The sequence below is a fragment of the Ferrimonas futtsuensis DSM 18154 genome (assembly GCF_000422645.1).
Classification (GTDB): domain Bacteria; phylum Pseudomonadota; class Gammaproteobacteria; order Enterobacterales; family Shewanellaceae; genus Ferrimonas; species Ferrimonas futtsuensis.
In genome coordinates this window covers 1-56977 of sequence record NZ_AUGL01000009.1, presented here as the reverse complement: position 1 = coordinate 56977, position 56977 = coordinate 1, and the positions used below count along the sequence as shown (strand labels likewise).

General features: G+C 59.3%; 49 protein-coding genes and 1 riboswitch (1 of these 50 cut by a window edge). Of the genes, 27 read left to right on the top strand and 22 right to left on the bottom strand.

The features are described 5' to 3' along the window. On the bottom strand, positions 1–741 hold the 5' portion of the coding sequence (locus tag G505_RS0107540) for a peptide MFS transporter (protein WP_028109016.1). The gene continues 735 nt to the left of window position 1, outside the view; 741 of the gene's 1476 nt are visible here — the first part of the coding sequence; its start codon is at positions 739–741; its stop codon lies off the left edge, out of view. 282 nt (positions 742–1023) lie between these two features. Next, positions 1024–2019, bottom strand: a complete 996-nt coding sequence (gene add, locus G505_RS0107535) for an adenosine deaminase (protein ID WP_028109015.1) — start codon at positions 2017–2019, stop codon at positions 1024–1026. 21 nt (positions 2020–2040) lie between these two features. Continuing rightward, positions 2041–2140, bottom strand: a riboswitch (purine riboswitch). A gap of 285 nt (positions 2141–2425) precedes the next feature. On the opposite strand from add, the gene G505_RS0107525 reads away from it, so the two are divergent. Further along, the gene (locus G505_RS0107525; protein ID WP_028109013.1) at positions 2426–3835 is read left to right on the top strand and encodes an MFS transporter; all 1410 of its coding nucleotides are present in this window, start codon (positions 2426–2428) and stop codon (positions 3833–3835) included. A gap of 67 nt (positions 3836–3902) precedes the next feature. On the opposite strand, the gene G505_RS20860 is transcribed toward G505_RS0107525, so the two are convergent. Then, complete coding sequence (locus G505_RS20860; protein ID WP_051215971.1) at positions 3903–4724, bottom strand: putative metalloprotease CJM1_0395 family protein; 822 nt, start codon at positions 4722–4724, stop codon at positions 3903–3905. A 150-nt stretch (positions 4725–4874) separates the two neighbouring features. On the opposite strand from G505_RS20860, the gene G505_RS0107515 reads away from it, so the two are divergent. Then, on the top strand, positions 4875–5483 hold the full coding sequence (locus G505_RS0107515) for a LysE/ArgO family amino acid transporter (RefSeq protein ID WP_028109012.1): 609 nt from the start codon (positions 4875–4877) through the stop codon (positions 5481–5483). 137 nt (positions 5484–5620) lie between these two features. Here the strand turns inward: G505_RS0107515 and G505_RS23170 are convergent, their stop codons facing one another. Next, positions 5621–5785: a hypothetical protein gene (locus tag G505_RS23170; RefSeq protein WP_169628196.1), complete on the bottom strand. Its 165-nt coding sequence runs from the start codon at positions 5783–5785 to the stop codon at positions 5621–5623. 145 nt (positions 5786–5930) lie between these two features. Beyond that, a complete protein-coding gene (locus G505_RS0107505) occupies positions 5931–6380 on the bottom strand; it encodes a GNAT family N-acetyltransferase (protein ID WP_028109011.1) in 450 nt (149 codons plus the stop codon). 129 nt (positions 6381–6509) lie between these two features. Between G505_RS0107505 and G505_RS0107500 the strand changes: the two genes are divergently transcribed. From G505_RS0107500 to G505_RS20855, 5 genes are all read left to right on the top strand, one after another. Continuing rightward, entirely contained in the window at positions 6510–6977 is a 468-nt protein-coding gene (locus G505_RS0107500) for a hypothetical protein (protein ID WP_028109010.1), read from the top strand. A gap of 73 nt (positions 6978–7050) precedes the next feature. Then, a complete protein-coding gene (locus G505_RS0107495; protein ID WP_028109009.1) occupies positions 7051–7413 on the top strand; it encodes a nuclear transport factor 2 family protein in 363 nt (120 codons plus the stop codon). 168 nt (positions 7414–7581) lie between these two features. Further along, a complete protein-coding gene (locus G505_RS0107490) occupies positions 7582–7983 on the top strand; it encodes a GFA family protein (protein WP_028109008.1) in 402 nt (133 codons plus the stop codon). Positions 7984–8088: 105 nt separating this feature from the next. Beyond that, positions 8089–8460: an energy transducer TonB family protein gene (locus tag G505_RS0107485; RefSeq protein ID WP_028109007.1), complete on the top strand. Its 372-nt coding sequence runs from the start codon at positions 8089–8091 to the stop codon at positions 8458–8460. A 174-nt stretch (positions 8461–8634) separates the two neighbouring features. After that, entirely contained in the window at positions 8635–10275 is a 1641-nt protein-coding gene (locus tag G505_RS20855) for an asparagine synthase-related protein (RefSeq protein ID WP_051215970.1), read from the top strand. A 12-nt stretch (positions 10276–10287) separates the two neighbouring features. On the opposite strand, the gene G505_RS0107475 is transcribed toward G505_RS20855, so the two are convergent. Further along, entirely contained in the window at positions 10288–11391 is a 1104-nt protein-coding gene (locus tag G505_RS0107475) for a M20/M25/M40 family metallo-hydrolase (RefSeq protein WP_028109006.1), read from the bottom strand. Between the two features lie 229 nt (positions 11392–11620). Between G505_RS0107475 and G505_RS20850 the strand changes: the two genes are divergently transcribed. The 4 genes from G505_RS20850 to G505_RS0107455 all read left to right on the top strand — a co-directional run bounded on the left by G505_RS20850 (position 11621) and on the right by G505_RS0107455 (position 16148). Further along, positions 11621–12733, top strand: coding sequence for an AI-2E family transporter (locus tag G505_RS20850; protein ID WP_051215969.1), 1113 nt, complete (start codon positions 11621–11623; stop codon positions 12731–12733). 94 nt (positions 12734–12827) lie between these two features. Further along, positions 12828–13949, top strand: a complete 1122-nt coding sequence (locus tag G505_RS0107465; protein ID WP_028109005.1) for an HlyD family secretion protein — start codon at positions 12828–12830, stop codon at positions 13947–13949. A gap of 15 nt (positions 13950–13964) precedes the next feature. Then, positions 13965–14978 (top strand): DUF2955 domain-containing protein, encoded by a 1014-nt coding sequence (locus G505_RS0107460; RefSeq protein WP_035385169.1) that lies wholly within the window; start codon positions 13965–13967, stop codon positions 14976–14978. A 57-nt stretch (positions 14979–15035) separates the two neighbouring features. Next, positions 15036–16148 carry an AI-2E family transporter gene (locus G505_RS0107455; RefSeq protein WP_211219943.1) on the top strand — a complete coding sequence of 371 codons (1113 nt, stop codon included), beginning with the start codon at positions 15036–15038 and terminating at the stop codon, positions 16146–16148. Here the strand turns inward: G505_RS0107455 and G505_RS0107450 are convergent. Continuing rightward, the gene (locus tag G505_RS0107450) at positions 16145–16336 is read right to left on the bottom strand and encodes a hypothetical protein (protein WP_157509103.1); all 192 of its coding nucleotides are present in this window, start codon (positions 16334–16336) and stop codon (positions 16145–16147) included. The genes G505_RS0107455 and G505_RS0107450 overlap by 4 nt on opposite strands. A 264-nt stretch (positions 16337–16600) precedes the next feature. Between G505_RS0107450 and G505_RS0107445 the strand changes: the two genes are divergently transcribed. From G505_RS0107445 to G505_RS0107435, 3 genes are all read left to right on the top strand, one after another. Beyond that, positions 16601–17353: a hypothetical protein gene (locus G505_RS0107445; RefSeq protein WP_028109001.1), complete on the top strand. Its 753-nt coding sequence runs from the start codon at positions 16601–16603 to the stop codon at positions 17351–17353. Beyond that, on the top strand, positions 17340–18020 hold the full coding sequence (locus tag G505_RS23015; RefSeq protein WP_169628195.1) for a hypothetical protein: 681 nt from the start codon (positions 17340–17342) through the stop codon (positions 18018–18020). Before G505_RS0107445 ends, G505_RS23015 begins: the two co-directional genes overlap by 14 nt. A 100-nt stretch (positions 18021–18120) precedes the next feature. Beyond that, the gene (locus G505_RS0107435) at positions 18121–19164 is read left to right on the top strand and encodes a hypothetical protein (RefSeq protein WP_245568345.1); all 1044 of its coding nucleotides are present in this window, start codon (positions 18121–18123) and stop codon (positions 19162–19164) included. A 286-nt stretch (positions 19165–19450) separates the two neighbouring features. On the opposite strand, the gene G505_RS0107430 is transcribed toward G505_RS0107435, so the two are convergent. The 6 genes from G505_RS0107430 to G505_RS0107405 form a co-directional block, all read right to left on the bottom strand. Continuing rightward, positions 19451–21718: an ATP-binding cassette domain-containing protein gene (locus tag G505_RS0107430; RefSeq protein ID WP_028108998.1), complete on the bottom strand. Its 2268-nt coding sequence runs from the start codon at positions 21716–21718 to the stop codon at positions 19451–19453. 191 nt (positions 21719–21909) lie between these two features. Next, the gene (locus G505_RS0107425; protein WP_051215968.1) at positions 21910–23427 is read right to left on the bottom strand and encodes a PhnE/PtxC family ABC transporter permease; all 1518 of its coding nucleotides are present in this window, start codon (positions 23425–23427) and stop codon (positions 21910–21912) included. Continuing rightward, positions 23420–24106 (bottom strand): ATP-binding cassette domain-containing protein, encoded by a 687-nt coding sequence (locus tag G505_RS0107420; RefSeq protein WP_028108996.1) that lies wholly within the window; start codon positions 24104–24106, stop codon positions 23420–23422. Before G505_RS0107420 ends, G505_RS0107425 begins: the two co-directional genes overlap by 8 nt. A gap of 7 nt (positions 24107–24113) precedes the next feature. After that, entirely contained in the window at positions 24114–24962 is an 849-nt protein-coding gene (locus G505_RS0107415; protein WP_028108995.1) for a putative selenate ABC transporter substrate-binding protein, read from the bottom strand. A 98-nt stretch (positions 24963–25060) separates the two neighbouring features. Beyond that, positions 25061–25705 (bottom strand): glutathione S-transferase, encoded by a 645-nt coding sequence (locus G505_RS0107410; RefSeq protein ID WP_028108994.1) that lies wholly within the window; start codon positions 25703–25705, stop codon positions 25061–25063. Beyond that, positions 25702–26421, bottom strand: coding sequence for a hypothetical protein (locus G505_RS0107405; protein ID WP_028108993.1), 720 nt, complete (start codon positions 26419–26421; stop codon positions 25702–25704). Before G505_RS0107405 ends, G505_RS0107410 begins: the two co-directional genes overlap by 4 nt. Positions 26422–26651: 230 nt before the next feature. Here G505_RS0107405 and recC point away from each other — a divergent pair, with 230 nt between their 5' ends. From recC to G505_RS0107385, 4 genes are read left to right on the top strand one after another with little or no spacing between them, the layout of a single operon-like run. Further along, positions 26652–30056, top strand: a complete 3405-nt coding sequence (gene recC, locus G505_RS0107400; RefSeq protein ID WP_028108992.1) for an exodeoxyribonuclease V subunit gamma — start codon at positions 26652–26654, stop codon at positions 30054–30056. After that, positions 30057–33650, top strand: coding sequence for an exodeoxyribonuclease V subunit beta (recB, locus tag G505_RS20845; protein WP_035385168.1), 3594 nt, complete (start codon positions 30057–30059; stop codon positions 33648–33650). It abuts the gene before it with no gap. After that, on the top strand, positions 33647–35695 hold the full coding sequence (gene recD / locus G505_RS20840; protein ID WP_051215966.1) for an exodeoxyribonuclease V subunit alpha: 2049 nt from the start codon (positions 33647–33649) through the stop codon (positions 35693–35695). Before recB ends, recD begins: the two co-directional genes overlap by 4 nt. After that, positions 35692–36084, top strand: a complete 393-nt coding sequence (locus tag G505_RS0107385) for a VanZ family protein (protein WP_245568344.1) — start codon at positions 35692–35694, stop codon at positions 36082–36084. The genes recD and G505_RS0107385 overlap by 4 nt, the downstream gene beginning before the upstream one ends. On the opposite strand, the gene G505_RS23455 is transcribed toward G505_RS0107385, so the two are convergent. Continuing rightward, on the bottom strand, positions 36068–36199 hold the full coding sequence (locus G505_RS23455; RefSeq protein WP_281169887.1) for a hypothetical protein: 132 nt from the start codon (positions 36197–36199) through the stop codon (positions 36068–36070). The two genes, G505_RS0107385 and G505_RS23455, sit on opposite strands and share 17 nt — an antisense overlap. A 342-nt stretch (positions 36200–36541) precedes the next feature. Between G505_RS23455 and G505_RS0107370 the strand changes: the two genes are divergently transcribed. Genes G505_RS0107370 through G505_RS0107350 form a run of 5 tightly spaced genes read left to right on the top strand, consistent with a single transcriptional unit; the run spans position 36542 to position 41576 of the window. Then, complete coding sequence (locus tag G505_RS0107370; protein WP_028108990.1) at positions 36542–37237, top strand: ABC transporter ATP-binding protein; 696 nt, start codon at positions 36542–36544, stop codon at positions 37235–37237. After that, positions 37227–38183 carry an HlyD family secretion protein gene (locus G505_RS20835; RefSeq protein WP_051215965.1) on the top strand — a complete coding sequence of 319 codons (957 nt, stop codon included), beginning with the start codon at positions 37227–37229 and terminating at the stop codon, positions 38181–38183. The genes G505_RS0107370 and G505_RS20835 overlap by 11 nt, the downstream gene beginning before the upstream one ends. Continuing rightward, on the top strand, positions 38180–39160 hold the full coding sequence (locus G505_RS20830) for an HlyD family secretion protein (RefSeq protein ID WP_051215964.1): 981 nt from the start codon (positions 38180–38182) through the stop codon (positions 39158–39160). Before G505_RS20835 ends, G505_RS20830 begins: the two co-directional genes overlap by 4 nt. Further along, positions 39157–40344, top strand: coding sequence for an efflux RND transporter periplasmic adaptor subunit (locus G505_RS0107355; protein ID WP_028108989.1), 1188 nt, complete (start codon positions 39157–39159; stop codon positions 40342–40344). Before G505_RS20830 ends, G505_RS0107355 begins: the two co-directional genes overlap by 4 nt. Then, a complete protein-coding gene (locus tag G505_RS0107350) occupies positions 40341–41576 on the top strand; it encodes an ABC transporter permease (protein ID WP_028108988.1) in 1236 nt (411 codons plus the stop codon). Before G505_RS0107355 ends, G505_RS0107350 begins: the two co-directional genes overlap by 4 nt. Positions 41577–41631: 55 nt before the next feature. Here the strand turns inward: G505_RS0107350 and G505_RS0107345 are convergent, their stop codons facing one another. Further along, a complete protein-coding gene (locus G505_RS0107345; protein ID WP_035385167.1) occupies positions 41632–41826 on the bottom strand; it encodes a DUF3955 domain-containing protein in 195 nt (64 codons plus the stop codon). Between the two features lie 264 nt (positions 41827–42090). Here G505_RS0107345 and G505_RS0107340 point away from each other — a divergent pair, with 264 nt between their 5' ends. From G505_RS0107340 to G505_RS20820, 3 genes are all read left to right on the top strand, one after another. Beyond that, the gene (locus G505_RS0107340) at positions 42091–43263 is read left to right on the top strand and encodes a hypothetical protein (protein ID WP_028108986.1); all 1173 of its coding nucleotides are present in this window, start codon (positions 42091–42093) and stop codon (positions 43261–43263) included. Between the two features lie 230 nt (positions 43264–43493). After that, on the top strand, positions 43494–44729 hold the full coding sequence (nhaA, locus tag G505_RS20825; protein ID WP_051215962.1) for a Na+/H+ antiporter NhaA: 1236 nt from the start codon (positions 43494–43496) through the stop codon (positions 44727–44729). Beyond that, the gene (locus tag G505_RS20820) at positions 44671–45048 is read left to right on the top strand and encodes a hypothetical protein (protein WP_157509098.1); all 378 of its coding nucleotides are present in this window, start codon (positions 44671–44673) and stop codon (positions 45046–45048) included. Before nhaA ends, G505_RS20820 begins: the two co-directional genes overlap by 59 nt. A gap of 57 nt (positions 45049–45105) precedes the next feature. On the opposite strand, the gene G505_RS0107325 is transcribed toward G505_RS20820, so the two are convergent. The 7 genes from G505_RS0107325 to G505_RS0107295 all read right to left on the bottom strand — a co-directional run bounded on the left by G505_RS0107325 (position 45106) and on the right by G505_RS0107295 (position 55093). After that, positions 45106–47919, bottom strand: a complete 2814-nt coding sequence (locus G505_RS0107325) for an FAD-binding and (Fe-S)-binding domain-containing protein (protein ID WP_028108985.1) — start codon at positions 47917–47919, stop codon at positions 45106–45108. A 202-nt stretch (positions 47920–48121) separates the two neighbouring features. Then, entirely contained in the window at positions 48122–48967 is an 846-nt protein-coding gene (gene modD, locus G505_RS0107320; RefSeq protein WP_028108984.1) for a ModD protein, read from the bottom strand. A 106-nt stretch (positions 48968–49073) separates the two neighbouring features. Continuing rightward, the gene (locus tag G505_RS22375; RefSeq protein ID WP_051215960.1) at positions 49074–49631 is read right to left on the bottom strand and encodes a histidine phosphatase family protein; all 558 of its coding nucleotides are present in this window, start codon (positions 49629–49631) and stop codon (positions 49074–49076) included. A gap of 117 nt (positions 49632–49748) precedes the next feature. Continuing rightward, positions 49749–50306 carry a porin family protein gene (locus G505_RS0107310; protein ID WP_028108983.1) on the bottom strand — a complete coding sequence of 186 codons (558 nt, stop codon included), beginning with the start codon at positions 50304–50306 and terminating at the stop codon, positions 49749–49751. A 167-nt stretch (positions 50307–50473) separates the two neighbouring features. Next, complete coding sequence (locus tag G505_RS0107305; RefSeq protein WP_028108982.1) at positions 50474–52021, bottom strand: FGGY-family carbohydrate kinase; 1548 nt, start codon at positions 52019–52021, stop codon at positions 50474–50476. Beyond that, a complete protein-coding gene (locus tag G505_RS0107300; protein WP_051215959.1) occupies positions 52014–53501 on the bottom strand; it encodes an FAD-dependent oxidoreductase in 1488 nt (495 codons plus the stop codon). Before G505_RS0107300 ends, G505_RS0107305 begins: the two co-directional genes overlap by 8 nt. Then, on the bottom strand, positions 53498–55093 hold the full coding sequence (locus G505_RS0107295; RefSeq protein ID WP_028108980.1) for an FAD-binding oxidoreductase: 1596 nt from the start codon (positions 55091–55093) through the stop codon (positions 53498–53500). The genes G505_RS0107300 and G505_RS0107295 overlap by 4 nt, the downstream gene beginning before the upstream one ends. A gap of 459 nt (positions 55094–55552) precedes the next feature. On the opposite strand from G505_RS0107295, the gene efpL reads away from it, so the two are divergent. After that, entirely contained in the window at positions 55553–56128 is a 576-nt protein-coding gene (gene efpL / locus G505_RS0107290; RefSeq protein WP_028108979.1) for an elongation factor P-like protein EfpL, read from the top strand. Positions 56129–56977: the final 849 nt, after the last annotated feature.

The following is a 56977-nucleotide window of genomic DNA, read 5'->3' as shown; positions in this document are numbered from 1 at the left end:
CAGCACCACCAGGTAGCCGATGGCGCCCAGGCCGATGGCGTAGACGATGTTCTTACCGACCTCCATGTTGGAGAACATGAAGAACACCAAGCCGATCATGGCGATGGAGATGGCGACAAACAGGGCCCAGTTGGTCATGCTTACCGGCTTGCGGTCGATCTCAGGGCTGATTTCCAGCAACGGCTTACGGTTTACCACCATCAGCACGAAGGCCAGTATCGCCATGGCGGAGGAGAGGGCGAAGCTGCCATTGAAACCGATCACCAGGATGATCATCGGGAAGGCGTACTGGCTGATGAAGGCGCCGATGTTGTTGATGGAGTAGTTCACCGCATAGCCGTTCTCGAAGTCCTCTTCAGTCTTGAAGGTGCGTTTGAACAGCGGCGAATAAGCGGGGAACATCAGGCCACGGGCGTAACTGGCCAGGGCGATGCCCGCCAGGCTCATGGGCACATTGGCCATGGAGGCGCCCAATACCAGCAGGGCGTAGCCGCCGCCGAAGCAGGTAAAGGAGAGACTCAGGGAGCGGTAAGCGCCCAGGAAGCGGTCGGCGATAAAGCCGCCGGCAATGGCAAACAGGGGGCCAATGGCCGAGAAGGCACCCACCACCATCATGGTATCGGCTTCGGAGTACCCCAGGTCTTCCAGGAAGAAGCGGGTCAGTACCGCCATTACGCCATAGAAGGACATGCCAAACATCATCTGGCACACCATCATGGACCTATTCAATCGGTTCCACATAACTACTTCTCTTTGTAGGAACTTTCTGCTCTCAATGGTTGAAAAGAGAACAAATTCAATGATTACAACAGGTTGCGGATTTTACCACTGAGCAGCCCGATCCCCTACGCACGACCTCGCAAAGCGGAATATTGTTCTGTGCCATTCCGGGGTGATTTTGTAAATAATCCTTTACGGGAATGAGATTGGGCTGTGTTGTTCAGTCGGGTGTGACTGAATGTGTGGCTGGGTCAATTCAAAACAAGCCCCGCTGTTGCGGGGCCTGTTTGTGCTGGGCAAACCTTAAGGCAGGTAGGTCAGCAGCCTGGTTTTCACCTCACTGGAGGCAAAGGCGTTTTCCACGCTGACCCGGTAGATCTCGAAGTACTCCTCGAGGGTCAGTTCGAACTCGGCCATCACCTTACGAACCTCATCGGTCATGGTGGTGTTGGAGACGGTGCGGTTGTCGGTGTTGATGGTGATCAGCACCCCGTCTTTGTGGAATGCCTTGACCGGGTGAGTCGCCAGAGACTCCACCGCCTTGGTCTGGACGTTGCTGCTGGGACAGGTTTCCAGCGCAACAGACCGGTCTTTCACCAGCTGATAGGCGTCCGGGTGCCCCTTGATGTGGATGCCGTGACCGATACGCTCGGCCCCCAGCAGTGCCACGGCGTCGTGCACATTCTGTCCATCCCCCTGCTCACCGGCATGGATGGTTACCCTGAATCCCTTGTCTCGGGCGTACTGGGCGTAGGGGATGAACTCATGGCAGAAGCCGGAACGTTCGCTGCCCGCCAGATCGAAGGCCACCACCCCTTTGCCCAGGTAATGGGCACCGGCGTCGATGACGTCATTGATGTGATCTTTGGGCATGGTGCGCAGTATGGAGAGGATGTAGTTTCCCCGAATGTCATACTGTTGTTCGGCGCGCTGCATCCCCCTGATGGCACTGCCAATAATCTGATCAAGCTCCAGCCCTTTCTGCCTATGCAGCAGCGGGCCGAAACGCACCTCCAGGTACTTCACGTTCTCCAGGGCGGCGTCTTCAAACAACTCGAAGGAGATACGCTCAATCGCCTCTTCGGTCTGCATCACAGACAGGGGCAACTCGAAGCGGGAGAGGTATTGATCCAGATTGGGGCAAGTCTCAGGGGCGATCATCAGCGACTTGATATGATCGACATCTTCACTGGGCAGAGACAACTGTTGGCGACGGGCCAGGTCAATGATGGTCTGGGGGCGTACGCTGCCGTCCAGGTGGCAATGAAGATCGATCTTGGGCAAGTCAAAGTGATTCATGAGTCTCTACCTTTCTATAAGGAAAAAAGCTAAAGACTTCATAATCAAGAATTTGCGGCTCTTGGTAGAAACTCCCGAACCATATCATCGGGATTATATGAAGCAATGTTCGCGGCGAGTCTACCACAGCACCAATTAGGTTGCCAAGCGGGGTGGAATGGGTGTTTTTCGCTGCCTCACTGTTACGTTTTGGTGACCTGTGCCACTCGGTGCTCAGCCGGCAGTGACACCTCTTTCAACGTGATCCAGGCCCCGTAGAGGGGCTCTTGCTCTTGGAGGTGCGTCGCGACGCCAGAGCAAATAGGGTACACTGGCCGCCAGATTTGGACCGGCGCCGTCTTCAGGACAAGGTTGGACCTGGGTTGCCGGTCTGTGAAAGTCACCATGTAAATGGAACACAACTATAATGAATTCAACAAAAACAGAGACTCTCTTCAGGGGCTACCCAAAGAACTTCTGGGTCGCGAACGGCGTTGAACTGCTGGAGCGAGCCGCCTATTACGGGGTGTTCATCGTCATCACCCTCTACCTCTCGCGAATCCTGGGCTTCAGTGACGTTGAAGCGGCGTGGATCTCCGGTTCTTTCTCCGCAGGCCTCTACTTCCTGCCCACTTTCTCCGGCGCCATTGCCGATCGCATCGGTTTCAGAAACTCGCTGATGCTGGCGTTCGGCCTGCTGACCATAGGTTACGCCAGCCTGGCGTTCCTGCCAGTCGCCCTGGAGGCCCAGGGGCTGGTGGAGTACGGCCGTCAGGTGGTCTATCACGGCCTGCGCGAAGCGGATATTCGCTGGGCCATTGTGCCAGTGATGGTCGTCATCATGATTGGTGGCTCCTTCATCAAGGCGGTGATCACCGCCACCGTGGCCAAGTCCACCACCGCCGAGACCCGTGCCAAAGGCTTCTCCATCTTCTACATGATGGTGAACATCGGCGCCTTCTCCGGCAAGACCGTGGTGAAGCCCCTGCGTGAATCCATGGGCGATCTGGGCCTGGTGAACCTCAACTACTTTGCCGCGGCGATGACCGCCATCGCCTTCGTCAGCATCTTCCTGTTCTTCAAGACCAACGAAACCGCCGATGAAAAGCGCTCTTTGGCCGACACCTGGGCGGCACTGATCAAGGTACTGACCAATGGCCGCCTGATCACCCTGACCCTGATCATTACCGGTTTCTGGATGGTGCAGCACCAGTTGTACGCCACCATGCCCAAGTACGTTCTGCGTATGGCCGGTGAAGGCGCTTCGCCCTCCTGGTACGCCAACGTAAACCCCTTCGTGGTGGTCATGACCGTAGGCATTGTGACCTCCATGATGCGTGGTCGTACTGCGTTGCAGTCCATGACCGTTGGTATGTTCATCATGCCTCTGTCGGCGCTGGCCATGGCCTCAGGCAACATGCTGGATGGTAACGTGGATCTGGGCTTTATGCAGATGCACCCGGTGGCCTTCATGATGATCATGGGTATCGTCCTGCAGGGGCTGGCGGAGTCCTTCATCTCCCCCCGCTTCCTGGAATACTTCTCCTTGCAGGCACCCAAGGGCGAAGAGGGCCTCTACCTGGGCTTCTCCCATCTGCACTCCTTCATCAGCTCGCTGCTGGGCTTCGGCCTTTCCGGTTACCTGCTGGAAGCCTACTGTCCGGATCCGCGCCTGTTCGCCTCCCAGGCTGAATGGGCCGCAGCGGCCAGCAACGCGCACTACATCTGGTACTTCTTTGCCGGCATCGCCGCCGTGTCTGCCGTGTCTCTGATCATCTACGGTAAGGTGATTGGTCGCATGGACCGCAAGCTTGAGGCTCAGACGGCCACCGCCTGATAGCACTCATCCAGACAGCAAAAAGGGTCCGCTTCGGACCCTTTTTTAATGGCGGTATCGCTACAACCTAAAGGCGATCGTCGATGACGGTGCCCGGCGGGAAGGCCTGCTGAAAGGCGCCGCTTTTGAGCATGTTCTGTTCCAGTCGGTTTTGAGCGTCCCTGTTGGTTTGCTGAGAGTCACTGGTGTCAGACAGACTGGCCGCTTCAGCGGGAGCGGTCTCTGCATTGTCATTGGATTGAATGGCACCGGACACGGCGGCAGAGCGGGTCGCCTCGGTGGTGTTTGATTCCTGTGAGTCTGGGTCTGCCTGTTGCTCCAATTCGGCCAGCTCCAGGGTGGCCTGATTCATGATGATGGACGCCTGGGCGGCAACCCGCCGGTCCTGGTTGGAGGGCTGCATCGGCGCATTGGCGGCGCGGATCACCGTTTCCATCTTGTCGATGGTGGCCTGAGGGTCGCCGTCCACCTTGCTGGTGTCGATGCTGACCTCACCATTTTGGGCGTACATGCGACCATCACTGCCGCGGACAAACTCATACTCTGGGGAGCCTGCGTGTTTGCCTCCGGCACGGGCGTGCGCCTGCTCGTGGGTGCGCACCTCCTGATCCCGGGCTTTCAGGGTGTCCAGTTGTTGTTCGACCAGTTTGGCGTCGGGATCCTGGCTCGAGGCCTTGGGAGTTTCCTCGCCTTGAGCGCCGCTGCTGACCTCGATGCGGCTATCCCTGCGCTCCTGCTGGCCCTGGGGATCGCTTTTCTGGCCTTCCCGGGCGGCGGTGGCAGCATCGGCGTTGACCGGCACGCTGCCCTGAGGGTTGGCCGGAGCAGGCTGGGTGGCGGTCGCGACGGTCGCCGGGGCGACGTAGGGAGCGGTGTGGGTCAACTGCATGGGGTTAACGGCTCAAGGTGGATTGATGGCGGCTATTATTGCATAAAATCAGGGCGGTTACAGAAGCATCAGCAAGGACTGGCCTGCCTGCAGGCCGAGTGCTAAGGTGGACAGCTGTACCCCTTCTCTGTGCTTTGGACCTGACTATCTATGCTTCACTCCGCCGTTGCCGGGTTCAGTCTTGGCCTTTCCCTGATCCTGCCCATTGGCGCGCAAAATGCGTTTGTATTGCGACAGGGGGTGGCCAGGCAGCATGTCCTGCTGATCTGCAGCATCTGCGCATTCTCCGATGCGCTGCTGATCAGCGCCGGCGTGTTTGGCTTCGGTGAACTGCTGCTACTTCACCCTCAGGTGGCCGAGTGGGCCCGATGGGGTGGGGCCGTGTTCTTAAGCCTGTATGGCCTAATGAGCCTGAGGTCCGCCTGGAAGGCCCGTCACGCCATGAGTGGTCTCGGAGGGGGTGAGCAGAGCGCCGTCCGGGCGGCGATGATGTGTCTGGCCATTACCTGGCTCAATCCACACGTCTATCTGGATACCATAGTGCTGTTGGGTTCGGTCTCCACCGGATACGATGCCAAGGGCGCCTTCGCCTTTGGTGCCGTCAGCGGCTCCTTCCTGTTCTTCTACTCCGTGGGGTTTGGCGCCAGGCTGTTGTCGCCGCTGTTCAGCCGTGCCCGAGCCTGGCAGTGGCTGGAAGCTCTGGTGGGGGTGGTGATGCTGCTGCTTGCCTATAACCTGATCACCACCAACCTGGGTTAACCGGAGCGAGCGGCTTCATATCGACGCCTGAAGCCCTTCCAGGGTGAGATCTACAGTACGCTGCTGACCATAGAGGAGTAGGGTCGAGGCGTTCAACAACAAAGGGTCTCTCTGGGGGCCCTTTGTCTTCTGCTTGGTCAGCCCTGCTGCTGAGGACTGTCGGAATTCCTTAGGGGCTTTAGGGGGGCAAAGAAGTCACAGGCCTCTCTGACGGCACTGGTCGGCTGCTCCCAGGCACCGCATAGGTCGCGCTGATTTTCCGGTTTACGGATAAATTGGCGGCACTGTCCACATCGCTTCATGGCTGACTCCTTCTCTGCTCTTTAACCTATGCTGGATTTTCGACCTTAGCACGGCGTCAGTGATTGAAAATTCATATTAGATGACTGACCAGTCATAAGTGGGAGCCGGATCCCGCAAACGCCGCCGAAGGAGTTCAGAGTTTCACTAGGTCAGATCCAGGCTGAGCCATAACCTGTCCTTGTGCTGGATCCCCTGTTCGAACAGAGGCTCGGGGTAGTGAGTCAGAAAGTAATCGCGCTGGACCTGGGTAACCCGGAATCCCAGCCGCTGATAAAAGGTAAGTTGGGGGCCAAAGCTTCCTGTGCCCAGTTCGACCCGATGTATCCCCTTGGCAGACAATTGCTCCAGGGTCCAGCGCAGCAGTGCGGTGCCGATGCCTTGCCCCTGGCTCAAGGGTTGGACGGCCAGATTAACAATCTCGGCCGCGCCGTTTTGCCCGGGCAGCACCAGGCAGGCGCCCAGATATTGATCCTGCTGTCTGGCAGCAAACATCCAGCACTTGTCGATATAGCTCCGTATGTTTTCTTCGCAGGGATCCGCTTCCAACAGCAGGGAGATGGGTAGCTGAGATGGCGATGCGTGGACCAGTTCCATGTTTTACATTCCGATGGATCGGGGCAGGAAGAGAATCAGCATATTACAGAATTGGGCTTGATCTTAGCTAATGCCGAAGTGGGCGGTTATGGGCATACTGAGTATTGTTTTTCCTATTAGGACAGTGAGATGAGACGTCTATTTCTAATTGGGCTATTGGCGGCGGCGACGGCACTGGGGGCACAGGCAAAACAGCTACAGCCTCATGTGGCGTACGGTTGGGATGACAAAATAGACAACCAGAAAGATCACCCCGAGTACAGTGTCGCCATACTGGCTCCGGCCATCTTCACTAACCCCAGAGCCGAGACCTACAAGGTGCATCAGGGCCGCTTCTGGCAGTGTGCGACCCGGGATGAGAACGGTCAGTGTACCCATGTTAAGTTTGTTGGTTATACCGCGGAGGCAGAGCAGACCATGGCGAGTAATGAGATCCCCATGAGCCGAGAAGAGTATCGTCGTACCAAAGAGCTGATCGAGCAGATGATGATGGAGCTCAGGTTTCGTGGTTTGGAGGACAGCCACCCGATGATTCAGCAGGCGTTGAAGCAGGGGAAGGCGATGCACATGAGGTTGCTGACCCAAGAGCAGGAGTAGCGAGTTGCCCTACACTTAGGGGTTGTCTCTGTCGATTGACAGAGGCCATCTCACTCATAAACGGGAGGCAGCTATGGGCTCATTGGCAAGCATTGTCGAGCGGGGTTGGCAGGCGGTCGGCGCCGGCGAGTTTGATCAACTGGTTGAGGATTATGTCGACGAGATGTCCTTTATCATGCCGGGGCAGACGGATTGTCTCGAGGGGCGGGGTGCCTTTCGCCAAGCCTTGAACGGTCTGGGGGAGATTCTTCCTCCCGGATTTGAGATAACGGGCATGCGTCATTTGGAGGGGGATCAGGAGGTGATCTCCGTCGTTGAGTGGCGCTCAGACAAGATCGCCGCCTCCCAGCTCACGGTGCTGTTCAAGTTTACCGGTGACAAGATCCATGAAGAGAGATGGTTTATCGATACCCGGCAGTGGCAGGAGGCTTTTTAGGGCCCAGCATCTGGCGTAGGAGATCCCCTCTAACATCTGTCATCCGCGCTCCATCAATCTCCTCTGATTCGCTGCAGCCTCACTGATAAGGGCTGCAGCTCCAGGTTTGTCAGTATCTATCTGATTGTTATATATTGATTTGTTCCTTCTTAATTGTTGGGGGCCAGGATGGCGTCAGGACAGTGTAATTGTGGAGCGGTGGCCTTTGAGATCGCCGCCCCCATCTCGCAGATCTATGTGTGTCACTGCTCCATCTGCCGTAAGGCGACGGGGACCAATGGCATCGCCGTGGTGGTAGTGAGCAACAATGCGTTTCGCTGGGTACGAGGCCAGGAGAAGATTACCACCTGGAAAAAGCCCGATGCGGATTGGCAAAAGTGGTTCTGTACCACCTGTGGTTCGCCGCTGCCGGGTGCAAACGATGCAGAAAGTACGTTCGTCCCCGCAGGCCTGCTGACCGGGGGAGACGAGCAGCTCAAGGTGGCCCATCATATCTGGGTCGACTCCAAGGCGCACTGGGATGAGATTGGCGACAGCGGCAAGCTTCATCCCGAAGCCTTTGGCGGTTAGTCCTTAAGAATGATGCCCGGCAAACATGCTAGGTGATCTATTTCGCCCACCTCAGAATGTAGGCGAAACAACAATATATAAGCAGTAATCAACAAAGGAAGTAGTATGAAGAAGTTTGTTTTGGCCGCCTCTCTGGCCTTAGCTTTGGCCGGCTGTGCCTCGACGCCGGTACTGAATGGATCTCCCATCGAAGTGACTCAGGAACACGTCGAGAATTACTGGGTGTTGAAGCAGTCGCAATTCAGCACCAAATCGAGATATAAGAAGTTGCCCAAGCAGGGCGCCGTGGTAGAGGTGAGGTACCTGATTGACTCCAATGGTAAGACTCACGAAGCAGAGGTGATCAAGGCTGAACCTGTCGATGATTGGAATCGTACCGCACTGAAGGCCGTCGATGTGATGGAGTATGACAATGCTCCAGGCAATGAATCACTGACGCCTGTCTATGTGGTGACCTCCTTTACCTTCAAGATCTAGTCCGAGCCGGACATCTTCTGTTTTCAAAACGCAAATAGCCCCCTCCGGAGTGCTTGCATTCTGCAGCACTCCTCAAATGCTCTTTTATATAAGCATACAATTCAAATAGATAGATTGTCTTTCAGCTTGTGCACGCTTCTTGCTAAACCTGTTCAGGTAACCGAGGAGTGAGTCATGAGTCTGATAATGGGTTTCTATACCCCTCAGTGGCAGGCGCAGCACCACAAGATTGCTCATGCCCTGGGGGAGCGCTACCCCTTTGCCCGCTGCATCAAAGATGATCATTGTGTGTTGCTCTGTGACAGTGAGGACAACTGGGGCTCGGGCGACTGGCATCAGCGCGGTGAGGTGGTGCTGTGCTGTTTTGGTCACCCCTTGCTTAGCGGCGATCGCCACCGAGACCTGATACGCCTGACCCACGAAGAGTTCGATCCTGTTCGCCTTAACGATGCTCAGGGCAGTTACTTGCTGGTTCATTACAACCGGCTCAAACAGAAGTTGACCCTGTGCGCCGATCCTCTGTCACTGCGTCCCTTCTACACCATGGAGTTGGGTGGCGGAATCCTGTTCTCCAATCGAATGAAACCCCTGGCAGAGATTGCCGGAGTCGTTGACCGGAACAAGGCGGCCCAGCTGGAGTACGCATTGCTTGGCTACACCCTGGGCAGCCACACGCCTTATGCGGGTCTCCGAGCCAGTCGTCCCGGGGAGATGCTTAGCATAGACAGCGGCGGCTTGCAGCGTAGCCGGCATCATTCCTGGCGCTACGGCGTTCCCCTGGATGAAGACCAGGGGGTTCTGGCTCTGGATTGGGCGTTCAAGCAGGCCGTCGGCCGCTATTGCGGAGATGATTCCGCTTTCGTGTCCACTCTCAGCGGCGGCCTGGATTCCCGGGTGATTGCCACTGAGCTGATGCGAAGGCGTGCCGACATTCATTGTCTGAACTTTTCCCGGGAGCAGAGTCTGGACCTCTGGTGTGCCCAGAGCTTTGCACAGCATCATCAGCTGCCGCTCAGCGTAGTGGAAGTGGAGGACACTCAGGCGCTGAGCTGCGAGCAGCGGCTGGGGCAACACTGGACCCCGGAGACGTTTGACCACTACCACAATGTGGAACGCCCCAGGCTCATCTGGTCTGGCAATGGCGGCAGCGTCTGTGTCGGGTTGGTATTCACTTCCAGCTCTGTGCTTGAGGCTATCGCTCAGGGCGATCCCGAGGCGGTGATCGATGCCTACATAGAGCAGCAGCAGGCCCATGTGCCCCTGGCTCTGGTGAGCGATGGTGCCAATGAGCAGCTGAGGTTCAAGGAGCGACTGATGGCGGCCCTGGGAGAGCATGGCCATCTGCCCATGGGTAAGGCCTGGCAGCTGTTTCTATGGGAGAACGATCAGCATCAGCATGTGGCGGTGCCCTTCGAGGAGATGGAGCAGTTCAATCTGGACTTCTATCTGCCGTTTTACGCCAAAGGGGTGCTGGAGGCGATGTTTGCCATGCCCATGGAAGCCGCCGCCCGCCATGGGGTCTACATGAGCTGGGTAAACCGATGCTACCCGCAGATGCTGGCGACGCCCTGGCAGACCTATCCCGGCCACATTCCCTGTCCTCTGGCGATCCCTGAGTCGTTGCAGCATCAGTGGCAGTTTCGATTGCCCAGAGGCACACGTCATCATTTGCAGAGGAAAGGGTGGCAGGCGATCTTGCGGGGGCAGGGGACACTCAACAAGGGCGCCATTGCCGCGCGCTGTCTGGCGGACCTGCTGGGGGTCAGGGACACCAGCGCTCATCTGAAGTTTGTGGCTCAGTATGAACGCTGGTAGTTGGTGTGCCGCTTAGCGGGACAGGTAGGCCACCAGGAACTGGCTGATGGCCACCAGGTCGGCTACGGCGATCTCCTCTTCGGTGGTGTGCACCTTGGCCATGCCGGTGGAGAGGTTGACCGTGGTCAACCCCTTCTCATTGAAGATGTTGGCGTCGCTGCCACCGCCGGTGGGGCGGGTCTGCGGGCTCACCCCGATCGCTTCAAACCCCTGTTTGATGCCAGCGACCAGCGGGTGGTCATCGTCTATGCGGTAGGCGTTGTAGGCCCGTTTGGTTTCAACGGCGACCTTGGCGCCATGCTCTGCGGCCACCGCTTCCAGGGTATCCACCATGTGCTGGGTCTGTGCGGCCAGTTTCTGATCATTCAAGGAGCGGGCTTCCGCCTCCAGGTAGAGCTCCGGCATCACAATGTTGGTGGCGCTGCCGCCCTTGACCACGCCGATGTTGGCGGTGGTTTCCTCGTCGATGCGAGACAGCTTCATCTTGGTGATGGCGTCAGCGGCCACGGTCAGGGCGTTGATGCCGGTCTCGGGGGCCAGGCCGGCGTGGGCCGGTTTGCCGGTGATGGTTGCCTTGATGTTTTGCTGACCCGGGGCCACGGTGATGATGGTACCGATGGGCCCGCCGGAATCCAGCACGATGGCCTGCTTAGCCTGGATCGGGCTCATGTCGAAGTTCTTGGAGCCGTGCAGGCCTCCCTCTTCGAAAACGGTGAAGGCCAACTCGATGGTGGGGTGGGGCAGGCCCTGCTCTTTGAGGATGCGCACCGCTTCCATGATGGCGGCGATGCCGGATTTGTCGTCGCCACCCAAAATGGTGTCGCCGGCGGAGCGGATGATGCCCTGTTCGATCACCGGCTCGATGCCGTTGCCCGGGGTTACGGTGTCCATATGACAGCTCAACAGGATCTGCTCATCAGAGCCATTCAGGCGAGCATAGAGGTTAAAACCGTTGGACAGCTCTGGGGATACGGCCTGACGTTGTACCTCGAAACCCAGCTCGCCCAGTTGCTCTGCCAGGGTGGTGGCGATCGCCTTTTCATTGCCGGACTCGCTGTCGATGCGTACCAGATCCAGGAAATGCTGGACCAAACGCTGTTCGTTGATGGTGGTCATATGGGGCTCCCTAAAACGTTGACCCGGCACTCTAGCCAAGATCCATCGGAAAAACCCTGAGCCAGACCATCAATTCGGCGTTTGACTAACCAACGCTGGGACAGATGGTGATTTTTTGCTCCATTTACACTCAATTTATTGGAATCTCAGCGAATCCTTGCGGTGCGCCATTGGTTGTGGCACAAGTCATACTCAAAAGCAGGGCACGCCTGACCGGCACGGAGCCGTTATGAACGACCACGAAAAATCCACGCGCCAAGTATTTACCGACGCTGCTGTTGAAGCAGCCCTGAAGATCGGTGCCATCTTCATTCTTCTGAGCTGGTGTTTCCAGATAGTGCGGCCCTTCCTGGTGCTGATTCTCTGGGGCGGGATCATTGCCGTCGCCCTGTTTCCCTTGGTGCGCTGGCTCTCCGGTCGTTTCGGGCTGAAGATAAGCCTGGCCAGCAGCCTGGTGACTATCCTGACTCTCTCAGTGTTGCTGGTGCCTACCTATCTGTTTTCCGGGGCGCTGTTCTCCGGTACCCAGAGCCTGCTGGCGGAGTTCAAGGAGGGGAGCCTGGTGATTCCGCCGGTCTCCGATGCCATCGCTCAGCTGCCTCTGGTGGGGGAGGAGTTGCACGATCTGTGGCAAAAGTTCTCGGTGAACCTGGGGGCCGCCCTTGAGGGCTTTGGCCCCGAGATCAAGGAGGCGCTCTCCCAGGTGGCGGCCATGGCCGGAAGCCTGGGTTTGGGATTGCTGCAGTTCGTGGCCTCGGTGATCATCGCCGGGGTGCTGATGACCAATGCGGATTCCATTCGCGCCCTGTTCTACAACCTCTCCATGCGCATGGCCGGCGAGCAGGGGCGCAGCTTTAACGCCCTGGCGGTGGCCACCATCCGCAGTGTGATGCAGGGGGTGATTGGCGTCGCCCTGATTCAGGCTCTGCTGTCCGGTATTGGCATGGGGCTGGCCGGGGTGCCGGGCACCGGGCTGTGGATGCTGCTGGTCCTCATTGTCGCCATACTCCAGTTGCCGCCGCTGCTGGTGCTTATCCCGGTGATGATCTACCTCTTCTCCCTGGACAACACCACGGTGGCGGTGGCCTTTATGATTTGGGGGCTGCTGGTCGGTGGCAGCGATGCGGTGCTCAAGCCTTTGCTGATGGGCCGTGGTGTGGACATTCCCATGTTGATCATCCTGATGGGGGCCATCGGCGGCCTGCTGCTCTCCGGCATCATTGGTCTGTTCGTCGGCGCCGTGGTGCTGGCCCTGGGCTTCAAACTGTTCACCGCCTGGCTGGGCCAGGAGGATTTGCCAGAGGCGGCTGCCGCGCAGACTCGCGTGCGGTCCAAAAGCTAACCCACACCGATCTCTTCCAGTCCCTGGCGGCGTTTTGAACACCTTGTTCTACATTGAATAGGTGTTCGATAACGCGCTGCAGCCAGGGGCGGGCATGAGTGATGAGGAAAAAACGGCACCAGAGCCACCGCAACAGGGGAGCGATGGGGCCAAAGAACAGAGCAAAATCAGGCGCATTACCAACCTGATTTTGGGTGTGGTCGTCGTCCTGTTCCTGTTTCATCTGATTGCGGACCGACTGATCCCCTCGACGGATCTGGGCCGGGTTCGCGCCTTTGTCGTGCCCATCACCCCCCAGGTTTCAGGCGAACTGCAGGCGATCAAGATAGAGCCCAATACGCCGCTGAAACAGGGTGAGGTGCTGGCGGTGATCAATCCTAAGGATTATGAGATTGCCCTGCAGCAGGCGGAGCAGAATCTGAAGCAGGCGGGGCAGAGCCTGGGGGTACAGACCGCCAATGTCTCTGCGGCGCAGGCCAAGGTCACCAATGCCGAAGCCAATTTGCAAAATGCCCGGGTGCAGTCCCGCCGGGTGTTTGCCATGGTGGAACGGGGCGTAATGTCCCAGGCGGATGCCGACAACGCCAAAGCGGCCCTGACCAGCGCCGAAGCCACCCTGGCCAGTGCCAAAGCGGATCTCGCCAAAGCCCGGGAACGACTGGGGATGGAGGGAGAGAACAACACCCAGGTGCGCAGTGCCCTGCTGGCGTTAGAGCAGGCTCAGCTGAACCTGTCGCGTACCCAGATTGTCGCACCGTCCGATGGGGTGGCCTCCAACTTCCGCCTCAAGGAGGGGGTCTACGCCAATGCCGGCCAGCCACTGATGACCTTCATCTCGTCCGATGAAGTGTGGATAGAGGCCTATTTCAGAGAGAACAGCCTGGGGAACATGAAGCCGGGGGACCAGGTGGAGTTCACCCTGGATTACGCGCCGGGCAGGGTGTTTCAGGGCAGGCTGGGGTCCATCGATCTTGGGGTGGACTGGGGGCAGAACGAGCAGGTGGGCCGCCTGGCCCAGGTCTCCAGCGACACCGGTTGGCTGCGCCAGAGCCAGAGGTTTCCTGTGACCATAGTGCTGGAGCCCGGTGAAGCTTATGGTTATCGCCGTGTCGGTGGTCAGGCGGATGTGATCGTCTATACCGGTGACGGCATGTTGCTCAATGGCCTGGGCTGGCTGTGGATTCGCCTGGCCAGCTGGGTCTCCTATGTCCGATGACTTAAGGTGACGCCGATGAGCCTCCCCAGCGGCGACAGGCGTGCCGTCAGGCTGACTCTGGGCGTCGGCCTCTCGGTGGCACTGTCGGCGTCCATCGCCTGGTCATTGGCGTTCGTCGCACCGGTGTTTGTCGCCAAGTTTCTGGTGGAGCGGGTCGAGCCTACCTGGGGAACCGCTCGCGAGCTGCTGTTCGGTGTCCTGGCGACTGTGGTCATTGCCTTCGGAGTCAGCTTCGGCCCCATTCACTATCCGCTGGTGTTCCTGCCTCTGCTGGCACTGGTGATGCTCTGGGCCTACTTCCTGTTCAGCGACCCTCGTTGGAACTTCTTCGCCTCCATGCTGATCATCGCTGCGCTGTTGCTGCCCTACCTGGGCTTGCTTCACCCCGGGATAGCGCTGCAGTTAGGCATCGGCCTGGCGTTTTCCGGTGTGGTTGCCGTGTTGGTGTTTACCCTGATGCATCTGCTGCTCCCCGAAGAGAAGGCTCAAGGCGATCCGACTTCGGACGCCGAGTGCCTGCCAGACGCGGACGTGCGCACCGATGAGGCGATTCGCGCCCTGGTGATCTCCTTCCCGGTGGTGTGTTTTTTCTTCCTGGCCCAGGTGAGTGACGCCCTGCTGACCATGATCTTTATTGCGGTGCTGTCTCTGCAGGCCTCGGGCGCAAAGAGCGTCAAGGTGAGCCTGTTCCTGTTGGTGACCAATGGGGTGGGGGGAGTGATCGCGGTGCTGTTTTATCAGTTGCTGGTGGTGATGCCCTACCTGGGCTTCTATGTGGCACTGGCGATGCTGGTCACTATGGTGCTGGCTGGCTACCTCTATGCCAATCCTGACAAGGCCCCCCTTTACGCCGGAATCCTGTCCACGGTGCTGGTGCTGGTGGGATCCACCGCCTCGTCCACGGACGCCGAGGTGGTGAGCAACTTCTACCTCAGGTTACTGCAGATCGCCATGGTAGGGGCGTACATGGTGTTTATCTCCTACTTTTTGGAAAGCCGATCCAGACCGGGAGTCTCTCTCGGGTCCTAGATCCCATTAGCTACCGGTCGTCACTCCTCAGAGCCTGTCGACCGACAAGGAGCCCCCATGAACCATCAAATGCAAGACAAGCATCAGCTTCTGACCGGAGCCGCGGTGGAAGCCGCGGTCAAGATCGGTGCTCTGTTTATCCTGATCAGCTGGTGCTTCCAGATAGTGCGCCCCTTCCTGGTGCTGATCATGTGGGGTGGCATCATCGCCGTCGCCCTGTTTCCCGTGGTTAAGGGGCTGGCGGACAGGATGGGCTGGAAATTGGGGTATGCCAGTACCTTGATGACCCTGCTGGTGTTGGCGTTGTTGCTGGTGCCCAGCATTCTGTTTTCCGGTGCCCTGATCACCGAGACCCATGAACTGGTGACGGAGCTCAAGGAGGGCAGCCTGGTGATCCCACCGCCGACCGATGATGTAGCCAGGTTGCCCCTGGTAGGGGAGGATCTGCATCAGCTGTGGCAGAAGTTTGCCACCAACCTGGAGGGGGCGCTGATCAGCTATGGTCCACAACTCAAGGATGGTCTGGCAGCCCTGGCCTCCTCTCTCGGTGGTGTCGGAGTCGGTCTGTTGCAGTTTGTGGTGTCGGTGATCATTGCCGGCGTTTTTATGAGTAACGCCGAGTCCGCAGGCAGGTTGTTTCACGGCATCGCCTTGAGAATGGCCGGTCCCCAGGGGGAGGATTTTACCTCGCTGTCGGTGGCCACCATCCGCAGCGTGACCCAGGGGGTGATCGGGGTCGCCCTGATCCAATCCCTGTTGTCGGGCGTGGGCATGGGGCTGGCCGGTGTGCCGGCGACGGGCCTGTGGATGCTGCTGGTGCTGATTGTCGCCATAGTGCAGCTGCCCCCGATACTGGTGCTGGCGCCGGTGATGATCTACCTGTTCTCGGTGCAATCCACCACGGTGGCGGTGGTGTTTATGGTGTGGGGGATTCTGGTGAGTGCCAGTGATGCGCTGCTCAAGCCAATGCTGATGGGACGTGGGGTGGACATCCCCATGCTGGTGATCCTGATCGGCGCCATCGGTGGGATGCTGCTCTCCGGCATCATCGGCCTGTTCGTCGGTGCCGTGGCGCTGGCCCTGGGCTATAAGCTGTTTGACGCCTGGCTGGCCAGGGAAGGGCTGGCGGAACAGACCGCCGCTCAGCCTCATCCCGAGCCTGAGAACTAACTCATGCCGATTTTTTTCGGGACGCCCATATAGCGGCCAAACAGACGGTCGAGCAGGGCGTCGCTCATAAAACGGCGGCAGAACAGGGCGACACTGGCTACCTTAGGGGCGGCGAAGCGGGCCTTGGGACGTTTCACCGTGGCGGCTTTGACGATGACGTCCGCCACCAGCTGAGGGTCGCACTCCATCGAATGATCAATGACTGCTTTGGCGCCAGAACCGGCCATTACCGTCTACCATGGGCGACGTTGCCGCTTTTTCTGTAGAACAAAGCCGCTTTTCGTGCTGATGGTAGAGCAATCAAGGCGATTGACCTCCGATTAATGCACTGATAGATTTGAAAAAATCACGAACAAGCACGCTGCGACATAGTGCAGATATACGGCAGGTTCGGTCAGGGTGAAAGGCGGCGATTTGCCGCATATGTAGCTGTTAGGCTTCACTGAGTACTTATGAACAAATTTAATCTAATAGAAAATGCTAGTGACTCTTTAGAGCATGCATTGAGGCACATGGGGCCAATTGAGGAAAAAGGGCTCGGCAATTGGAAGAGGATTATTGTTGACCTTGCTCACGTTGTAGAGCTTTTGTTTAAAGAGAAGCTTAGGCAAATTCATCCAGCATTTGTTTTTACAAATGTTGATAAATACCCATCTCCGTTTCAGCATACTGTTAGTAGTGAGCTTGCTTGTAAAAGGCTGCAGAAAGTCGGCGGTATCAAGTTTAGCGACGATGATCTAAATGCTATTCAAACCGCTAGGGAAAAGCGGAATGAAATCGAGCACTTCGAATTTTCAATATCGGATCAAGAAGCAAAGGCATTAGTTGGGCAGGTTTTACTATTTGTCATTAATTTCTCTGAAGAGCATCTAAGTTTGGACTGGAAATCCAAGCACTTAAAGGAAAATAGCTTTGCTGTTCTATATAGCTACACAGAGTTCTATAGCAATTATCTTAAGGCCGCTTACGAAAAAATAGAAACAGAAGATATTGCTACTATAAAGTGCACCTCCTGCCATAACTTGACCTACGACATTGACAATGAAATATGTTTGGTCTGTAGCCATGAAGAGGAAGTTTTAGATTGCAAGTGGTGCCAATCTCCTTACATATATTCAGCTTGTGAATACGACGAAATGGCTGAATTATGCCCAGCATGCGAATACAAAGACGGTTATGCAGCAGCAAATCATGAAAAGTATTAAAGCGTCAATTGGAACTGGTTTTCCGCTGGCGCTACAAAACAGCCCATTACGCGGGCCTTATATGTCAAAGAATCGGAGGGTTCAGGTGAAGAATATAATATTTGTGCTATTGTCTTTTCTTCTGTTTGGCTGTGCCGTCGTCGAAAAGCAAAATCAAATGGAAGTTGGCTATAGATTAACTGAAGATAAGTTTAAAGACTTTAAGCGTTATTCAATACCGTCAACTGGACATTTGCCAGGGACACCTTTTCTTACTCATGATGATGCCTTTATTGATATATTTACAGATGTAAATGGTCATAGTTTAGGTATCTCCATAGCTGTAATAATACACTTTGAAGATTGGGTTTTTATTAACTCGGGTGAATCTTTAGTATTAATGGTAGATGGAGAAAGGATGCCATTTATTAGTCCATCTGGTTCTCTCCATCAACGAGGGATTCTGAAAGGGCTAGCTGGTGCCGTAGCTGGAACAAGAATCAGGGAAGAAGCCCACTATCCATTGAAGACAGACCAGATAGAAAGACTGGCTAATGCAAAATCCATTGAGCTGAAAGTATATGGTTCAAAAGGGACTTTTGAGCGTTCCTTCGGAACTGAACACATTGAGGCAATAAAAGCCTATTACGAGAAATTCATCTTAAAAAATGGAATCAAGTCCATTTAGACATATAATAAGGCACTGTAGTGCGGATTTAGGCAAGCCCGGTTCTGCTCGTGCCTCGTATAGTTTAGCCGGGCAAGCTGATCCAGCTAAGTGGAGCATCATGCAATCAGAGATGAGTATGGATTCTATACCTAAATATTCAGGAAAACCGACACTATACTTAGATCAAAACATTCTCGATCTTTTCGTTAAGAATGGCGTCGGTAGTTTTGGGCAGGAACTAATAGATAAGTTCCAGATCGTTTATTCTGACGAAACTCTTAAAGAGATAAGGCGATCTACCGGCTACGAAAACGACTTTCTAAATGTACTAAAAGAACTCGGCTCATATCATTTAAAAATAGCTATTGAGCAACCCGGATTCATTATCACTGATAAAGCAACCATCACTTGCAGGGATGTATTTGAAGCATTCGAAGTATATTGTAGCAATGATAATGAACATGAAAACATTGAAAGTTCAATGAACCAGTGGTTGTTCAAGTTTTCTGGTGGAAGAATGGGGGATAGCATTTCCGATATTCATGAGGAACAGCTTTCTGCCTTTGCACAGCTTATGGACGGTATGCTAGAAAAAGCTGATGAACTTCCTGTTGGAATGAGATCGCAGATTAAAAAGTATTCCGAATTAATTATGGAACAATATAAATCTACGCTTCATGAGCTTGAAAATACCATATCGAAAGATATTCCTGATACGACAGAGTGGAATGGAATAAAGTCCTACAGAGAGTCAGTGGGTATAGGCCCAAAGGAATTAAATAATATAGAGCCACCGAAAGTGATCGAAAAGATATGGGATGCTGTTAGCGTTAAGTTACCAGAAAGCGCTCACATCAACAGCTTAGAAGACTTTTTCCAGATCCGTATAAACCCGATCTACCCTGACAGACCTTACCACCTACACCAGAAAATAACCGGTATGTATAACATGCTTAACACTCTTGGTTATTTTCCTGACTCCAAAGTACATAAGGAAAGACGATTCATAGCCGCGATGAGCGATAATAGCCACGCGTCAATGGCCTCATTTTGTAATGTATTATTATCAAGAGATGAGAATTTTGTAAGAAAAGTGCGGGCGGTGTATGAGTATCTTGCAGTGCCAACAGAAGTAAGGTTAGTAACGGTAAGTTACGCATAACCCATATGAGCCTTCTCCCAGTCATGGGGTAAAACAAAATCCCACCGACTGATTGACCAGTGTAAAGAGCTAACCAAGAGGCACTGCTTTGCTAGTCTGGATGACCTCTTTGTGGCGTGCGCAGCCTGATTGACAGGCAGCGCCTCCAACCCCAGGGGCATGATCCCGTGATAACTCGCTTCAGCGTCAGTAGCAGTCAGTCGTCATATCCACAACTCTGACCCTTTAAGCCCCTTATTTGGTGTCTAGTTACTTCAAATATATTCTCCCTCCAGCGACAGAGCTCTTACGCGCTATTTCTCCGGGCCAGATACTTAGCCAGGTAACGGCCGGTATGGCTGTGCTCGGCCTGCAGCAGCGCGCCAGGCGTGCCTTCAAAGACGATCTGACCGCCTTGTTCGCCGCCGTGGGGGCCGAGATCGATCACCCAATCGGCTTGTGCGATCACATCCAAGTCGTGCTCGATGACGTAAACGCTGTTGCCCTGGGCTACCAGCCGTTCAAGGATCGCCATCACCCGGGCGATGTCCGACAAATGTAGCCCTGTGGTTGGTTCATCCAACACGTAAACTTGACCCGACTTGTGCAGTTCGCTGGAGAGCTTGATGCGCTGACATTCGCCGCCAGACAAGGTGGAGAGCGGCTGTCCCAGAGTCAGGTAGCCCAATCCAACCTGCTGCAGCACGGTCAGGTGCTTGGCCAGTTTGGGTGCGGTGAGAAGCTCAGCGGCCTGATCCACAGTCAGCGCCAGCAACTGCGCGATATTGAGCCCTGCTAGTCTGTATTGCAGGGTGGACTCGGCATAGCGGCTACCTTTGCATGCCTTGCACTGGGTTCGTACCGGTTCCAAAAACGCCATCTCCATCTCGACAAACCCAAGCCCCTTGCACTCTGGACAGGCCCCTTCTGAATTAAAGCTAAACAGCGAGGGTTTGACCATATTAGCCTTGCCATATTGCTTGCGGATCTCATCAAACAGGCCGGTGTAGGTGGCGGTATTAGAGCGCTGGGATTGGCCGACGGCGGATTGGTCTACCACGATGGCATCGGGATAGCGTTTGAGGAACTCGTGATGGATCAAACTGCTTTTGCCAGAGCCGGCCACTCCGGTGAGGCAGCACAGCACGCTAGTGGGCAAATCCACACTGACGTTTTTCAGGTTGTGGCTGTTGGCTTCGCGGATGGGCAGGTGACCCATTGGTTTTCGTGGTGCCTTCTTGACCGACAGCGGCGCGTTAAGGGCCCGGCTCGTGAGGGTGTCCGCTTCTAGCAGTTGCGCATAGCTGCCCTGAAACACGATGTTGCCGCCCTGGGTGCCGGCCTTGGGGCCCACCTCGATCACATGCTCGGCAATGGCCAGCACGTCCGGATCATGCTCCACCACCAGCACCGAGTTGCCCTGATCTTTGAGCTGCGCAAGCAGTCGGTTTAGCTGATGCACATCCTTGGGGTGCAGGCCGACACTGGGCTCATCCAGGATGTAGAGTATCTCCGTCAGGCTGGAGCCCAGTTGGTTGGCCAGCTTCAACCGCTGCGCTTCTCCACCGGAGAGGGTTGCGATAGGGCGGGACAGCGAGAGGTAGCCTAGGCCGATCTCGACCAAATGCCTAACCTTGTTGCGGATCTGTGCCAGCAGGGTATCCGCTTGCGGAGCTTGGATCCCATCCAAGTAGGCGCTCAAGGTATCCAGTTGCATCTGGGAGACCGTATGGATATTGGCGCGGTTAAGCGTCACTGAGAGTGCCTCGGCTTTAAGCCTGGCACCTTGGCAGCTGTGGCAGGTTTGTACCGACAGGAACGGCGCCACCGCCTGTTTCTTGCGACTCGACAGGCTGTCCTGATCTTTGTGGATGTAGAGGCGTTGGATCTTACGAAGCACCCCTTCGTAGGTGATGGTCAGCCCCAGATCGCCGCCGTCCAGCGAGACGTTCTCCTCAATTCCGTACAGCAGTCTGTGCCACAACGTCTCGTCGTATTGGTGCAACGGCCGATCCCGGTCAAAGAAACCGGAGTAGGCGATGTACTTCCATTGCCATCCATCCACCTTAAACTCTGGAAACAGGATCGCCCCCTGGTTTAGCGATCGGCTGCGATCAAATACCTTGTCAACATCAAGCTCCATAAGTTGCCCGCTGCCGCCGCAACACGGGCACATACCCTCCGGTTTATTGAAGGAGAAGTGGTTGGAGGCACCCAACTGGGGCGTACCCAAACGAGAGAATAGCAGGCGCAAAAAGGCGGCGATCTCGCTGACCGTGCCCACGGTCGAACGGCCGTTGCTTCGGCTGCGCTGTTGGCGGATCACTACCGCCGGCGACAGGTTTTCGATCAAATCGCAATCCGGCTTGGGAATCGTTGGTAGGTGATTCTGCGCATAGGTGCCTAAGGTCGCATAGAGCTGACGCTGGGCCTCGGCCTGGATGGTATCGAACACTAAGGAGGACTTGCCTGAGCCGGATACACCCGCAAAACAGACGATTCGGTTGCGCGGGATCGCAATGTCGACGGACTTCAAGTTGTTGTGGTGCGCGTTAATGATATTGATGGCTCGCATACTGCTATCCGACCTATATCTACAGTGTAGAAATATGTCGCAAATATTAGCGAATCGAGAAATACAGAGCAAATAGTATTATGAGTTTCATAGTCAATTTAGGCGGCAATGGAGACAGAGCTGACTGAAACTGTCCGATGGCCGCTTCGTGGCGATTGACGCCCTTTTGGGTAGACGCCAGGAAAGTGACCTCAAGCATCGCGCCGGGACAGTCGGTCCCCCTGCTGCAGCCGGGCGCGCAGAGCCCGTGCGGTGGCATCCACTGCCACGTTTAGCAGCGCTGCGGCGCCAATCAGCACCATGGCCCGGTCAAAGCGGAACTCCTCGAACGCCGAGTCGATGTAGAAGCCCAAGGTGGTGATCCCCAGTACTCCCAAAATGGCGGTTTCCCGCTGAATGATCTCCCAGCGATAGAGCAGCCAGGTGATCAACTGCGGGTAGACCCTGGGCAGCACCTGATAGAAGTAGAGCCCGACCCGGCTGTAGCCTGTGGGGGCATCGTCGGGCCTGAGTTTTAGCTCCTGGGCGTAGCCCCCCACCAGATGGCCGATGATGGCGCCATTGTGAATCCCCAGGGCCAGCAGGGCCGGCAGCAGGCTGGGTCCCAGAATCAGCAGGCCGACGAACGCCAGTACGAACTCAGGGGTGGAGCGGGTGACAATCAGAAATCCCTGGCCCAGGGCGCGCAGGGGACGGCCAAAGAACCAGCGGCTGCGCAGGGGGAACCATATTAGGGTCAGCAGGGCGGTCAGCAGCAGGGCCATCTGGCTCAGGAGCAGGGTATCGGTCAGCCCGGGGAAGATTTGTTCCTGCCAAAGGCGCAGGAACCAGGGCCACAGTTCGCCACCGTTTTTCAGTGGCGCAGGCACGATGTCCTGGGTGAAGAACTGCAAGATCAGCTCACCGTTGATGGAGGCCACCGGCGGCAGGTACCACAGCGCCAGCCCCAGGTAGAGGGGCAGCAGGGGCGCCCGGCACCACCACTTCATGGTGGCGATGATCAGGTAGAACAGATAGAGCAGGGCGGCGGCTTCGCCGTAGAGCCCCTGCCGAAAGGCGGTCTCCAGGTGGTAGCCCAGGGTGGGCAGGCCGACAAAACCCAGCACCACAGAGGAGCGCAATCCGCACTCCAGCCGGTATTTGGTGTAGTGGCGGATGTGTGGCCAGGCCAGGGGCAGCCTGGCATAAACGAGCCGGCTGATGGCGTTGGCGATGCCGCCGCTTCTCGGCAGTGCCTGCTCGGTAGCCGGGTCGACCTCCTCCAGAATTTCGCCATACACTTTGGTGAAGATGCCGGTGTAGGGGATCCACAGGGCCAGGACGCCGGTGAGGGAGCTCAGGCCAAACACCTGCAGGAACATCAGTGCCCAGAACAGTTCATGAACCGAGCGCAGCAGGGCGGCGCTCACCCGAACCACGGGGTAGCGGTAGAACAGGGCCAGCAGCAAACCGCACAGGGCAGCCAGGGCGATCCCCTGCAGGGCGAAGGCCAGGGTGGTGGCAATTGCCTCCAGCAGGTATTCGGTGGCGAAGAAATCGGGGCTCAGTGCGCCGGCCACCAATCGGGCCAGCTCGGCACCGGGGGACACCTGAGTGATCTCCAGGTCCGCCCAGGGCAGGCACAACAGCGCCGCCAGTGCCAATAGCAGCGTAATGCGACGAAATTCGGCGGCCCGGTTGTTCGACCGGTTGGGCAGGGACTCAGCCATGCTGATGACTGGGGTAGAGGGTGAGCAGGGTGGTGGCATCCAGCTGATTAGCCGGTTTATCCAGCACCACCTCACCCTGACTCATGCCGATAATGCGATCGGCACAGGCCAGCGCCAGGTCCACGTCGTGCAGGGCCAGTACTGTGGTCTGGTGATGGGCCTTGATGCGCTCGATGATGCGCCTGGCCTGAGCCTCATCCACCGCAGACACCGGTTCATCGCCCAGAAAGATGGGGCGTTGCTGGAACAGGGCCCGGGAGATGTTGATTCTCTGCTGCTCGCCACCGGAGAAGCGCTCGGCGGACTGACTCAGCCGCTGGTCGCCACTGCCGTTGAGCAGCCCCAACTCATTGGCCAGTTGTTGAATGGCTCGCCACTGGGCCGCATCGGGCCGGACCAGGTTGGCCAGGTTCTGCCACAGGCCGAACTCATGGAGCCGGCCCATGTAGACATTGAGGTAGAGGCTGAGCATGGGCACCAGGGCCGGGTGCTGGGGGCACCAGGCGACCTGGTCCTCGTGGGCGCGGCGCAGCAGCTCCAGCAGGGAGGATTTGCCGGCACCGCTTTCCCCCACCAGGGCCACGGTCTGGCCGGCGTGTATGGTCAGGGACAGCGGCTTGACGATCCACTGGTCACCGATCTTCAGTGAGGCCCCTTGCAGGGCCAGCTCAGCACTCATGCTCGCCTTAGTCCATCAGGCCGATGGATTTGGCGGTGTCCTTGATGGGGGCGTAGTCGGCGTTGGTGGCCGGTACGAAGCTGGAGCGCGGGAAGGCGTTCAGCAGCTTTTCATCTTTCATCTGCAGCAGCGCCTGGGTCACCTTGGCTTTGAAGCCTTCGCCATACTGGGCGTCCACGTCACCGCGAATGGTCCACTGGTAGTCGGGGTAGGTGGGGGTTTCCCAGATCACCTTCACCTTGCTGGTGTCCACCTTGCCGGCGGCCAGCTCAGATTCCCACACTTTGTAGTTCACCGCGCCAACCTGGTAGCTGCCTGCCTGAACCAGGGCGATGGTGCGGCTGTGGTCACCACTGAAGCCCACCTTGCGGAAGCTCTTGTCGGGCGCTTCCTGGAAGGCTTCACGCAGGTAGAATTCGGGCATCAGGCGACCGGAGGTGGAGCCTTTGGATCCGAAGGTGAAGGTCATCCCCTTCATCGCCTGCTGCAGGGAGGCGGCGGCTTCCAGGCCGGTGCTGGTGTGGGCAATGATGTAGGACTTGAAAAACTGGTCTTCATAGCCCTGAGCAATGGCTTCGCTGCCGGGCACCCGGGCGCGGGCCTGTACGCCGGAGAGGCCACCGAACCAGGCCAGCTGGACCTGGTTATTGCGGAACGCGGTGATGGAGGCGGCGTAGGATTTCACCGGGATGTACTTCACCTCGACCCCCAGTTCGCCGGAGAGGTAGTCGGCAACCTGATCGAAGCGGCTGCGCAGCTTGGACTCATCCTGATCAGGAATGGCGGTGAAGGTAAAGGTCTGAGCGGAAACCAGCGGGGCTACCGCCAGGGTCAGCAGGGCAATCAGTCGACGCATGGCTCTGTGATTCCTAATGTGGATTGTGGCCCGGGGGCCGGAATTCGGTTCAAGGGGGCGATATGTTACGCCGATTTTATGGCATTGATAAGTCGAGTCTAGTTACTTGGCCACAGAGTAGGCGGATCGCCGGGCTGCCAGGGGGAAAACTTGGTCATGATGCGGCCATAGAGGTCACCCTCCAGCCACCGGCTCAGCCACAGGTTTAAGTCAGGGTAGCGTTCGTCAAACCAGGGGCGGTCCACCATGGCGTACTGACGGATAAAGGGCAGCAGCGCCGCATCCGCCAGGGTCAATCTGTCTCCCAATAGCCAGGGAGAGTGCTTCAGCATGGCTTCCAGCCGGTCGAGCCAAGGCTCGGACTTTTGCCGGTACCACTGCTGAGGGTGGGGGTGGCGATCGGCGTATTTATACCTGTCCAGCCAGTGCTTGAACTCGCCGTCGTTCCGCTGGATAAGCTCCAGGGTCAGCCGCTGCTGTTCGGTGGACTTTGGCCACCACAGGTCAGGGTCGGCCTGACCCAAAGCCCACAGCATGATCTGCAGGCTGTGCTCCAGCACCTGGCCATCGGCCAGTTGCAGCACCGGCACCGTGCCCTTGGGGGACAGGGCCAGCAGTTCCCAGGGTTTGTGTTTCAGCACCACCTCCCTGAGGGCCAGTGGGCGCCCCAGGTAGGCCAGGGCCAGTCGCGCCCGCATGGCGTAGGGGCAGCGGCGAAAGCTGTACAGGGTTGGCCGTGTCATCCCCGGGCTCTTCTACGCCGGGTCAGGCGGCGGGACAGGCTCTGGCGCAGACCGCCAATGGCCAGAACGCAGCCGGAAAGGGCAAACAGCAGGGCGCTGACGGAGAAGACCATCAGCAGGGGGTTGTTGAAATCCTCCCCCTCGCCATAGTCCATGATGTGCAGTTTCCACAGCAGGTCGAAACCCACCCAGGCGTCGTTTCGCACCGTCACCAGAGTGCCATAGGCATCGAAGTAGAGGCGGGTGCCGGGACCGTCGTTCGCCTCAACCAGCCACAGTTCGCGTCTGCCGCCCACCTCATCCACCAGCCCCGCGACTTTGGGCTCTATGGTGTCGAGAAATGTTGGTGGCTTCAGCGATCCCGGACCGGTATAGAGAGTCTGGGCAAAGCGGGCGATGGCGTCCTTATCGATGGGCAGGGCTTCATGACCGGTATTGACGGAAAACACGCTCTGGTTGGTTTTGAGCAGAGGGCCCTGTGCCGATGGGCTGATGGAGAGAGACTCCAGGGGGGTCTCCATAAAGCGAATGGTCTCCGACACGGACAGCGGATCGGCGGTGAGCGCGGGTGGCTGATAGTAATCCTGGCCCTTTACCAGAGGCTTGAAGGGCACCAGGGCGAAATAGGCGCCGCCGACAATCCACAGGGTGACCTGAATAAAGACGAAATAACTTAGGATTTTGTGCAGCTTCCTGGCTGGCTTTAGCAGCGACATTGGGGCCTTGATTCTCCCTGGCAGATTAATGAGGCACAACATAATGGATCCTCAGGTTGTTCGTCAAAATCGAATGACCCAGAGCGAGTGTTGCCAGGCCGGTGCCACAGGCAGTGACCCGCTGCTTTGATGGATTTGTCACCCCTTGGTCGCCTGAGTGTCCGGGGCCATAGAGCAAAGCCTGAAATCTCGTTATGATTGGCAGACTTAGCTTAGCAATGGATGCGTCGATGTCGGCTCAACTTCAACCCGGTCTCTCCATCATTCACGCCAATCAGATGGAGGACCTGCGCGATCTGCTGGTGCAGTGGGTACGCCACCACCCTCTGGCCCCTCTGGAGCGGGAGCTGTTCCTGGTGCAGAGCAACGGTATGGCCCAGTGGCTGAAACTGGCCTTCGCCGCAGATCCCCAGTTGAAGATTGCCGCCGCCCAGGAGATGCAGCTGCCGTCCCGCTTCCTTTGGGAAAGCTATCGCACCGTATTGGGCGCCGAGGCGGTGCCTAAGGACTCCCCCTTCGACAAACCCAGGCTTCGCTGGCGAATTCTCAAGTTGTTGCCGCAACTGCTCAGTCAGGAGGCGTTTGCGCCGCTGCGCCGTTTCCTGGAGCAGGACGACGATCTGCGCAAGCGGGATCAACTGGCGGAGCAGTTGGCGGATCTGTTTGACCAGTATCAGGTGTATCGGGCGGACTGGCTCGATGCCTGGGCGGTCGGCCGGGACGAGATGGTCGATGGTGAAGGGCGCAGCCAGCCTCTGGAGGAGGCGCTGTGTTGGCAGCCCAGACTTTGGCGTGCCCTGATTGCCGACATGGCGCCGCACTGGCGGGGCAGCAGCCGGGCCTCCCTGCATCAGCACTTTATCCAGGCGCTGGAGAGTGCCGAGTCCCGCCCCCCAGGCTTGCCCAGGCGGCTGCTGGTGTTTGGCATCAGCGCCCTGCCTCAGCAGGCGGTGGAAGCCCTCAAGGCGCTGGCCAAGCACTGCCAGATCCTGCTCTGTGTGCAGAACCCCTGCCAGCATTTCTGGGCGGACATCGTCGAGGACAGAGAACTGTTGCGACGGGAGCTGGCCCGGGCCAGACACACCCCCAAACCTGGAACGCCGGAGTTGCTCTCCCTGGAGCAGATGCATCAGCACGCCAACCCTCTGCTGGCGGCCTGGGGCAAGCAGGGCAGGGACTACATCGGCATGCTCTATGGCATCGACGAGCCGGATCAGTACCGCAGCCATTTTCAGAGCATCGATCTCTGGTCCCCTCCCATGGACCTGGGGCCAGAGTCCATTCTGAGGCGGATGCAGCAGGGGATCTTCGATCTGGACCCCATGCCGGACACCCCCTGGCCAGTCGCCGAGGAGGACCACAGCCTGGTGTTTCACCTGGCCCACAGCCGTCAGCGCGAAGTGGAGATCCTGCACGATCAATTGCTGCAGCGCTTCCAGCAGGAGCCGGATCTGAGCCCCTCCGAGGTGATCGTGATGATGCCGGACGTGGATCTCTACGCGCCCCACATCGAAGCGGTGTTTGGCCACCTGGACCGGGACGACAACCGCTACATTCCCTACACCATCGCCGACCGGCCTGAGCGCGGTCATCAGGTGGTGGTGCTGGCCCTGGAGAAGCTGCTGCATCTGCCCCGGTCCCGCTTTGCGGTGTCCGAACTGATGGAGCTGCTGTCGGTGCCGGCCCTTCGAGCACGGTTTGGCATCGATGAGGCCGAACTGACGCTGCTGGGACGCTGGGTCGAGCAGGCGGGAATCCGCTGGGGGCTGGATGGCGAGCAGCGCCACGCCCTGGAGCTGCCCGCCCAGCTGGAGCAGAATACCTGGCGTTTTGGCCTCAAGCGGATGCTGCTGGGTTACGCCGTCGGTGACGGGGAAGCCTGGCACGGCATCGAACCCCTGGACGAGGTGGGCGGCCTGGATGCGGCCCTGGTGGGCAAGCTCAGCCTGCTCATCGACCGGTTGGGTGAGTTGTGGCAGCAACTGGGGCAGAGTCACACCCCGGCCCAGTGGCATCAACTGCTGCGGGAGAGCACCGATTCGCTGTTTGAACCTCAGGATGAGCAGGAAACCCTGCTGCTGACCCGACTGCAGGATGCCATGGCCCACTGGCTGGAGGCCTGTGATGAGGCCCAGCTGGAGGAGCCGTTGCCGATCACCGTGGTGCGTGAGGTGGCCCTGGCACCCTTTGGCGAGGAGGGGGTCTCCCAACGCTTCCTGGCCGGGAAAGTGAACTTCTGTACCCTGATGCCCATGCGGGCGATCCCGTTCAGGCAGGTGTGCCTGCTGGGGATGAACGATGGCGACTACCCCAGGAGCCGTCCGCCCCTGGACTTTGATCTGATGGCGATTCGCGGCCAATACCGGCCCGGCGATCGCTCCCGCCGCGAGGATGACCGTTATCTGTTCCTGGAGGCGTTGCTGGCGGCGCGCAGCCAGCTCTATATCAGCTATGTCGGCCGCAACGTCCGCGACAACACCGAGCGCACCCCTTCGGTGCTGGTGGGACAGCTGCGGGATTACCTGGCCAGCGCCTTCGCAGGCGGCGAGGCGCTGATCGAGCGTCTCACCTGGGTTCATCCGCTGCAGCCCTTCTCCAGCAGCTATTTTGATGTCCGGTCAGGGCAACTGTTCTCCTATGGTCGGGAGTGGTGCCAGGTACATACGCCGCCGGACGCCCAGGCGCAGACGCAGATGGAGAATTGGCAGGGGGAGGAGCCCATCGAGCTTCGCGCCCTGGTGGGGCTGCTCAAGGATCCGGTGGGCTGCTTCATGAATCAGCGCCTCGGGGTGTGGTTCAACGTGGAGGTGGCGGCCAGCGAGGATCTGGAGCCCTTTGCCCTGGACAACCTGCAGCGCTACCTGCTCCGAGAGGAGTTGCTGGGAGAGCTCTATATGGGCGAACCGGATGGGGCCAAGGGCGCCGTAGACCATACTTTGGCCCGGCTCACCGGACGGGGACAACTGCCGATGAAGGGGTTCGCCGCGCTGGCGGGCGATGACCTGACCCGTCCGGCGGTGGAGGCGTTCGAATCCCTGCGCCGCTACACCGCCGACCTGGAGTTGGTGGAAACCTCCCTGGAACTCAGGGCTGAGGTGCCCGGTCTGGCCATGGAGGATTGGCTCAGCCGTCTCTATCGCAGTGGCGATAGCCATTGGCACCAGGTGGAGGTGCGCCCGGCGGTGCTGGCCACCGACAAGGGGCTGAAGAACCCACTGCATATGGCCAGGCTCTATCTCGGCCATCTGGCGGGCTGTGCCTGTGGCCACTCGATGACGTCGGTGCTTATCGGCGCCGACAGCAGCTGGAGTTTGTTGCCCATGGAGGCCGAATCCGCTCATCGGCAGCTGCAGACTCTGCTGAGCCGTTATCTGGAAGGGATGCAACAGCCTCTGCCTGTGGCCCCCAGGGCGGCACTGGCCTACCTGGCTGCGGACGGCGACGATGAGGAACGGATGGGTAAGGCCCAGGTTGCCTATGAACCCGGTTTCTTCGGCGGGGGCGATCTGGGCTACAGCCCCTATCTGACTCGTCAGTTTCCCGACTTTTCCCAACTGGATCCCCAGCGCTTCGCAAGCCTGGCTGAGGATCTCTACCAGCCTCTGCTGGTGTTGCCCACCCGGCTGGAGGCCTAGATGACTCAACGACTCAACCCTGTCCAGTTCCCCCTGCAGGGAACCCGGCTGATTGAGGCCAGCGCCGGCACCGGCAAGACCTACACCATTGCCGCCCTCTATCTGAGGCTGGTGCTGGGTCATGGGGACGGACAGGCCCATCCCAAAGGTCCCTTGCTGCCACCGGAGATCCTGGTGGTGACCTTCACCAATGCGGCCACCGAAGAGCTCAGGGATCGTATCCGCCGCCGGTTGGTGGAGGGGGCCAAGGCGTTTCGCGGCCAGCTGGACGAGCTGGACCCCATTCTGACCCAGTTGCTGGCGGACTATCCCGCAGAGCAGCATCCGGGCTGCGCCCTGAAGCTGGAGCTGGCGGCGCAGATGATGGACCTGGCCGCCATTCACACTATCCACGCCTGGTGTCAGCGGATGCTCAGGGAGCACGCCTTCGATTCCGGCTCGTTGTTCAACCTGCAACTGGAGACCGATCTCAGCGGTCTGCGTCAGGAGGCGGTACGGGACTACTGGCGACTGCACTTCTACCCGCTGGACACCGGGGCACTGAGGCCCATCCACCGGCTCTATGCCACCCCGGCGGACCTGGAGAGGGCGCTGATGCCCCTGCTGGGGCGCAAGCTCGAGGGGCAAAATCCGGCGGAGATCGCCGCCCAGCAGATGGAGGCGGTTCGCCGCGCCAAAATCGTGTGGCGCAGTGAACTGGCGGCGGTCAGCGAGCTGGTGCATCAGGCTTTGGCAAACAAGCTGGTGTCCAAGGCCAAGATCAAGCCGGCCCTGCTGGATGAGATCCAGGCCTGGCTCGACGATGAGGGGCAACTGCTGCCGATGAACGGCAGTAAGCGCTCCAAGGCCTGCGATCATTTCACCAAGGAGGGGATTCAGGCGGCCTGCAACAAGGGCAAGCAGGTGGATGCCAATCCGGCTTTCGATGCCATGCACACCCTGGTGGAGACGCTGGAGCGGCTGGATCTCAAGCGCAACCTGCTGTGCCACGCGGCCAGTTGGGTCGGCGAACGGATGGAGTCGGAGAAGCAGCGTCAGGCGGTGCTGGGTTTCGACGACCTGATGAGACGCCTCAATACCGCCCTGGAGGCGGAGGGCGGCGACGCCCTGGCTCAGACCATACGCGATCAGTTCCCGGTGGCGCTCATCGATGAGTTCCAGGACACCGACCCGGTCCAGTACCGGCTGTTCCAGCGGCTCTACAAGGAGAGCCCGGAGCAGGCGCTGCTGATGATCGGCGATCCCAAGCAGGCGATCTACGCCTTCCGCGGTGCCGATATTCATACCTACCTGCAGGCGCGCAGCGATACCGCCCCCAACCATTACACCCTGGGGACCAACTACCGCTCCACCCAGGCCATGGTGGCCTCGGTGAACCGGGTGTTCCGCCTGGCCGACGACTATCCGCAGGGCACCTTCCTGTTTGGCGAGCAGATCCCCTTCGAGTCTGTGGCTGCCAATGGCCGCAAAGCGCATCTGGAGATCGAGGATGAACCGACGCCGGCGCTGAACCTGTGGCTCGACCCCGACGAGGGGCCCATCAACAAGGGAAGTTACCTTGAGCGCCAGGCGCACTCCGCTGCTTCGGAGATCTGTCGCTACCTCAACCTGGCCAGGGAGGGGCGGGCCGGATTCCGCTCTGATAATGGCCTCACCCCACTGCGCGCCGCCGACATGGCGATACTGGTCAGGGACTTTACCGAGGCCAGGGCGATTCGACAGGCTCTGGACAGCCGCGGAATTCGCAGCGTCTACCTGTCCGACAAGGACTCGGTCTACGCCAGTGCCGAAGCCCAGGATCTGCTGCTGATCCTGCAGGCGGTGGCGGCACCGGAGCGGGAAGCGGGGGTTCGCGCGGCCCTGGCCTGCGCCACCCTGGGTATGGAGTGGACCGAGCTGGATGCCCTGAACCGGGACGAACGGGCCTGGGATGAGATGGTCGACAGCTTCCGTGAGTTGCTGCTGCACTGGCAAGGCAAGGGGGTGCTGTCGATGATTCGCGCCCTGATGGCCAAGTTCGGTGTGGCCAGCCGGTTGATGCACCAGGGGGGCGGTGAGCGCAGCCTCACCAACCTGCTGCACCTGGCTGAGCTGCTTCAGGGGGCGTCGGCCACCCTGGACGGCGAGCTGGCGCTGCTGCGTCTGTTGGCGGAGCAGATTGAGTCTGGCCAGGGGGACGACGATCAGATCCTGCGCCTGGAGAGCGATGCCGAGCTGGTTCAGGTGGTGACCATCCACAAATCCAAGGGGCTGGAGTACCCTCTGGTGTTCCTGCCCTTCATCCTGGGGTTCCGCCAGGCCACCGCCAAAGATGGACTGCTGACCTATCGCAGCGCCGAGGGCAGCCAGGTGGCCTTCAACCCAGAGGCTGAGGCCCTGGAGCAGGCGGAGCATGAGCGCCTGGCGGAAGACTTGCGCCTGCTCTACGTGGCACTGACCCGTCCGGTCTACGCCTGTTTCCTCGGGCTGGCACCGGTCAAGCTGGGGCGCAGCGGCAAGCGTGACATGAGCGATCTGCATCTGGGCGGCCTGGGTTACCTGCTCGGCGGCGGTCAGCCCATGACCTACGGTGAGCTGCAGCATGCCCTGAGCGTCCTGGCCGGCGAGGAGGGCATCGATCTGTCCAGTCTCCCCGAGCCAAGGGACAATCAATATCTGGCCGAGGTGACCGATCCTGCCCGGCTTAAGGCCCGCGAAGCCACCCGGGCAGTGCCATCGGGCTGGCGGGTGGGATCCTATTCCGGCCTGCTGACCGGCATGAGCCACCACCTGGATGAGAGCGACACCAGCACCAGCGGTACCCTCAGCCGTATGGAGGAGCTGATGGCCGAGGGATTGATGCCACTGGAGCAGGAACCCGAGCCCGGCACCATCCACGCCTTCCCGCGGGGAGCCGCTCCCGGTACCTTCCTCCACGACCTGCTGGAGTGGATCGCCGATGAGGGCTTTGGCACGGTGGATCCGCAGGCCCTCTCCGAGGAGGTGGCCCGCCGCTGTGAGCATAAGGGACTGGAAGAGTGGCAGCCCACTCTGGAGCAGTGGCTGGGGCAGATGCTGACTCAGCCCATGGCTCTGATGGGCAGCCAGGCAGCCCTATGCGATCTCTCCACCGTGGTGGCGGAGATGGAGTTCTGGTTTGCGGCCCATCAACTGGATGTTCAGCACCTGGACAGCCTGGTGCGGCAACACATCTGGCCCGGGGAGCCCAGGCCGCAGCTGCGCCCCCAGCACCTGGATGGCATGCTCAAGGGCTTTATCGATCTGACCTTCGAACATCAGGGCCGTTACTACGTGGCGGATTACAAGTCCAACTACCTGGGCGCCGAGGCCGAGGCGTATGAGCCTCAGGCGATGAAAGCGGGGATGTTGTCTCACCGATACGACCTGCAGCTGGCCCTTTACACCCTGGCTCTGCACCGATTGCTGAAGAGCCGCATGAGTGATTACCACTATGACCGCCATATGGGCGGCGGCCTCTACCTGTTCCTGCGAGGCATGGGCGATAACCGGGCGGACAAAGGGGTGCTTGGGCTCTGCCCGGACCGGGCCCTGATCGAAGCGATGGACCTGGCATTTGAGGGGGCACAGGCATGACCTTGAACGAACTGATGCAGCAGCTTGACGCTTATCTGGCAGAGGGGTGGATTCGCCCCCTGGACCTGGCGCTGGCCAATCTGCTGTTGGAGCAGCAGCCGGACACTGCGGCCGAAGTGGTGCTGGCGGCGATCTGGACCAGCCACCAGCTGGGCCGCGGCCATCTGTGCCTGGAGTTGTCGCAACTGCTGGCCCAACCCGGTGAGGTGTTGGCCCTGCCCCCCGAGGGGCGCAAACCGGTCCAGTTGCCCCATCCCTCTGAGCTGATGGCCCACTGGAGTGAGGCGGCATTGGTGGAGGCGCTCTGTGCCTCGCCCCTGGTGTCTGTGTCCGAAGGGGAGGGCAGTGAGCCGCTGGTACTGAGCCAGGGTCGCCTCTACCTGAGGCGATACTACCGCTATGAGTGCCAGGTGGCCCGCCAGATCCAGGAGCGCCTGTCTCCGCTGGAGGTGGACACCGGCGCCACCCAGGCGGAGCTGGCCCAGCTGTTCGCCCCGCTGAAATCGGCGGATGAGGCCAGCGGCGAATCGGTGCACTGGCAGAGTGTGGCGGCGGCCCTGGCCTGTCGCAGCCGCTTTACGGTGATCTCCGGCGGACCGGGAACCGGCAAGACCACTACGGTCGTGCGGCTGCTGGCGGCCTTGCAGGGGCCGAAGATGCTCCGGGGCGAGCCGCTGAGAATCCGCCTGGCGGCGCCCACGGGTAAGGCGGCAGCCCGATTGTCTGAGTCACTCTCCGGCGCCTTGAGTGGCTTGCCGGACGCGGTGCAAGAGTGCATCCCCACTCAGGTGACGACCCTGCATCGGTTGCTCGGCTCGCGACCGGACAGCCGCCACTTTCGTCATCACCGGGGCAACCCCCTGCATCTGGACCTGCTGGTGGTGGACGAAGCCTCCATGGTGGATCTGGAGATGATGGCGGCGCTGCTGGAGGCGATGCCTGAGCACGCTTCGCTGATCCTGCTGGGGGACAAGGACCAACTGGCGTCGGTAGAGGCCGGTGCCGTATTGGGGGATCTCTGTCGCCGGGCCGACGGCGCCAACTATCGCCCGGCCACCCTGGGGTATTTGTCACAAGCCAGCGGCTACGACCTGAGCCCCTGGCTGGGTGAGGGCACCGACCTGGACCAGCAGATTGCCCTGCTGAGAAAGAGTCATCGCTTCGATGCCAACAGTGGCATCGGCCGTCTGGCGGCCGCCGTCAACCTGGGCAACAGCCGTGACGCGGCCAGGCTGTTCGGCGAGCCCTGGCCGGATCTGCTCAGCGCCTCCTTGAGCGGCGAACAGGACCGCACCCTGGAACGGCTCTGTATCGACGGGGATGCCAACGAAGGCAGAGGCATTGATGAGGCGCAGCCATTGGGGTACCGCCACTATCTGGAACAGATGCACCAGGGGCTGTCTCAGCTGGAGCAGAGGGCGGCCCGGTGCAGCAGTGAGCAGGATTGGACCGAACTGGTTGGGCTACAGAGCCATTGGGCCCTGGAGCTTCACCGGGCGTTCGGGGCCTTCCAGCTATTGTGTGCGGTGAGGGACGGGGAGTTCGGGGTCAGCGGCCTCAACCGGCGCATCGCCCAGGCTCTGAAGGGGGCCGGCCTCATCGAGCGGGATCAGGGCTGGTACCCGGGGCGTCCGGTGATCCTCACCCGCAATGATTACAGCCTGAAGCTGATGAACGGTGACATCGGACTCTGCCTGCCACTCTATGACGAGCGCGGAGAGCGCAGGCTGCGGGTGGCGTTTCCCACCCCGGATGGCGGGCTGAAATCGGTGCAACCCAGCCGTCTTGCCGACGCCGATACCGTCTTTGCCATGACGGTGCACAAATCCCAGGGATCGGAGTTTGCCCATACCGCCATGGTGTTGCCAGCGTCGGACAGTCCCATCCTGACCCGGGAGCTGCTCTACACCGGCATCACCCGGGCCCGCACCTGGTTCAGTCTGCTGCTGCCCCGGCCTCAGTTGGTGGCCAGTGCCATTGGCCGGCGCACGGTCCGGGCCTCCGGCCTGGCTCAGCGGTTGGCCGCGCTGGAGGGGCGGGGATGAGCGGCAGGCTGAAATCCCTGGTCTGGATGGCGACTCTGGCGCTGATCGGGCTCATCGCCTGGGTGATCTACCTGGCCAACACCGGCCAGTCCAGCATCTTCTTCAGCCTGGTGAGGCAATTGCCCTACGGCGATAAGCTGGGACACTTCACCCTGTTTGGCCTGGTTACCCTGGGGCTGAACCTGATGTCCGGTGGTCGAGGCTGGCGCTGCGGGCCTCTGAAGGTCTACTGGGGGGCCACTCTGGTGTTTGTGGTGGCGGCCCTGGAGGAGTTCAGTCAGGCCTGGTTTCCTAACCGTACCCTGGACAGCACCGATCTGATGGCCGATGTCCTGGGAATTCTGGTGTTCTCTCTGCTCAGCCGCGTCCTGCTCAGGCGATTAGGCTGAACTGCTCACAATTGCGGGTCAGCCCCTGAAACAGTGCGTTGAGCTCCTGACTTTGCAGGGACACGGTTTCGGTGACCCTTGAGGCGGCCTGACCCGTCTCCTCAATCTGGTGCAATCCCCAGCTCAGTTCGTGAGTCGCCGGGGATCGCTCGGCTCATGTCGTGTCGATTTTCATCACCCCTTAGTTCAGTCAACCGTATGGGCATCTGATGTACAGGTTTTCGACTCCCTTCTTATGGAGTCGCTGAGGCGGCGATGATGTCTGAGCAGAAGGTCAGAGTCGTCACTGGTCTGAACCTGCTTGGAGGCAGTATCGACTCAGCTTTACTCAAGAAATCAAAGCAGTAAGTTACATTTTCTTGCCAGGCAAGTGTGGTTAATCACAGTGTTTACTGGTAGGTTCGAGCCCCAAATTGGCAGTGGTACCGAGTCCAGCGCACGTTTTAAGCAGGTCGTTATGATCACCATAGAAAACCTAACCAAACAGTATCAGATGGGGGAGAGCCTGGTGGCGGCCCTCAAAGGGGTCAGCCTGACCATCCAAGCCGGCGAGTTCGTGGCCATCATGGGGCCGTCAGGCTCCGGCAAGTCCACCCTGATGAATCTCATCGGCTGTCTGGACAGGCCCAGCAGTGGTCACTATCACCTCGACGGCCAGTCTGTGGACGAACTGGACGACGACACGCTTTCCCGGGTACGCAATGAACGCATCGGCTTTGTGTTCCAGAGCTTCCACCTGCTTCCCCGGCTTTCCGCGCTTGAGAATGTGTTGCTTCCTCTTCGCTACCGCCGTCTGGAAGGCAACCCTGAGCAGGACAGAGAACGCGCCACAGCCCTGCTGAGCCGGGTTGGCCTGGACGGTAGAATGGAGCATCGCCCCAATCAACTCTCCGGCGGTCAGCGACAGCGGGTGGCCATCGCCCGTTCCCTGATTAATCAGCCTGCCATCTTGCTGGCGGATGAGCCCACCGGTGCCCTAGACAGCAAGACCTCGGTGGAGATCATGGAGCTGTTCAAGGAGCTCAATGCCCAGGGCCAGACCATCATCCTGGTGACCCATGAGGAGGAGGTGGCACGCAATGCCAAGCGGATTCTGTGGATGCGTGACGGTGCCATCGAGCGTATCGAGGAGGGCACTCACCATGCGGCTTAGTCTGTACCTGCTGTTTTGCACCGGCCTGCTGGCTCCCTGGCTGGAGGCGGCGCCGCTGCTGTTGACCGGCGAGGTGGCGTCCGCCCAGGCCCAGAGCCTGACGGTGCCCAGGGCCGGCCGTTCCTGGCGTTATCAGATTCAATGGATGGCGCCGGAAGGGCGCATGGTGAAGGCCGGCGATACCGTGGTGGTGTTCGACAAGTCCACCGTCAGCGCCGAACTGGATCAACTGGAAGCCAGGCTGATCCAGGTGGAGGCGTCCAGACAGGCGAAGCGGGTCGAGGTGGAGCAGAGTAACCTCAAGGCCGAGTTCGACCTCAAGGAGAAGCGGCTGCAACTGGAGAAGGCTCAGCTGGATGCCGAGGTCCCAGCCGACTTCCAAAGCCCCAAGGAGTACGCAGATAAACAGTTTGAGCTGCTCAAGGCACATTCTGAACTGGACAAGGCCCAGGAGGCGCTGGAGCAGGCCAGGCTCACCGCCGGACGGGAGCAGGCCAAGTTGGATCTGGACAAAGCCAAGGTAGAGGTGGAACTTTCCAACGCTCAGGCACTGATCTCCGGCCTTGAGCTGAAGGCGACCCACGCCGGGCCGATGATCTACGCGCGCGGCCGTTGGGATGGGAAAAAGACAGAGATTGGTGACACGGTTCAGGTCGGGACCCAGGTGGCCACCATCCCCAGATTCGATGCCCTGCAGGTGTGGGCCTGGGCGAATGAAGTGGATGTCGACAGAGTCCGGCCGGGGGCCAGAGTGTCATTGACGCTGGATGCAGACCCCGGTATCGGCCTTCAGGGGCGGGTCACAGCGGTGGCCCTCAACGGAGAGCGCCGCCATGGTTGGGGTGAGAGCAACTGGTTCCAGATTGAGATTGCGTTGGCGGACCGCGACGCCGTCGAGCTGACCCCGGGGATGAGCGTGCAGGTGCAGCTGGAGGAGCAGAGATGAGACTCATGTGGTTGATGATGTTACCCCTGGTGCTCATGGGTTGTACGCCAGCCGAGCCAGAGCAGCCGCACGCTCAGGCCCCGGTGCAGAGCCGGCTTCAGCTCAGTGGCGAGCTGGCATCAGCGGATTCACTGGGGCTGTCACCGCCGCCGGTTCGGCGCCAGTGGCAGTATCAGGTGAAGTACCTGGCGCCGGAAGGGGTTGAAGTGGATACAGGCGAGGTGCTGGTGAGGCTGGACACCTCGGATCTGCGTCAGCGTCTGCAACTGCGCCAGGCCGATCTGGCGGCGGTGGAGCAGGATATCCATACCTCGGGCATGCGCAATGAGAAGAAGCTGGAGGAGCTGAAGCTGAATCTGGCGGAGGCCAGGATGAATCTGGAGAAAGCCAGGCGCAAATACGAGATTCAGGATGATTCGGTGGCCAGGCTGGAGCGCGAGAAGTACGCCCGGGACGCCGAAATCGCCGATGCCCGGGTGAGCCTGATCGAAAAGGAGATTGAACTGGAGCGCGAAGGGGCGGCGCAGCGACTGGTGATGCTCGAAGGGGACCGCCAGCGTTGGCAGGCCAGGGTCAAACAGCTCAAGTCGGACATAAGCAAGATGACCATCACCGCCCCCCGCAGCGGCATGGTGGTGATTGGCACCACCTTCGATGGCAACAAGATCAAGGAGGGCGCCTCCGTCTTCGCCGGTGACGACCTGATTCGATTGCCGGACCTGTCCAAGATGGAGGTGAAGCTGGCCATTCCCGAGGTGGAAGCGGGCAGGGTCGCGCTGGGGCAACCTGTGTTGATTCGACTGGATGCGGCGCCGGAACGGGCGTTTCATGGCAGCCTGACAGAGATCAGCCCGGTGTTTCGTCGCAAGAACCAGGAGGTGCCGGTGGTGGTGTTCGATGCGGTTGCCACCATTGAGGAGCCCGACGCCGAACTGATGCGCCCGGGGATGACCGCCAAGGTGGAGGTGGTGCTATGACTCGTGTGTTGCTGCTGTTGCTTCTGCTGGCCGGGTGCGGTGAAGCTCCGCGGGATCAGGTGCTGACCCTCGCCGTCGAGCCCCAGACCTTTACTCATATTATTGATGCGCGGGGACAGCTGGAGCCTGCTCAGGCGCAGACGGTATCGGTGCCTGGCGGGTTGCGTGGTCCACAGAGCCTCTCCTGGGTGGCCGAGAACTTCACTCCGGTGATCAAGGGCCAGGTGGTGGCCCGGCTCGATGGCCAACGCCAGCAGCTGGACGCCTCTCTGGCTCAGTTTGAAATCGATAAGCTGGCCCTCGACGGTCAGTTGCAGCAGGGCAGGGATCAGGTGCAGCTGAATGAGATCCTGTCCGGGCGTCAGGTGACCGGGGAGGAGAGGGAGTTGGCGGAGCGTTTTCACAGCGATGACCCCAGGGTGTATTCCCGTATTGAGATCATCGACAACATGAGAAACCGGGATTACCTGGACGCCAAGCTGGGCTACCTCGACTGGGACGAGGGGGAGCAGCGCAACCGTTCTCAGGCGGAGCAGCAACTGATCGAACTGAAACAGCAGGGGCACCTCTCCAAGGTCCAGACCGCGACCCAGAATCTGAAACAGATGGAGGTGGTGGCGCCGGCTGATGGTCTGTTTGTGCTGGTAAACGGTTTCCAGGGACGTCCGGCGATCAGCGGCGACATGGTGTGGTCTGGCATGGCCATAGGCACCATCCCTGACGTCAGCAGGATGGAAGCCCGGCTTTGGGTGCTGGAGTCTGAAGCGGCGGGCCTGAAAGTGGGTCTGCCGGTGGAGCTTCATCTCGATGCCTATCCGGACCGCCTGCTCAGAGGCAAGGTCAGCCGGGTCGAGGCCCTGGCCAAGCCCAAGGACAACAACTCGCCGGTGAACTACTTTGCGTTCAATGTGGAGCTGGAGCAGACCGATACCCAGGTGATGTTCCCGGGCAGAGAGGTGACCGCCAGGGTCAGGGTGGGTCACCAGGAGCAGGTGTTCTCCATCCCCAATCAGGCGCTGTTCCAGAAAGAGGGGCAGGCCTGGGTCTATCTGAAGCAGGGGCGCCGTTTTGTGAAACAGCCGGTGACGCCCGGCGACCGCAGCCTGAACCGGTCGGTGATTGTCTCTGGACTCAACGCGGGCGATGTCATCGCCCTGGCAAAGCCTGCTGAGGTGGCCCTATGAATCATCTGAATGAGATCCGTCAGGCCCTGGGGGAGATGGCCCATCACAAGCTGCGCACCGGCCTGACTCTGCTGGGGATGATCTTCGGCGTCGGGGCGGTGATCGCCATGCTCTCCATCGGCGAGGGCGCCGAGCGTGAAGCGCTGTCGATGATCGAGTCCATGGGGCTGCGTAACGTCGTGGTGGAATCGAGACCCAGTGAGGGGGAAGCCCTGAAAACGGTGCGGGAGCACAGCGTTGGTCTTAGCCTGGGTGATGTGCACAGTGCCATGGATACTCTGCCCTTTCTTCAGGGGTGGAGTGCCAGCAAGGAGGTGCGGGTGCACAACCTGTTCAGCCCTCTGGGTCGCAGCGACGCCAAGGTGGTGGGGGTGACACCCAGTCACTTCGAGCTGAGTAATATCCGCCTGGCTCAAGGGCAGCTGTTTGATAACCAGGACAACCGCTTCTACCGTCAGGTGGCGGTGCTGGGGGCCGAGGCGGCGGTTTCGCTGTTTCCCGGCCAGTCGCCGTTGGGGCAGAGCATCAAGGTGAATCACCAGTGGTTCGAGGTGGTGGCTGTCCTGGCTCAGGGTGAGCAAACCAAGTCGAAGATCGAGGGGGTCAAGCTGGGCGGTGAACGAAACCAGGTGTTCATTCCCCTGAACACCGCCCTGAAGAAGTTGGCGTTCAAGCCGCTGGAGGACCAGCTTGACAGCATCAAGCTGCAATTGGCCGATGGGGTCGAGCCTCCGTTGGCTGCCTCCTCCATCGACCACCTGTTCAGTCGCCGCCACGGGGGCGAGTTTGATTACCAGGTGGTGGTGCCGGCCGATCTGCTGGCTCAGTATCAGCAGACTCAGCGTATTTTTAACATTGTGATGGCCTGCGTCGCCGGGATCTCCCTGCTGGTCGGGGGCATCGGCATCATGAACATCATGCTGGCCACCGTGATGGAGCGTACCGGCGAGATCGGACTGCTGAGGGCGCTGGGGGCCACCAAGCGGGATATTGCCAGGCAGTTTATTACCGAGTCTCTGGTGATCGCCGCCTGTGGTGGCCTTATCGGCATCCTGGCGGGGATCCTGTTGTCACTGGTGATCGGGGCGTACGCCGATTGGCAGGTGGCCTGGTCTCCCATGTCGCTGCTGCTGTCGGTGGGGGTGTGCATGGTAGTCGGGGTGGCCTTTGGCTGGTATCCGGCCCGCAAGGCGGCGGAACTGGATCCCATCATCGCCCTGCAAAGGGACTAGGCTGAAACCGCAGAGCCCCCGACATCGGGGGCTCGTTGCTTATCGCGTCGGGTCGTCAACCCAGGGCAGTCGCTCTCTTGAGGCGAAACCATTGCACCACCAGGCTGACCAGACTGAGCAACAGCAGCATCCACCCCAGGGGAATGAGGGCGAAGGGTTCAACCAGGCTCCCTGACTCATCGACCCGGCTGCCGATAAGGTGGTAGCAAATCATGCACAACAAACTCAGACCCAGCAGGAGCAGGGGCATTCTCAACATCCTCAGACTCACACTTCACCTCTCCCCAACATCGCTTCCACGTCCTTCGGTATATGGGGTCGAAAACCGCTGTTTTCAATCACTGCGGCAAAGATTCCGCTAAGAAATTTTGTTTTTTCATCGACAGAGCCGCCGAAAGTTTTTCAACAGGGAATCTGTCAAAGCCTCTGATCGTATGCCATTTTTCTTGAGGGGAATTACGCTAAGTGACCAATCACCGTCTAAGCTTGGCTTAAACCCAATCGGAGTGACCCCATGGCCTGGATGGATCGCGGCTCAATCAAGACGAAATTCGCTTTGCTGGTGTGGCTGCCTTTCGGCCTGGTGCTGTTGCTTTCGGGTTATTTGCTGGGTGAGCGGGGAACACAGCTGTGGCAGGAGCGACTGCTGCCCGAGCGAGCCGTGGCGATGGCGGAGGGGCGCCGGCTGGTGCTCACACTGCAACGGGAGAGGTCAGGATTGTTGCCAGGCCATGCCTTGGGTGAGAGCAGCAGCAGCCTGGCCATCGCCTCGGACCTGGCGGTGAGCAACTTTCTGGCCGCCCAGGGCCAGTGGTTAACCGAGCAGGAGGCGCATACCCCGGAACTGGTGGCCGTCAATGCCGTAATTGGCGGGCTGGGCTGGATGCGCAATTCATGGCTTGAGGGGGAGTTGTCCCTGAAGCAGTGGAGCAGTTATCTGAGCCAGAGCGTTGCGGCGGTCAACCGCTGGGAGCGTCAGTTTCTGGCTTCACTGCCTGATGGGCAGCTAACCTCAAGGTTCCAGGCCCTGGCTGAGGTGGCTCAGGCTCAGGAGAGCCTGCTGTTACTGGGCTTTGTCTCCTCCGAGGCCTCGCGACAACGCTTGCGTCAACAGAGCAATCTTCATCTGAATCAATACAGAGACCGTCTGGACCCTAAGTCCGCCGGGCAGGGAGGCAGCCGTCCGCCTCATACCCTGGCCCCAGTCACTCAGGAGGCTGGCACATTGCCCGAGGAGCGGGTTGAGGCTCTTACCGCCCATATGAAGCTGCAGAGCCAGTTTCTGTTTGAGGCGATGCAGGCCAGATGGCGTCAGACGGTGGTGGGACTGGGGTGGCTGGTCAGCTTGCTGGCTCCCGCTGTGCTGTTGGCCTGGTGTGGTTGCCGCAGGATAGCTGTGGGTCTGCAGCGGCGGATCATCGGGTTGTCCCTGGCGATTCGGGCACTGGACCAGCAGCGTAACTACCATGTTCAGCTGGCCGCCGGGGATCAGGACGAGCTCGACACCATGATTCACCACCTCAACAATGTGATCGATGATGCGTGCAAAATGAGATCCGAACTCCAGTTAGCAAGGCAGCAGTTGAACAAAGAACTTCAACCTCCCCCCGCGTTCACCGACCCCAAAGTGACCCCCATTCGTCCTGCGGAAGGGGTGCAATCTGAACACTCCCTGAACCAAACTTAATCCTGTCCGCATCTGTAATTTGTTGTTAAGTTAATCACTTGAGTGGTTTGTGTCTCGCAGACCCTCTTTCGATTCGCACCAGACAGCGCAGTGGAGGGCAGTATGGTGAAGGTCAGACACCATCCCTTCTTATTATGCTCGGAAATATCGAGTTAAAAGCCCAAAAGAATCGATTATATGGAAGTGTATGTTGCGTCTACACTTCTCCTACCTGTTTTTGGAGCTATTAAATGAAGACCGTCATTAAGAACTTTTTTAACCAGGAGTCGTCCGGGGGCATCATCCTTATGGTGATGGTGGCCTTGGCCATGCTGATGGCCAATACCCCGCTGGATCGCTTCTATGATGCCTTTTTGAACACCCCGGTACAGATTCGGGTGGGGGCATTGGATCTGCACAAGCCTATGCTGTTGTGGATCAACGATTTGCTGATGGCCTTCTTCTTCCTGTTGATTGGACTCGAGGTGAAGCGAGAGCTGCTTCATGGCACCCTCTCCAGCCTGAGCCAGGCCTCACTGCCCAGCTTCGCCGCCATCGGCGGCATGGTGGCCCCTGCAGCCATCTTCCTGATGTTTAACCATCAGGATCCCCTGGCAGCCAGTGGCTGGGCCATTCCTGCGGCCACCGACATCGCTTTTGCCCTAGGCATACTGGCCCTGCTCGGCAGCCGGGTGCCTCTGGCCCTGAAGGTGTTCCTGCTGGCCCTGGCGATCATCGATGACCTTTTGGCCATCATCATCATCGCGCTGTTCTACAGTGGTGACCTGTCCACCATCAGCCTGGTGATTGCGGCGGCGGCAGTCGCGGCACTGGTGGTGATCAACAGGCTGGGTGTGCGCAGCCTGGTGCCATACCTGCTGTTGGGCACGGTGCTCTGGATTGCGGTGTTGAAGTCTGGTGTGCACGCCACCCTGGCGGGTGTGGTGCTGGCCTTCACCATTCCTCTGACCAAGGATGAGGATGGTGATTGCCCCAGTGAGTTCCTGGAGCACAAGCTGCACCCCTGGAGCACCTACATGATTCTGCCGGTCTTCGCCTTCGCCAACGCCGGAGTGAGCTTCGAAGGGATGTCCATGGCTGACTTGGTGTCGCCGCTGCCTTTGGGCATCACCCTGGGTCTGTTGCTGGGTAAGCCTATTGGCATCCTGGGGATGAGCTACCTGGCGGTGAAGCTCAAGCTGGCGAAGCTTCCTGAGGGCGTGCGCTGGTCCCAGCTGCTGGGTGTGTCCCTGCTGTGTGGTATCGGCTTTACCATGGCGATGTTTGTGGCGTCGCTGGCGTTCGAAGCCGGTGTGGTGAATTACGGAGATATGTCCAGGTTGGGGATTCTGTTGGGATCCGCCTTGTCCGCCATCGGTGGCTACCTGGTGCTCAAGAGTTCGTTAACTGAGAATAAGAGAGGTATCCATGAGAAAGATAGTGGCGATAGCAGCACTGGTGGCCAGCCCGGCCCTGTGGGCCAATGACATCAACCTGGCCCAGTGTCAGGAGGCGCCGAGAAGTGATGCGTGCCTTAACTATCTTCAGGGGGCTGTGGACGGCGCCCTGGCCCTGAGGGCAGGTAGCGGTGTCACGGGGTTGCCGACGGATACCCTGAGCGAGCGGGCTCTGAAATATCGGGGCGGCAAGCGATTTAAGCAGGCTAACGAAGCCTTGTGCCGTCAGAATGCGCCGCAACGGGACCAGATGGTGCTGGCACTGGATGAGCTGGCCGCCGAAGGCAAGATCAGCTCTCAGGAGGAGCTGTCCCAGGCGCTGGCGGCGTTGATGACCTGTCCCAAGTAACGTTTTGCAGGATAAAAAAGAGGGCTCAATTGAGCCCTCTTTCTGTTTCTGATGCCGTTATCTGGTGCACTCTTCCACCAGGTAGGCCAGGTGGCGGTAAGAGATGCCACTCTGACGGGTCAGGCCCATTTCACACATGCGATTGGCGTAGTAGCCTTCGCTGATCTCTGCGGGCAGACGCTCCTTCAGGTGACGCAGCGCCGAGGCGTTGATCTCCGGCTTGTACAGGCCTTTCTCACCGGCAAAGCCACAACAGATGATCCCCTCGGGGCGGACAATCTCTTCGGCATAGCGGTTGACGATCGCCTCCATCTTGGCGCCGGCGCCCATGTGGGTGGCAGAGCAGCCCACGTGCAGGGCCACCGAGCCCTTCTTGTGGGAGGGTGGCAGACGGTCCATCAGTTCGTCATGGATAAAGTCCACGGCGTCGAGCATCTTGAAGTCGATGTCACTGTCCTGCATGGTCCGCTTGGTGCAGGAGAGAGCATCGATGATCACCGGGATGCGGCCATTGTCGGTCATCTCCTTCAGGGCCTGAACCATCTCGTTGCGTTTGAAGTCGGCGTTCTTGTAGTCTCCCTTGGACTCCCACATCTGGCCACAGCACAGCTGGCGGGTGTTGCCCGGCACCAGCACGTTGTATCCGGCGCGCTCCAGCAGGGTCACCATCACGTCCGGCAAGGTGGTGTCATCCGGATCTTCCGGAGTGGCGCCGAAGGTGCGGCCACCACAGGCAGGGAAGTAGACCACCTGGGGCTTGTCGGCGCCGTTGCCGGGCTGCGGGCTCGGCAGGTTACTGCCTTTGGGGAAGCTGGGATCCCAGTAGGGAACCTCTTTGGAGACTTTACGGCCCAGATCCATGATCTTGCCGGTGACCGTGCTGCCGGTCAGCTTGTGGATGCCGTGCAGCATGTTGAAGCCGGTGGAGAGCACACCGTTGACCGCCCCGAAGTTTTTGGCCTGGAAGTCCAGTACCTTCTGCGCGGTGGAGTCGATAAGGTCGGTACGCAGCTGGCGCACCAGCATCCCCATGTTGTTGTCCACCGGGCAGGAGATGGTACAGAGCTGACAGGCGGCGCAGGTGTCGATGACGTCGTACTGGGAGTCCGCCTTGAGCTTGGCGGCGGCCTGCTGCTCGCCCTCCTGCTCCAGACGGGCGATTTCACGCAGAGTGGTGATCCGCTGGCGAGGCGACATGTTCAGTTCTGAGGTGGGGCAGGTCTTCTCACAGAAGCCACACTCGATGCAGCGGTCCACCCAGTCGTCTACCACGGCGGCCTGTTTGATCGCCTTAACGTGGATCTCCTTGTCTTCGTTCAGTACCACGCCCGGGTTGAGAATCCCCTGGGGATCAAAGGCGGCCTTGAGCTTTTTCATCATCTCGTAGGCCTGAACGCCCCACTCCATCTCTACGAAGGGGGCTACCGCCCGGCCGGTACCGTGTTCCGCCTTCATGGAGCCGTCGTACTTGTCGATCACCAGTTTGGCCACGTCCTGCATGAAGCGGTCGAACTGGTCGATATCCTGCTGGCGCTTGAAGTGAGGGGTGATGATGAAGTGGAAGTTGCCGTCCAGGGCATGACCGTAGATCACCCCCTCCGGGTAGCCGTGCTTATGGAACAGATCGGTGAGATCCGCCGCAGCCGACGCCAGATCTTCGACCCGGAAGGCCACGTCTTCGATGATCACCGAGGTGCCCTTGGGTCGTTCACCGCCGATGATGGGGAACAGGCCGGAGCGCATGGCCCAGTACTTGCCGTACACGGCAGGATCGGTACTGAACTCGATGGGACGTTCGGTTTCGATGTGCTTGATGGCATCGATGGTCTGCTGGGTGTAGGTCTCCAGGGTTTCCTGGTCGTTGGCACGACACTCGATCAGCAAAATGGCAGAGCCTTCCGGCAGGTCGGCGAGCCAATCCGGCATGCCGGGTTTGCCGGTGACCGACTTGATGGAGGCCCAGTCCAGCAGTTCGCCGGCGGAGACCGCGTCCATCTTCAGCGGCGGAATCGCCGATGCGGCGTCTACCATGTTGTAGAACACCGCCATGGCTGAGGCCTTGAATTTGGCCTCCACCACGGTGTGGTAGGTGACCTCTTCCACGAAAGCAAAGGTGCCCTCGGAGCCCACAATCAGATGGTTGATGATGTCGAAGGGATCGCTGAAGTCCACCAGGGCATTGAGGCTGTAGCCTGTGGTGTTCTTGATGGCGAACTTGTGGTTGATGCGATTAGTCAGGACCTCGTTGTTGCGGGTCTCCTCCGCCAGTTCGGTCAGGGACTTGAGCAGCTCGGAACGTTTTTCGGCGAATGCCTTCTTGGAGGCTTCATCACCGGTATCCAGATAGGTGCCGTCCGCAAACAGCAGCTTGGCGCTGGCGATGGTTTTGTAGCTGTTTTCCGTGGTTCCACAACACATGCCGGAGGCGTTGTTGGCGACGATGCCACCCACCATGCAGGAGGCCAGGGTTGCCGGGTCCGGGCCGATCTTCTTGTCGAAGGGTTTGAGTTTGGCGTTGGCGTCGGCGCCGATCACCGCCGCGCCCAGGGTGACGTGGTGATGATCTTCGCTGATGTCTATTTTGCGGAAACCGTCATAGCCCAGTCGCAGCAGAATCCCTTCTCCCACCGCCTGACCCGACAGACTGGTGCCTGCGGCCCTGAAGGTGACCGGCGCGTTATGCTGACGCGCGACGGCCAGGGTTTCTTCAACTTCTTTCAATGAGTTTGCGGTCACAACCAGTTGCGGCACGATGCGAAAGTAACTGCCATCGGTGGACCAGGCGAAGCGTCGTACGGGATCATCGGTGACCGCTTTGGGCCCCAGTCGGGAAAGAAGTTCTCTGTGGACCTGAGAATAATCGATGCTCATTGCGTACCCTCCGGCGCGGGCCCGCAGGGATGGGCCCGGATTTTCTGTTGTTATGGATGCTTGTTCTGACTGCTATAAAGCTTAGTAGCTTATTTTTTATAGCGAATAATATTGTGCTACCTGCAGCAGAAAGAGTGACTTGCATCACGCCGAAAGTGTGACTCAGGTTGTGGAATTTGTGTGCAAAGTGTGATGGTTGAAGTCAGTTGGGTGAGATAACCACCTTGATGTCCTGAGGGGGGGCGTAATAGGGCGCAGAGGTAATAAACAGGCTTGCGCCGACCTCGGCGTATTCGGCGATGGTGGTTGGATTAATCCCCCCGGCAACGGAGAGCTGGCAGCTTGCCCCGAGTTGCTGTTTCAGGGCCAGGGCATCGGCCACCTGGGCTGGGGTAAACTTGTCCAACTGGATGATGTCGGGGCCGGCGGCCAGCAGGGCGGGCAACTGATCCAGGTTGTCCGCTTCAATGGCCAGTTTGTGCTCGGGCGCGTGGCTGCGCGCCTGGTCGACCATGCGCCGGTAATCCTCGGGATGCGTCAGCAGGTTCCTGTGATTGGTGAAAACCAGCAGGGAATCGCTCAGGCCGCTGCGATGGATGGTACCGCCGCCGGCAATCACCGCTGCGGTCGCCAGCTTGCGGGTGCCGGGTATGCTCTTGCGCGTGCAGGCCACCTGGGCATGGGGTTGATGAACTCGTGCGCTCTCCACCATGGCACGGGTGCACTGTGCCACGCCACCGCACCACTCCAGGACCACCTGAACCACTTTCCAGGCACTGTGGAGCCGATCGGCACGCCCCTGGGCACTGAGTACCAGAGCCATCCCTTCGACCCAATCGCCTTCGGCGGCGTGCACTTCAGGAGTGAGGCCCAGCTTCTGCAGCATCTGTGCGGCCACATCCAGACCGGCGACCGGTCCGGCCTGCTTGCGGCGGAACTCTATGGTGGCGGTTTGGTTGGACAGATTCAGGGTTCGGCTGGTGAGGTCACCCCGGGGAATGTCCTCAAGGATCAGGGCATCCAGTTCTTGGTCAGAGAAGTACAGCATTATCCACTCCAATCGGACATAAAAGTCACTGAAATCAAAGGAGTGGATTTTAGGTCAGGCTGGCTCCGGGAAAACCCGGAGCAGATCCCATTTTCAGCTCGGAGTGTTAGCCCAGTGGCCAATTCAGGGTGATGAAAGAGGCGTTGGCCTGCAGCGGGGTGTTATCTGACCAGGCCGGATGGCCTCCGTGGGCGTTGCCTACGCTGCGCAGCCACTCCCCGTGGCTGACGACGGCAACCCGCCCCTGTGGCTGTGCCAGGTGGATGCGATGAAGGGCTTCCAGGGCGCGGGATTGCAGCTGATCCGCGGGTTCAAACCCTGGGACGTCGACGCTGTTCTGACTGAAGCGCAGAGACAGGGCTTGCCACAGTTCACCCTGTTCACCCCGGTGACACCCCTCTAACACCCCAAAGGCGCGCTCTTTCAGGCCATCATCAAGCTGAAGAGGCAGGTCGTGTGGCTGGTTGATGATTTCGGCAGTGATGCGCGCCCGCTCCAGTGGACTGGCGTAGATGGCATCGAACTTAAGAGAGGCCAGCTCCCGGGAGAGGGCTTCGGCCTGGGCCAGGCCCGCGTCGGTCAGGGGGCTGTTCTGGCTGCCTTGAAGGCGGCGCTGGCGGTTCCACAGGGTCTCCCCATGGCGAATCAAATAAAACTGGGTCACGGCGGGTGTGGTATGAGTGACTGATGGGGGCGCAGTATACCATCAATGAACGAAAAAGGGCGCGGCCCTGGGGGAGGGTACCGCGCCAAAAGCTCAGGCGTTGACTCTCAACTTCGCTTAAAAACGGTAATCGATGGACAGGTACAGTTGCTGGGTATCGTCCAGGGAGAAGTTCTGGCCGATGCTGGGGCCATCGTTCTCATAGTCCTGATCCAGATAGCGGTAGCCCACTTCGGTGCTCCAGTTCTGGGTCAGACGGTATTCGGCGCCCACCTGGCCACCCCAGACGAAATCACTCTGGGAATCGCTGGCAATCTTGTTGTCGGCCACACCGGCGGACAGGCCTGCAAACAGGTTGAACTTGCCAGTGTTGCCTACGGGGAACAGGTAGTCGTAGGAAGCCAGGAACAGGTGCTGCTCCTGCTTGATGGAGTCACCCAGCACATTGAACTTGTCCTCTTTGTAGCTGTAGGTGCCCGCAAAACGGTGATGGTCGTTCAGGATGGCACCGCCGCGCAGCTGCCAGGCCACATCATCGCTGTCTTTGTGGGCGTCGCCCTTGATGGTGTCCTGCTGCCAGCCCGCACCGGCGCCGGCGAACCACTGTACATCAGCTGCCAGGGCAGAGGTGGAAAGAAGGGCGGTGGCGATAAGGGTTGCGGTCAGTTTTTTCATGGTAATGCTCCAATGACGTTGTGTCTGTCGATGGGTCCTACCATACGCGCCCTAATTGAACCCACTCTGAACCAGAGGGGGCCAAACTTAACCTCCGCTTAATCCGGTACTTAAAAAATATAAACGCCCGTTTCAGGCGGGCGTTTAATGTTCTGGCCGGCCTCAGATCAGTCTCGGCTTAACTGAGCCAGTCTGTGGTAGAGGGGCTGCAACCTGTTGTAGAGGTTGAGGTACACCTCTTTATACAGGGTGCGATACCTTTGGTGGTGTAATGGATTGGGCTCAAACCGTTTTCCCACCCGAACCATCCCCTGAGTCGCCTGAGCGACGTCCGGGTACCAGCCAAGGTGCAGGGCCGCGCACAGGGCCGCGCCCAGGCCGGAGGTTTCTGTGGTGTGGGCGCGCTCTACCGGCACGCCAAACAGGTCAGCGGTCAGCTGCAGTATAGCGTCGCTCTGGGCGCCGCCCCCGGACACCCGTAACAGCTGGGTGTGGGCGCCGGTGCGCTTCTCCACCCGCTCCAGGCCCTCTTTCAGCCCGTAGCCCAGCCCCTCGATGATGGCGCGATAGAGGTGGGCGCGGGTGTGATGATCGCTAAAGCCGATGATGGAGCCCCGGGCCTCGGGGCCAGGCTGGCGCACTCCGGCGCCCCAGTAGGGCTGGAGGATCAATCCTTCGCTGCCGGGTTCCACCGCATTGATCAGCTCATCCAGCAGCTTCTCTGCCACCGTGTTCTGCTCCTCGGCCAGCAGTTGTTCCAGCTGACCGAACTGCTCCTTGAACCAGCTGACCATCCAGAAGCCGCGAAACAGCATCACCTCACACAGGTATTCGCCGGCGACCGCGGCTGGGTAGGCGGGCATCAGCGGCACGATTTCCCGGTAGCGGGGGCTGACCACATTGACCGTGGCGGTGGTGCCAAAGCTCAGACTGGCCACCCCCTCCTGGTGGCCACCACTGCCGAGGATCTCGCAGGCCTTATCACCTCCGGCGGCCACCACTGGCAGACCGGCGGCCAGACCCAGCTGCTCGGCTTTGTCCGGGCACAATTCACCCAGGGTGTCCCCCGGAGCCACCAGCTCCGGCATCTGGTCAGGCACCAGGCTCAGGGCCTGCCAGCGCCAGTTGTTGGGTGTGGCCCATCGCTGCTTTTTGTAGTCGAAGGGCAGATACCCCACCTGGCCTGCGGTGCTGTCCCGGTAGTGGCCGGTCAGGCGGTGGGTCAGAAAGCCTCCCACCTGTACCACCTTGGCACAGCGTTGCCAGAGTTTGGGCTCGTAGCTGGCCAGGGTGTTGCTGAAGGCGCGGCGGCGCAGGGTGTTAAAGCTTTGTCCCACTACCGGCAGCCAGGCGAGGGGTCTCAGATACCAGGGAAGCGGCGGCAGTTCGCGGCACTGGCGTTGATCGGTCCAGAGCACCGCCGGGCGAAGTGAATTGCCCTGCTTGTCCAGGAACACCAGGGAGGTGCGCTGGGCGGTGAGGGTTACCGCCTTGACCATGCTGAGGTCATTGCCCTGGTCGTGAAGCTGCCTGACGGAGTCCAGCAGTGCCTGCCAGTACAGCTCCGGATCCATCTCCGCCGCCCCGGGTTGTGGGGTGTGATAGGGCGGAGAGAAGTGGATCTGGGTTTTGTCCAATACGTTGCCCTGGCGATCAAACAGCAGGGCTCTCAGACTCTGGGTGCCGTTGTCGATGGCGAGAATGGCGTCAGACATTGCTGCACCTGAACGGCTGTGGGCTGTAATAGCGCTCCCACAGGCGCCAATATCTGTCCCACTCCTGCTGGCACTGTGTTTCGTTCCAGCCCAGGTACTGCTGACACAGCAAGCTGATGCGAGGCTGATGATGATGTACCCCTCGTCCCAGCAGCAGTCCCAGCCGGGTGCGGCGCAGCAACAGGTCATCCAGATGGGCAATGGCCTGTTGTTCGATGGCGTGTTCCAGTTGATTCCAGCACACGGTGGCGGCGCCTATGGGCTCGCCAGCCTCGTGTTGCTGTGACACCGGAGGCAGTTCCGGCTCTCTCAATGGCGCCTCGATCATGGCGGCGGCCTGTTCCAGCACCTGCTGTCCGGTTTCCAGGAAGGTGGTGAGCTTGCCTCCGGTGAGATTCACCAGTCCGGGCTCTTGCCAGATCAGGTGTTCCCGGCTGGCGTCCGAGGGGGCGGAGTGCTCGGAGGCGGAGCAGACCACCGGCCTGACCCCGCTCCAGCTGGCAAGGATGTCGTCCTCCTGAGCAGTGGGGTCCAGGGCATGCAGAGCCTGCCACAGGTAATCGAACTCCTCCCGGCTCATGGCGACGTCCTGATTCAGCGGTGCGTCATGATCCAGATCCGTGGTGCCCATGATGGAGGTGCCCTGCCAGGGATAGAGGTAGACAGGCCGGCCATCCTCCGGATGGGCAAAGGTCAGCGCCGCCGGGGCCGGGTAACGCCAGGCGGGCAATACCAGATGGCTGCCCCTCAGTGGACGAATCACCTGGTTGCCTGGCAGTGGGGTCAGGCGATTGCACCAGGCTCCGGCGCAGTTGATGACGCAGCCTGAGGTGATCGGCATGGGGTGGCCGTCGATCTGCGCCTGAACGCCGGTGCAGCGGCCATGTTTCTCCAGCAGGTTGTCCACCGGGCTGTAGTGGCTGAGATCCAGCCCTTCACGCACCGCTTCCTGGAGCAGCCAGGTGATGAGGCCGCAATCGTCGCTGATGGCGTCAAAGTAACTGCTGGCACCCTCTATCTGGTGCAGAGGGTAGGGCAGAGCTTCCTGAAGCTGTTGTTGTGACAGCCAGCCCGGCCGGCAGCCTGGGGCGAAGGCTCGGTAGATCTGCAGCGCCACCTGCATCATCCAGGGCTTGGGGTAGCCGCCAGGAGGATGCATAAACCAGAAGGGCAGGGGTTGCACCAGTGACGGATGGTGAGCCATCAGCGCATCCCGGGCGCGGGCCGCTTCCCGGGTCAGTCGCCAATCGCCTTTTGCTAGGTAGCGCAGGCCACCGTGCACCATCTTGGAGGAGCGGCTGGAGGTGCCTGAGCTGAAATCCTCAGCCTCCAGCAACAGGGTCTTCAAGCCGTTGTGACACGCCAACCAGGCGACTGCGGCGCCGTTGATCCCTCCACCGACCACGATGATGTCGTAGCGACGTTCTCCCGCGTCGAGTCTGGCGCGGGTGTCCGCCACTCTGGCGGTGAGGTTCATCATGGCGACTCCAGCAGCTTACCCGGATTCATCTGACCCTGAGGGTCGTAGTGGTCGAACAGCGCCTGAATGCCGGAGCGGGTCAGCTCATCCTTCTCTACGTGCAGGTAGGGACTGTGATCTTCACCGACGCCGTGCTGGTGGCTGATGGTACCGCCGCCCTCCACAACGGCGCGGCTGGCGGCGTCTTTGAACTTGCGCCATTGGGCCAGGCTGGCATCGAAATCCTCCTTGGCGGGAAAGACATAGGTGGTGTACAGGCTGCACCCCTGCTTGTAGACATGGCTCAGATGGGTATAGCAGAGCAGCGGCGTGTCGCCGGCCACCGCTTTGAGGCTCAGCTCCATCTGCTGTTGCAACGTTTCGATGCGGTCCCAGTTGGCAGCGGTCTCGAAGGTGTCCACCAGATAACCGTGCTCCCACAGGCTCTGTCTCAGGTAGGGCGCGTTGTAACGGTTCTCCTTCCAGTGGCGACCTAGGCCCTTGAGTGCCAGTCTGCCATCATGATCATGCAGGGTGCGGCGTATGGCTCGGGTGCTGTGGCGTACCTGGGCTCTGTCGCCGGTAACGCCCCAGGTGAGCATGGCCGGCTTGTCGCCCACCTTCAACAGGCGGAACAGTTTCATCAGGCGGCGGTGCTTCTCCGGTGAGAGCGCCAGTTGCAGTTGGGTGTCGGTTTCGGTTGGATGGCTCAATCGCATCATGCTGGCGGGAATCCCCGCCTGGGCGATGTCGCGCACCGCGTCCAGACCTTTGTCCCAATTCGGGAAGAAGGAGACGTAGAACTGCTCCTTTTTAGGCAGGGGCTGCACCCGCATGTCCGCTTCGCTGATGATGCCGATGCGGCCTTCTGAGCCTAGGAATACTTCACGCCAGTCAGGCCCGGCGGAGCTGGCGGGTATGGTAGGCAGATTGATGTTGCCCTTGGGGGTATGGATCAATCCGCCGGCGAACAGCTGCTCGATGCGCCCATAGCGCAGGGACTGTTGACCCGAGCTACGGCTGGCGATCCAGCCGCCCAATGTAGAGCACTCGAACGACTGGGGGAAGTGGCCCAGTGTGTAGCCTCGGGCGTTGAGCTGTGCCTCGAGATCCGGCCCCCTGACGCCGGCTTCGAACCGGGCCAGCTGGCTGACGGGATCGAGGTGCAGCAAACGGGTCATCCGTTCCATGGAGAGGGTAATGACCGGACGTTGTCCCTGCCTGGGATTGATGTGGCCGGCGACGCTGGTGCCACCGCCATAGGGAATGACCACCCAGTTATTCTTCGTTGCCATGGCCAGCAGTTGTTGCAGATCGTCCCGGCTTTCGGGGAAGGCGACCGCATCAGGGGCACAGCCCAGTTTACCCTGTTTGAAGGCCAGCCAGTCAGCCAGGCTCTGACCCCGCGAATAGCGGGCCCGGGTCTGGGGATCGATGGAGTAAAGGTCGTGGGCTGGGAGCCGGCTGTCAGGCAGAGCCTGGGCCGTTTCCTCTAGTGTGGCTTCCCCAAGGGGGTGGCCCGGACCAAGAAGAGAAGTGAGTACCGTTTTGGCAACGGGGGGCAAGGGGCGTTGCTTGTTTAAGTCTCCCCAACCATTCCATACCTTTTCCATGAGACATCCTGTTCATGTTGTTAATTTTTTGTTTATCACCTAAGAGTTACGGATTTTTTGGGTTTATACAAGTGTTTGAAAAGCGATGGTGAATGAACAGGAAGGAATGCTGCTGCAGGGCCATGTTCGCAGGGCAAAAAAAGGCCGGTGGGCAAGCCACCGGCAGGGATCACTGAGTTGCTGCCCGACCTCAAACGGAGTGGCGACAGCAAACCCCGGAGGGTTGATGAAGGAGGTCGGTTACAACACTCGCTTACACTAGCAAGGTGGGCTGATGCCTGTCGTCATCAAAATTGGTGATTTTTTGCACTTGAATTGGTGGGAACTGTTGACGTTACAAGGTGATGTAAAAACAAACTCAGAAACCGGTTAACTCAGGGTGCCGTAGCTTCAATGCTTGCCTAATATTCCCTAGATGGTAATTTGCATCCAAAGCACGTTAACTGAGACTGAGTAACAATGCCAAAGGCTAGTGAAATCAAAAAGAACGCCGTTGTTGAGCACAACGGTAAAGTGTATTCCGTGAAGGACATCGCCAAGCTGACCCCCAGCGGCCGCGCGGGCAGCAGTCTGTACCGCATGCGTATGTACGATGTGGCCACCGGCGCCAAGCTCGATGAGAGCTTCAAAGCCGATGAGATCCTGAGCCTGGCTGATTTTAGCCGTCATCAGGTGAGCTTCTCCTACATCGACGGTGATGAGTACGTCTTTATGGACAATGAGGACTACACCCCCTTCAATTTCCGCAAGGAAAGCATTGAAGAGGAACTGCTGTACTTCACCGAGGACACTCAGGGCATTCAGGTACTGGCGGTAGAGGGTAACCCGGTGGCACTTGAGCTGCCTACCAGCGTTGACCTGGAAATCGTGGAGACTGACCCCTCCATCAAGGGTGCCTCCGCGACCTCTCGCACCAAGCCTGCCACCCTGACTACGGGTCTGGTTGTTCAAGTGCCCGAGTACATCAGCACTGGCGACAAGATCAAAGTGAACACCGCCGAAGGTAAGTTCATGAGCCGCGCCGACGGCAAGTAAACGCTCCTCAGCATCGAAGCCCGGCCGCGTGCCGGGTTTTTGTATCCCAAATAACATAGCCTGACGGGAGAACCGATTAAGGCTCACCAATGTGACTTATCCACTTCTCATCGGTGGCAAATCCCGCTAACTTAGTTCATTCGATAAATCAGCAAGATAAGAACCTTTCGGGGCACTTTAGGCGCTACCGAGGGCGGAGCCTTGCTGCCTGTCAGTACATCTTGATTTAAATGTGTTTTAAATCAGTTGTATAGGTGTAAATGGTCGCTCACTCTGCAAGTGTTCACTTCAAATCATAAGGTGCTGTATATATATACAGTTGTGTGGGCAATCCGCCTTTCCCCGACCAGGATCCGCCTTTCACGCAACTCTGATGGCAGGAACTGAGTTTAAAAAGGCAAGCTTCCATTGAAGCTATAGAGACTTGCCGAATCTGCACTGAACTGGTGCATGTATGATAGGCGGCAAGGTTTTAATGAGTGATAGGCGGCAAGTCGCCGCATAATAAGCTGTTAGTGCGTCAAGCGAAGCTTGATGCATCTTGCGGGGTGAAAGTCCCCGTCGGGTAAGGCCTAACCAGTCACCCGTATCGAGTGTTGCGCCCAAGGCGGAGATAGGGATTAGCCGATGCTTTTCAGTGGCGCAGCCACAACCAATCGAACAATCTGGGTGAAGCGTACACAGAGAATCTTATAGGCCATAGGGATTGTCGTGATCCTGAAGTGCTGGTATCGCTCCGTTAATTATGAACCTCCTGACTGACGAGGCTGGTAACAGAGTCGAAGTCCAGGCAATTCAACCGCCATTGGTGAGGTTGTTGCGAGTCAGCGGAGTTATCAAGCCGTGGCA

Excerpts from the sequence above, each read along its gene's own strand:
- G505_RS0107420 (WP_028108996.1), bottom strand. The coding sequence starts at position 24,106 with ATGAGTGCTGAGCTGGCCCTGCAAGGGGCCTCACTGAAGATCGGTGAC.
- G505_RS23170 (WP_169628196.1), bottom strand. The coding sequence starts at position 5,785 with ATGAAGCGATGTGGACAGTGCCGCCAATTTATCCGTAAACCGGAAAAT.
- G505_RS0107475 (WP_028109006.1), bottom strand. The coding sequence starts at position 11,391 with ATGACCACCATCAACGAACAGCGTTTGGTCCAGCATTTCCTGGATCTG.
- nhaA (WP_051215962.1), top strand. The coding sequence starts at position 43,494 with ATGAAGACCGTCATTAAGAACTTTTTTAACCAGGAGTCGTCCGGGGGC.
- G505_RS0107500 (WP_028109010.1), top strand. The coding sequence starts at position 6,510 with ATGAGACGTCTATTTCTAATTGGGCTATTGGCGGCGGCGACGGCACTG.
- G505_RS0107465 (WP_028109005.1), top strand. The coding sequence starts at position 12,828 with ATGAGTGATGAGGAAAAAACGGCACCAGAGCCACCGCAACAGGGGAGC.
- G505_RS20850 (WP_051215969.1), top strand. The coding sequence starts at position 11,621 with ATGAACGACCACGAAAAATCCACGCGCCAAGTATTTACCGACGCTGCT.
- G505_RS20835 (WP_051215965.1), top strand. The coding sequence starts at position 37,227 with ATGCGGCTTAGTCTGTACCTGCTGTTTTGCACCGGCCTGCTGGCTCCC.
- G505_RS0107385 (WP_245568344.1), top strand. The coding sequence starts at position 35,692 with ATGAGCGGCAGGCTGAAATCCCTGGTCTGGATGGCGACTCTGGCGCTG.
- recB (WP_035385168.1), top strand. The coding sequence starts at position 30,057 with ATGACTCAACGACTCAACCCTGTCCAGTTCCCCCTGCAGGGAACCCGG.
- G505_RS0107430 (WP_028108998.1), bottom strand. The coding sequence starts at position 21,718 with ATGCGAGCCATCAATATCATTAACGCGCACCACAACAACTTGAAGTCC.
- G505_RS0107340 (WP_028108986.1), top strand. The coding sequence starts at position 42,091 with ATGGCCTGGATGGATCGCGGCTCAATCAAGACGAAATTCGCTTTGCTG.
- G505_RS20820 (WP_157509098.1), top strand. The coding sequence starts at position 44,671 with ATGAGAAAGATAGTGGCGATAGCAGCACTGGTGGCCAGCCCGGCCCTG.
- G505_RS0107445 (WP_028109001.1), top strand. The coding sequence starts at position 16,601 with ATGAACAAATTTAATCTAATAGAAAATGCTAGTGACTCTTTAGAGCAT.
- G505_RS20855 (WP_051215970.1), top strand. The coding sequence starts at position 8,635 with ATGAGTCTGATAATGGGTTTCTATACCCCTCAGTGGCAGGCGCAGCAC.
- G505_RS0107450 (WP_157509103.1), bottom strand. The coding sequence starts at position 16,336 with ATGGAGTGCGACCCTCAGCTGGTGGCGGACGTCATCGTCAAAGCCGCC.
- G505_RS0107505 (WP_028109011.1), bottom strand. The coding sequence starts at position 6,380 with ATGGAACTGGTCCACGCATCGCCATCTCAGCTACCCATCTCCCTGCTG.
- G505_RS20830 (WP_051215964.1), top strand. The coding sequence starts at position 38,180 with ATGAGACTCATGTGGTTGATGATGTTACCCCTGGTGCTCATGGGTTGT.
- G505_RS20860 (WP_051215971.1), bottom strand. The coding sequence starts at position 4,724 with ATGCAGTTGACCCACACCGCTCCCTACGTCGCCCCGGCGACCGTCGCG.
- G505_RS0107495 (WP_028109009.1), top strand. The coding sequence starts at position 7,051 with ATGGGCTCATTGGCAAGCATTGTCGAGCGGGGTTGGCAGGCGGTCGGC.
- G505_RS0107305 (WP_028108982.1), bottom strand. The coding sequence starts at position 52,021 with ATGTCTGACGCCATTCTCGCCATCGACAACGGCACCCAGAGTCTGAGA.
- G505_RS0107300 (WP_051215959.1), bottom strand. The coding sequence starts at position 53,501 with ATGATGAACCTCACCGCCAGAGTGGCGGACACCCGCGCCAGACTCGAC.
- G505_RS0107460 (WP_035385169.1), top strand. The coding sequence starts at position 13,965 with ATGAGCCTCCCCAGCGGCGACAGGCGTGCCGTCAGGCTGACTCTGGGC.
- G505_RS0107410 (WP_028108994.1), bottom strand. The coding sequence starts at position 25,705 with ATGACACGGCCAACCCTGTACAGCTTTCGCCGCTGCCCCTACGCCATG.
- G505_RS0107345 (WP_035385167.1), bottom strand. The coding sequence starts at position 41,826 with ATGCCCCTGCTCCTGCTGGGTCTGAGTTTGTTGTGCATGATTTGCTAC.
- G505_RS0107325 (WP_028108985.1), bottom strand. The coding sequence starts at position 47,919 with ATGAGCATCGATTATTCTCAGGTCCACAGAGAACTTCTTTCCCGACTG.
- recD (WP_051215966.1), top strand. The coding sequence starts at position 33,647 with ATGACCTTGAACGAACTGATGCAGCAGCTTGACGCTTATCTGGCAGAG.
- recC (WP_028108992.1), top strand. The coding sequence starts at position 26,652 with ATGTCGGCTCAACTTCAACCCGGTCTCTCCATCATTCACGCCAATCAG.
- G505_RS0107405 (WP_028108993.1), bottom strand. The coding sequence starts at position 26,421 with ATGTCGCTGCTAAAGCCAGCCAGGAAGCTGCACAAAATCCTAAGTTAT.
- G505_RS0107425 (WP_051215968.1), bottom strand. The coding sequence starts at position 23,427 with ATGGCTGAGTCCCTGCCCAACCGGTCGAACAACCGGGCCGCCGAATTT.
- modD (WP_028108984.1), bottom strand. The coding sequence starts at position 48,967 with ATGCTGTACTTCTCTGACCAAGAACTGGATGCCCTGATCCTTGAGGAC.
- efpL (WP_028108979.1), top strand. The coding sequence starts at position 55,553 with ATGCCAAAGGCTAGTGAAATCAAAAAGAACGCCGTTGTTGAGCACAAC.
- G505_RS0107525 (WP_028109013.1), top strand. The coding sequence starts at position 2,426 with ATGAATTCAACAAAAACAGAGACTCTCTTCAGGGGCTACCCAAAGAAC.
- G505_RS0107295 (WP_028108980.1), bottom strand. The coding sequence starts at position 55,093 with ATGGAAAAGGTATGGAATGGTTGGGGAGACTTAAACAAGCAACGCCCC.
- G505_RS0107370 (WP_028108990.1), top strand. The coding sequence starts at position 36,542 with ATGATCACCATAGAAAACCTAACCAAACAGTATCAGATGGGGGAGAGC.
- G505_RS0107355 (WP_028108989.1), top strand. The coding sequence starts at position 39,157 with ATGACTCGTGTGTTGCTGCTGTTGCTTCTGCTGGCCGGGTGCGGTGAA.
- G505_RS0107350 (WP_028108988.1), top strand. The coding sequence starts at position 40,341 with ATGAATCATCTGAATGAGATCCGTCAGGCCCTGGGGGAGATGGCCCAT.
- G505_RS0107485 (WP_028109007.1), top strand. The coding sequence starts at position 8,089 with ATGAAGAAGTTTGTTTTGGCCGCCTCTCTGGCCTTAGCTTTGGCCGGC.
- G505_RS0107455 (WP_211219943.1), top strand. The coding sequence starts at position 15,036 with ATGAACCATCAAATGCAAGACAAGCATCAGCTTCTGACCGGAGCCGCG.
- G505_RS0107515 (WP_028109012.1), top strand. The coding sequence starts at position 4,875 with ATGCTTCACTCCGCCGTTGCCGGGTTCAGTCTTGGCCTTTCCCTGATC.
- G505_RS0107310 (WP_028108983.1), bottom strand. The coding sequence starts at position 50,306 with ATGAAAAAACTGACCGCAACCCTTATCGCCACCGCCCTTCTTTCCACC.
- G505_RS0107490 (WP_028109008.1), top strand. The coding sequence starts at position 7,582 with ATGGCGTCAGGACAGTGTAATTGTGGAGCGGTGGCCTTTGAGATCGCC.
- add (WP_028109015.1), bottom strand. The coding sequence starts at position 2,019 with ATGAATCACTTTGACTTGCCCAAGATCGATCTTCATTGCCACCTGGAC.
- G505_RS0107435 (WP_245568345.1), top strand. The coding sequence starts at position 18,121 with ATGCAATCAGAGATGAGTATGGATTCTATACCTAAATATTCAGGAAAA.
- G505_RS0107415 (WP_028108995.1), bottom strand. The coding sequence starts at position 24,962 with ATGCGTCGACTGATTGCCCTGCTGACCCTGGCGGTAGCCCCGCTGGTT.
- G505_RS23015 (WP_169628195.1), top strand. The coding sequence starts at position 17,340 with ATGAAAAGTATTAAAGCGTCAATTGGAACTGGTTTTCCGCTGGCGCTA.